Source organism: Niallia oryzisoli, assembly GCF_043641075.1.
GTDB lineage: Bacteria > Bacillota > Bacilli > Bacillales > Cytobacillaceae > Bacillus_BD > Bacillus_BD oryzisoli_A.
Genome location: NZ_JBHZRC010000021.1, coordinates 1 through 51,303 on the forward strand (window position 1 = coordinate 1; position 51,303 = coordinate 51,303).

Consider the following 51,303-nt stretch of genomic DNA (forward strand, 5'->3'; position numbering starts at 1 on the left):
CCGCCAGCGTTCGTCCTGAGCCAGGATCAAACTCTCCAATAAGATTGTTTGACTTGCTCATAATTTAATGTCTTTTTATAAAAGACTAAAAGTTAAAACGTTGACGTTTTTGTTTGTTTAGTTTTCAAAGAGCAATTATTTTGTCGATTATTGACGACTTAGTAATATTATCAAAAACTTTTTTAAAAGTCAATACTCTTTTAAAATTTATTTTTATAAGAATGTGTTGCCTCAACAGCGACGTTTATTAATATATCACTATAGAAAATAAAACGCAAGTATTTTTTTACCTTTTTTAAACCGATGCGTAATAACTGTCGTTCAATAATGATAAAGTAACGACTGCAAAAAAAACCATTTTCTTTACTATACCCAGCTAGTAGGTACTTTATAAAGAAAATGGCCTATTATTGTTCTTTACTTATGACGCATTAACGGGAATAACAATACATCACGAATTGATGGGGAATTTGTTAAAAGCATAACTAGACGGTCAATACCGATTCCTAGGCCTCCAGTTGGCGGCATTCCATATTCTAATGCTTCAATAAAGTCATCATCCATCATATGAGCCTCATCATTTCCTTGCTCACGTTCTTTTAATTGTGCTTCAAAGCGTTCACGCTGATCTATCGGATCGTTTAACTCAGTAAAGGCATTCGCATGCTCACGGCCAACGATAAACAACTCGAACCGATCAGTAAAACGTGGGTCCTCATCATTTTTCTTAGCAAGAGGTGAAATTTCAACAGGATGTCCAAAGATAAACGTAGGCTGAATTAATTTATCCTCGACCCGTTGCTCGAAGAATTCATTAATGATATGACCATATTCCATCGTATCTTTGATTTCAATATTATTTTCCTTCGCCAATTGCTTAGCCTCTTCAACAGTCGTTACATTCCAGAAATCTACTCCTGTATATTCCTTAATTGCATCAACCATATGAAGTCTCTTCCACTGCGGTGTTAAGTCTACTTCATAATCACCGTATTGGACCTTAGTTGTTCCTAATACCTCTTGCGCTACATGGGCAACAAGGTTCTCTGTTAAAGCCATAATATCACGATAATCAGCATATGCTTCATATAGTTCAATCATCGTAAACTCAGGGTTATGTCTTGTAGAAACACCCTCATTACGGAATACACGTCCAATTTCATATACCTTTTCAAGTCCCCCTACAATGAGACGCTTCAAATGAAGTTCAATGGCTATCCGCATAAATAATTGCATATCTAATGCATTGTGATGTGTGATAAACGGACGAGCTGCAGCACCCCCTGCAATAGCATGCATCATTGGAGTTTCCACTTCTAAATAACCATTTTGATCAAGGTAGTTGCGGATGGAACGAATAATGCGGCTTCTTGATACAAATGTCTCCTTGCTCTCTTGACTCATAATCAAATCTAGATAACGCTGACGGTAGCGCTGTTCAACATCCTTTAAACCATGGAATTTATCCGGTAGAGGACGTAAAGATTTAGTAAGCAGCTCAAAATTGTTTGCTTTAATGGATAATTCCCCGACTTTTGTTTTGAAGAGCTTACCGGTGATTCCAACAATATCTCCTAGATCAGCGATATTAAAAATCTCATATTGCTCTTCCCCAACTGCATCCTGTCGAACATAGATTTGAATTTGTCCACTTAAATCTTGAATATGAGCAAAACCAGCTTTACCCTTTCCGCGCTTTGTCATTATACGGCCGGCAATGGTAACCGAAACATCTTTTTCATCTATTACTTCCTTTTCAAGCGCCTCATATTGCTCGATTAATTCTAAAGCAAGATGAGTACGTTCAAATCGTTTACCGAACGGATCTAAGCCTTTATCACGTAATTGAGCCAGCTTCTCCCTTCTAACTTGCAACTGGTCATTTAATTCTTCATGACTCATTTTGTTCATCTCCTATATTGAATCTGTTTATGTGAGTGTTTATCTGTATCAGCTCATTTTTGCATACTATACCATTTTACACAAACTATCGCTATCATAAAAGTTTTAATGGAAAACTTCTTAAATAAAAGCATTAAATGGCGAAACATATAAGCTAAAATCAAAAAAACTACCGGCTTTAAATCCCGGCAGTTTTCCTGTATTACTATTTTTTACTTCTATGTTTACTATTACCCTACTTGTTTTTTCATTTCTATTCTTTCATCTAGAACAAGGCTATTTAACAAAGTAACCATTTCTTCTCTTGTATTACATTCGTTTATCCCATTTCTAATAGGTCCGCTTCCTTGTATTCCCTTTAAATACCATGCTGCATGTTTACGCATTTCCCTTACCGCGATATGCTCATTTTTCAAATCTATTAATCGATCAAGGTGGAGAATACATACATCAATCTTCTCACGAGCAGATGGTTCACTCATTAACTCCCCTGTTTCCAGGTATTTCACCGTACGATAAATCATCCATGGATTTCCTAATGCAGCTCTACCGATCATAACGCCGTCACAGCCAGTTTCATCAAGCATGCGTTTAGCATCCTGTGGAGTTAGAACATCGCCGTTCCCGATAATCGGAATAGTAACTGATTGTTTTACTTCACGGATAATATCCCAGTTTGATGTGCCCTCGTACATTTGCACACGAGTACGGCCATGTAAGGATACAGCACTTCCTCCGGCACGTTCTATCGCCTGGGCATTTTGTACCGCATAAATATGATCTTCGTCCCAGCCCATGCGCATTTTGACTGTTACAGGCTTATCAACGGCATCAACTACAGCTGCAACCATTTCATAGATTTTATTTGGGTCAAGGAGCCACTTTGCTCCTGCATCAACCTTTGTAATTTTCGGAACCGGACAGCCCATATTAATATCAATAATATCGGCATTTGTATTCTCATCAACGAATTTTGCAGCTGCAACAAGCGACTCTTTTTCGCCACCAAATATTTGCAGGCTAAGAGGTTTTTCACCTTCATCAATATATAACATATTCATTGTTCTTTCATTTTTATAAAGAATCCCTTTATCACTAACCATTTCAGCACAAACTAATCCTGCACCAAACTCTTTAACTGTTAAGCGAAAAGCGGAATTGCAAACACCAGCCATCGGAGCTAATACAACTGGGTTCTTCATAACAATGTCGCCTATTTTTAACATGTATTACCTCCTGTTGAATACTTCTAGACTGATTGATTTTCCTCGAGTGGTCTTAATTCATTACTGCTTATATTAAGTGCATCGGCTATTCTAACAATAATCTCTTGAGAGGGCATTCTGTTTCCTCTCTCAATTTCCCCTAAGACCGAAACTGATACACCTAATTCCTTTGCAAAACTCTCCTGCGTAAACCCCTTTAGTTTTCGAAAAGCGCGAATACGTCTTCCCCATTTTTCTCTTTCCATACTCGTACCCCTTCTTTGTCAGATAAGTGATCTGCTATTTTACATAAAGGCTGTTTCAAGGTCGGAAGCATGATGTTGGGGGAGATTTCAAGTAATGGAATAATAACAAAGGACCTTTCATGCATACGTGGATGCGGTACAATAAGCATCTCAGAAGTAATATTTTCGTCATTATACAAAAGAATGTCAAGGTCAATTGTTCTAGGACCCCACCTAATTTCCCTTTTTCTCCCAAGCTCTTTTTCTGTTTGCAAACAAGCTTCCAACAATTGATAAGGCGACAGCGAAGTCTTCACTTGAACTGCCATGTTTAAAAATAAATCCTGCTCCTCATATCCAACTGGATCTGTTTCATAAATGGAAGAAACATTTACCACTTCAATCGGGTAGTCATTTTGCAGCCTCTTCAGTGCTTCTTCAAGGTTTTTTATTCTATTTCCCATATTGGTTCCCAGGGAAAGAAAGGCTGTGTGATTCATATTATGGTCGACTCCTTGTAATTTCGACTGCAACGGATTCATAATGACCTGGAATTGGAGGATTAGGCTTGATTACTTTTACCGTGACCGAAGATACCTTCATAAATTGCAGCAAAGTTTCTTGTGCAATTTTTTCCGCTACAGCTTCAATGAGCTTGAAAGGCTTTCCTTCAACAATTGATTTACATACCTCAAACAAGTCAACATAACTAATTGATTCCTCAAGATTATCTGTTTGACCAGCCTGCTTCAGGTCTGTCTGTACCTTCAAGTCTACAAGAAATTTTTGGCCTAGCGTTGTCTCCTCTGGCAATACTCCGTGGTAACCATAGAATTCCATTTTATTAAGATAAATTGTATCCAACTACATCTACCTTCCCCATCATGGCATCCATCATTTTAGCCATTCTGCTGATTTCTTTTACATCATGAACACGGAAAATCTGGCAGCCCTTTTGGATACCAAAACATACAGCAGCACCGGTTCCCTCCACACGCTCATCTACAGGAAGATTTAAAACTCCCCCAATCATACGCTTACGGGATGGACCTAAAAGCACCGGATATCCCAATGCAACAAGCTTATCCAAGTTTCGCATCATCTCAAGGTCTTTTTGCATATCCTTAGCAAAACCAATTCCTGGATCTAAAATGATATTTTCATCCTTGACCCCGGCTTTTTTCGCAATTGAGATGCTTTCAAAGATATCATTCAAGCAATCCCGGAAAAAGGATTGATAGTTTACATTATCACGATTATGCTGAAGAATAATCGGAACTGCGAGTTCTGCTGCTACACCGGCCATATCAGGGTCTGCTTTTGCTCCCCAGATATCATTGATGATATGGGCACCTGCTTTGATAGACTCCTTTGCTGTTTCAGCTTTAAAGGTATCGATGGATAAGGGCACTGGGACAGCTTTTGAAATGGCCTCAATGACCGGAATGACACGCTCCAATTCTTCCTGAGCCGAAATAGGGGTATAGCCAGGTCTTGTGGACTCTCCTCCAATATCGATAATATCTGCTCCATTCTCAACCATTTCATTGGCACGCTCAACTGCACGATCAATTTCGTTGTATTTACCTCCATCTGAAAAGGAATCCGGAGTGACATTCAATACGCCCATTATCAGTGATTTCTTTCCGTAATCAAGCGTAAATGAACCACATCGAATCGTCTTATTAGACATATAAACACCTCTATAACATGAATATTCATAATATATTGCTTAATAGTGAGATTTGTTATAATAAAAATCTTCTCTCCTTTTATGATATTATAACCGTGAGAAAAAGAAAAATCAGCCTTTTTAAAGAACGATTCCCTAATAATTCGTTCATTTTTGTCGTTATATGACATTTAGTGTAAAAGCCCATGGAGAATCGCATGTGAAACGTACTATAGCTAAAGTATGTCATAGGCCGTTATTCATAAGAACTTTTATATAAAAAAAAGGGGCTTCCCACGAAAGGACAGCCCCTTTATCTTTAAATTATTCAGCATCAAATTGATATAGTGCAGTACTTAAATAACGTTCACCATTATCAGGGATGATTGCTACAACTTTTTTACCTTTACCAAGCTTTTTCCCAATTTCTAAAGCAGCGTGGATCGCAGCTCCAGCTGAAATTCCGCCTAAGATACCCTCTTGTTGTCCAGCACGGCGTGCAGCTGAGAATGCTTCCTCTGTAGAAACTTTGATGATTTCTTCATAAATTCCAGTATTTAATACTTCAGGAACAAAGCCTGCACCAATACCTTGAATTTTATGAGGACCTGGTTTTCCACCAGATAGAACTGGTGAATCAACTGGTTCTACTGCATAAATTTTGATATCTTTATATTTTTCTTTTAACACTTCACCAGCACCAGTGATTGTACCACCTGTTCCTATTCCGGCAACAAATGCGTCTAATTGATCACCGAACTGCTCAACTAGCTCTTTACCAGTTGTATTTCTGTGAATTTCTGGGTTTGCCTCGTTTTCAAACTGCTGTGGTAAGAAGTAACCATGCTTTTCAGCAAGCTCATTTGCTTTTCCGATAGCACCCTTCATACCTTCAGGTCCTGGTGTTAACACAAGCTCTGCTCCATATGCACGAAGAAGATTACGACGCTCTAAGCTCATTGTCTCAGGCATTACTAGAATTGCTTTATAGCCTTTAGCTGCAGCAACCCATGCTAAACCAATTCCTGTATTTCCGCTTGTAGGTTCAATGATTGTATCGCCTTGCTTTAATTTACCACTAGCTTCAGCAGCTTCGATCATTGCTAATGCGATACGATCCTTTACACTGCTTCCAGGGTTCATATACTCTAATTTCAAATACACATCTGCACTATTTTCGTCCACAATGTGGTTTAATTTCACAACTGGTGTTTGACCAATTAATTCTGTTATAGAATTTGCAATACGTACCATTCTTAAGCACCCTTTCATATCCCGAGTAGTTTTATTGGATTAATTAATTTAAATTTAACCCCATTTACACTAAATGTCAACTACTTTTATCGGAATTATATAACTTTTTAAAGAAAGCTCCTTCAACAGGATAAGCTTAAACCGCTTCTTGCTTTAATGCCTCAAGATCTTCAGCCGTGTACAGGTACTTTTCATTACAAAAATGACAATGCGCTTCCGCATGCCCGTCTGTTTCAATCATATCCTGGATTTCTTCTTTACCCAGTCCAATGATCGCATCGCCAAATCGCTCCTTTGAGCATGTACATGTGAAAGAAACCGGCATTTTTTCAAGAAACTTTATATTTTCATTACCTAAAATTTCAGTTAACAATTCTTCAGGTGTCAATCCCTTTTCAATTTGCTTTGATACAGGAGGAATCTCTGACAAACGCTTTTCGATTTGACTTATGGTTTGATCGGCTGTACCCGGCATTAATTGAATGATAAAACCACCGGCAGCTAAGATGGAATTGTCAGGGTTTACGAGGACTCCAACTCCAACCGCAGATGGAACCTGCTCTGATGAGGAAAAGTAATAAGTAAAGTCCTCTCCTAATTCACCTGATACAATTGGTACCTGCCCTGTGAAAAAATCACGCATGCCAATATCCTTTATTACGGTCAAGGAACCGGTTGTTCCAACAGCTCTTCTCACATCTAACTTCCCATGCTCGTTTAAATCAAAGTGGACTTGCGGGTTAGCTACATAGCCCCGTACTTCTCCTTTTGCATTTCCATCCACTAAAATATGGCCAATAGGACCATCACCCTCAATTTTTACGGTTAACATTTGCTCATCCGATAACATTGCTCCCATCATTGCGGTTGCTGTTATGGCTCTACCTAATGCAGCAGAGGCCGTTGGCCAAGTATAATGGCGGCGCTGCGCCTCACTTACTGTTTCTGTACTGCGAACAGCATATGCACGCACCTGCCCATCGAAAGCCAGGGCCTTTACTAAATAATCATTCATTCACTTTACTCCTTTTTTCCTTTTAATTTATGTTAGCTATTCTTTAGATTCTCCATATTTCGCTTATAAATAAGTCGTAATCCCTTTAAGGTTAAAAATGGATCAACGATATCAATGACTGTTGATTCTTCAGAAATAAGACCAGCTAATCCACCAGTTGCGATAACTGTTGGGGGCTGCTTGCTTTCAGCCTTCATTCTGTTGACAATCCCTTCCACTTGGCCAACATAACCGTAGAGAATTCCTGACTGCATGGCAGATACCGTATTTTTACCGATAACTCCCTCTGGACGCACAAGCTCAATCCTTGGAAGCTTGGCTGCACGTGTATATAAAGCTTCTGTCGAAATTCCAATTCCCGGTGCAATCGCACCGCCTAAATATTCCTTGTTCTCATTCACATAGCAGTAGGTTGTCGCTGTCCCAAAATCAACAATAATTAAAGGGCTTCCATATTCGTGTATAGCACCAACTGCATTGACAATCCGGTCTGCTCCGACTTCTCTTGGATTTTCATATTTGATGTTTAATCCTGTTTTTACACCCGGACCTACTACTAATGGTTTAATATGAAAGTACTTTTGACACATTCTTTCCAACGCGAACATTATCGGAGGAACCACCGAAGAGATGATAATTCCATCAATGTCGGCAAACTTAAGGTTTACATGATCAAATAAATTCTTAATGACCATTCCATATTCATCTTCTGTTCGATTGCGATGTGTTTCCACCCGCCAATGATGGACTAACTCTTCTCCACTATATACTCCTAAAACAGTATTTGTATTTCCAACGTCAAAAACAAAAATCATTATTATTCACCACATTTTCCTTATGTTCTTTTATTCTGAAAACATCATATCACAATTGTTTATTTAAGCTATACAAAAAGGCGCCCATCTAGGAGCGCCTTTTTTTGAACTTTAAGAACGTTCGTCTGGATTTTCACTCTGCTCAGCAGGTTTTTCAGCATCCAGATTCTTTTCTTCTGTTTTCGTCTCATCATCTTTTTTGCTGATTGTTACTTTTACATTTTCAGTAGAAGCATCAACCACTTTTCTATCAGGTAGTGTTCCATGATCAGCTAGATGTTTGATTTGTTCAGCATCCAATGTCTCCACTTCAAGTAAAGTATTAGCAATGACGTTCAGTTTATCACGGTTTTCTGTAAGTATCTTTCTGGCCTTTTCATAGCACTCTTTTATAATACGTTGTATTTCAAGGTCAATTTCATATGCAATGGCATCTGAATAGTTTTGTTCATTATGGAAGTCACGTCCTAAGAATACTTGACCACCTTGAGATTGTCCAAATTGAAGAGGACCCAGCTTATCACTCATACCAAACTCTGTTACCATTCTGCGCGCAATTCCAGTTGCACGCTGGAAGTCATTATGAGCACCAGTACTTACTTCACCAAATACGATTTCTTCTGAAACGCGGCCGCCAAGAAGACCCGTAATCTTATCCAGTAATTCAGGTTTTGTCATAAAGTAACGGTCTTCCTTAGGAAGCATAACAGCGTAGCCTCCCGCTTGACCACGAGGAACGATCGTCACTTTATGAACGATGTCTGCATCATCTAGGATTAATCCAATAACTGTATGCCCAGCTTCATGGAAAGCAACAATGTTTCGTTCCTTTTCGGAAATAATCCGGCTCTTTTTCGCAGGTCCTGCAATAACCCGGTCTGTTGCTTCATCAATATCTAACATATCAATTTTCTTTTTATCGCGGCGCGCTGCCACTAACGCTGCTTCATTTAAAAGGTTTTCCAGGTCTGCACCTGAGAAGCCAGGTGTACGCTGGGCAATTGCCTTTAGGTTAACATCTTCAGCTAAAGGTTTATTACGAGCATGTACCTTCAATACCGCTTCACGACCTTTAACATCTGGGCGGTCAACCGTGATTTGACGGTCAAAGCGTCCAGGACGTAATAAAGCCGGATCTAGAATATCAGCACGGTTTGTTGCAGCAATAATAATGATTCCCTCATTACCACCAAACCCGTCCATTTCAACAAGCAATTGGTTTAATGTCTGCTCACGTTCGTCATGGCCTCCGCCAAGTCCGGCACCACGCTGACGTCCTACAGCATCAATTTCATCAATAAAAATAATACAAGGAGCATTTTTCTTCGCAGTTTCAAACAAATCACGAACACGTGAAGCCCCTACCCCTACGAACATTTCAACAAAGTCCGAACCACTAATGGAGAAGAAAGGAACTCCCGCTTCTCCCGCTGTTGCACGAGCAAGCAATGTTTTACCTGTACCAGGAGGTCCTACAAGTAGTACCCCTTTCGGAATTCTAGCACCAAGTTCAACAAACTTTCTTGGGTCCTTTAAAAATTCGACCACTTCAACAAGCTCTTGCTTTTCCTCATCTGCACCTGCTACATCTTTAAAGCGAACCTTTTTCTTATCTTCACTATAAAGCTTCGCTTTGCTCTTACCAAAATTCATTACCCGGCTTCCACCGCCTTGGGCTTGATTCAGCAAGAAGAAAAATAAGATGAAGATGATAACAAATGGAATAATCGAAGTAAAGAACGTTACCCATCCGCTTGTTTCCTTGGCTGGCATTTTTTCAAGCTTGAGGTCAGCCTCAGCAGCCATCGCATTGATTCGTTCAACCTCACTGTCTGTATTCGATACATAAGTGATAAAGTACTTGCCTTCTTCGTATCCCTTAAGCTGACCACGTACTTCAAGGACCCCACGCTCAGGCTGCGTTGTTAGCGATGTTACATCACCATTCTCAAGATGCTCCATAAACGTATCATACGTTATATTATCTGTAGGTTGATTACCACTATTAAAGAAACTTACTACACCTATAATGACTAGAAAAATTAATAAATAAAAGATGGTATTACGGAAAATCCGATTCATCCCTTGCCTCCTCCCACGGTCAACAAACTATAGTGTATAGTACCATAGAAAATCATGGTAATACAAGAAATTACACTTTTAACTCCACTTACTACTGTTGATATATCAAATATATATAAATAAAATTTGTTACCCATTAATTACTGTATACATGGGGCTTTAACACACCTATATACGGAAGGTTTCGATATTTTTCTGCATAGTCCAAACCATAGCCGACAACAAATGCATCAGGAACAATAAATCCTACATAATCTGCCTTGATATCTGCTTTACGTCCAGTTGGTTTATCGAGCAATGTAACAATTTTTACTGACTTGGCCTTACGGTAATGGAATAATTCAGCTAAATAGCTTAATGTTAGTCCGCTATCAATAATATCCTCAATAATCAGTACATCACGGCCTTCAACCGATGCATCTAAGTCCTTTATGATTTTTACTTCTCCTGAGGAAACCGTAGAGCTTCCATAGCTTGAAACATCCATGAAGTCCATTTCAAGATGGGTATCAACTCGCTTTAAAAGGTCGCCCATAAACAGCATAGCTCCCTTAAGAACACCAATCGCGAGGGGGAATTTATCCTGATAATCCTCTGTTATTTGCGCTCCTAATTCTTTTACCTTATTTTGAATTTCTTCTTCGGATATTAATACACTTTCAATATCATTTCTCATGTTTAGTATGCCCCCTAGATGATCATTACATAATAAAATATCTCTATCATTCCATTAGTCAGCCTTTATCAAAAGTTTTCTCCATTCAATATTTGTTTATCCAAGCCCTTTTGATAAAAGCTTATTCATTTTGCCTTTTATATGTAATAAGAATATATTTCATATCCTCATTATCCACCATCGACTCTTTGCATTTTTTCAATCCCGGCAGCCAGAGGATCTTGTTTTGTCCATCTGTTATGACCGGCCAACTATCTCTTTCATCAGTTGGTATTTTCTGATCGATAAAAATACTTTTAATCTTTCTTGTCCCTTCCATACCCTTCAGACTCATTCTGTCTCCTGGTAATCTTGTTCTAATAATAATTGGAAGCGGTACAGCATTTGCATGTAAAAGAATAGCATCCTTTGAGCTTTCCACTCGATTAGTATATTCTAGTGAAACAGTGTCACCATTTGGCAGTGAATATACTCCCGGCTGACCTATTTTAATATAGAAGCCTTCCTTGCTTTCAGTATTGAAATCAAAGTGACATAGCCGGTAAGAACGTCTAACCTTCAAACTGGATGGAAAGTCCAAACTACCAGAAGGATTGTTTCCTTCAATAAGTGAAAATATTTGATCAATATGTACAGCAGATAAGGATGCTGGCCTTTTTTTGTATAGATAGTTTAATATTAGTTGAATGCCTCTCCTTTGTAAAGAAATTGGCATTGCTTGGAAAGCATCTAAATCAATGGTTATTTTATTATCTTGTTTCACTTTCCATACGGTATTCATTTTTTTAATCGTAAATTCCTGCAGAAGCTCTTCATCCTGCCGGAGTTCCTCACTAAATCGTTGGAATTGCTCATGAACCTGTTCGTTTTCCCTTTTTAAAAATGGAACAACATGATTCCGAAACCTATTTCGAAGATAGACGTCTTTTTCATTACTGGGGTCTCGACGAGGATTTAACTCATGCTCCAAGCAATATTGCTCAATTTCCTTTCGGCTTAAGCATAAGAACGGCCTGACAATATAGCCTTCCTTAAAGGGTCTCATAAAGGGAATACCTGCTCTGGATGACCCGGAACTTCCGCGCGTTAATCGCATTAAGATGGTTTCAATTTGATCATCACCATGGTGAGCCAATGCTGCATATGTTAGTTGATGCTCATTCATCACTTCAGCAAAGAACTCATAACGGCACTCTCTTGAGGACACTTGAGAACTTTTTCCCGTTTTTTCAATATACTCCGGAACATTAATCCTCTTCATTAAAAAGGGTATTTGGCGGGTTTCGCAGAACTGTTGAACAAATTTTGCTTCATTATAGGATTCCATCCCCCTAAACATGTGGTCCACATGGGCCACAACTAGATAAAAATCCTGCTGCTTCTGTTTTTCCCATAATAGATGTAATAGAGCTAAGGAATCCGGTCCTCCTGATACGCCAACAAGAATTCTTTTTCCAGCGAGTGTAAACTGATGATGTTTTAAAAAATGGTCCACTTTCTCTTCTATCATTTCGTGTTCTTCCCTACCACTAATATCGTACTGAAATTCTACAATCCTTATAATAACAAGCATACCATTTTTCTAAGCGGTAACCAAAGGACAAACCTTATAAATTTTCCCTTTTCTAATGGAAATGCCATTCATACCAACTTTTTCATACTTTTAGCTATATTAATTGACCAAATATATAGAACGCATAAAATAGTAGAATGACCATAGTCAGTATAAGGGTTTCAACAAACCCGCCCTTTTTCTGCCTTTTTTGCTGTAATTGTCGACTGGCACTCACTCTTCCCGCCTGTTGTGTTTGTCTAGTCATTGTTTGACGATTCCCGTAGTTCTTAGTATTCGATTGTCGAGTTGCTGTTCGACTGTTTCCGTTATGACGACTGGTGCTCTTTATTAAATCATTGCGCATTTCCTCAGCAGACTGATATCGGCCTTCAAGTGCTTGGATAATAACCCCTTCAAACTTGTGTAAAGCCTTACTTTGTTTCACTTGGTTACGAAGCTGCAAGATTCCGCCGGTGGTTTTCGTAAATCTTTTTGGATAAGCCGTATGAATTATAATCATGGCAACTGCAAATAAATCGTAGCCAGGATCAGCCTTCCTTGAGCCAAGTCCCCAATAACCCCTGTCATAGAATTCCGTGAACTCCTTTATAGCTCTTCCTTTTATCGTCGTTCCGCCAACATCTATACAGCGTATCCTTGGTGAAGGCCCTGTTACTATTAAGTTCTCAGGCTTAAGATCACCAAAAACCCAGCCATTACAATGGAGCTTCTCTAGGTCAGATAAAAGCTGCAATAGTAAAACAGGAAGCCAGGACGGTCCTTTCTGTTCAATAAAGTCCATAAAGCCCGGCCCTTGTATATACTCCATAACATAAAATGAAATTTGTCCATTGTTATGCTCCCAGTCATCTACATCAAGCAAAGAAGGTCCAAGGGCAGATCCCTGGACCTTTGCAAAGGATTTAAGCACGTTTACTTCTGAAGTAATAGACATCCCGTTATCGCTCATTTTAAGCGCAACGTATTCATGATGCCGCCTAGCAAGGTACACGATACCGTTGGCCCCAAAGCCCAATTCCTTCAATATGGTATAACGTTCCTTATGCCATTTGCCTTGAATGATTGTCCCAGGTTTCACGTTACACTGATTCTTCATAGAATGATTCATCATCACGAGAAAGCAGACTCCTTAGAGAACGTTTTTTCTTGAAATATTGCAGTGCTTCATTTATTGCTGGTCCTGTTGGCGTAATTCCTCCTGTTGTTAACTTTGAAAATACACCTGTCAATGACTCTAGCCGCGGCGTCCAATCTAAAAGTTTATCTACTTCATTCTTTTTCCCGGGAAATACGAACACTGAAAACCGATTTTCTCCAGACCTTGCATTTAAGCTTAAAGAAAGGTCAAGAAGAGCTTCTTTAACAGTTGGCAGCTTCTGTTTCATGCTTGCACTAGTATCTACAAGGATGAGGACTTCGAGTTCAACTGTTTCTCCAAGCTCGTCTACTACCTCCATCACCTCTCCCCTTTTTTCCGGAGGGAGATCCTCTAATGTATGTGAGCGCCCCAGTATTTGCTGGAGCTCCTTATTTACGACCCCTTGAAGAGTTTGTGTCATCGCCTTTCTTGTCACCATTTGTACAGTTTGAGAAAGTTTATGGGCATAGACAACCTGACTGACCCCGCCTCCAGCTAACGAAATGCCTTCAATTTCTTTTAGCCCCTGTTCATCGATTACATCCTGATCCATTACTCCGATTACATTTACCGTAATCCCCTGCTCCTTGGCAAGTGCGGCCATTGCAATAGGATCATCTCCTTGATTTGAGCAACCATCCGTTATCAGTAGTATTTGCTTTAACGTACCTGTTTTCATCAAGTCCCCTCCAAATCTGAAATGTTACCATTTTCGACGATAAGAAGGGAATTTATACATAGAGTTCAGAATTGCCCGTAGACTAAAATGGCCGGTAGCGACTCAAGCTTTTGCTTGAATCACTACCGGCCATTTATCGCCATACAGATGATAAAATACATTTTGTCCATTAATTAGCCTTTTGTTTAAATTGAGGAACAGGAATGGATGCCCATTTCGGTGTATTGTGTTTGATTTTCGCTACAACAACGGTCATATCATCCTCAATAAAGCCTGATCTTGACCTGATGACCTCTTCCATAATAACATCCGCTACCCCTTGCGGCTCTTCTGTCTTTAATTCTTTTATTTTCCGTTTCATCCACAAATCGTAGTTTTCCACGTGCTTCGGACCCTCAAACACGCCATCGCTCATCATTATGAGAAGATCACCGGCCCTTAGTTGTTCACTGACAACATCAACCTCAAAGTCCTCAATGATACCCATTGGCAGGTTACTTGCCTGTATTTTTATTACCTTATTGCCTCTTTTAATAAAGCTAGGTGTGGAACCGATTTTTAGGAATTTCGCCGATGCATTTTGTAAATCTACCATTGCTAAATCAAGTGTAGAAAAAATCTCATCTGTCGTCCGCAATGACAGAACTGAATTTACTGATTTAATTGCAACCCTTTCTTCTATTCCGGATTGCAGGATTTTTTGCAGAAGCTGAAGCGTCTCCTGGCTTTCAATATGGGCGCGCTCTCCATTACCCATTCCATCACTGATTGCAACCGCATACTTTCCGCAGCCAAGCTCCGTTGTTGAATAGCTATCGCCTGAAATCAAGCCGCCATCCTTTGCAGCATGCGCAACCCCAGTCTCTACCGAATAGGCCTTTGCTGAGCGGAATGTTACATGGCAGAAGTCATTTCCAAACGGTGAATATTCCTCTGAGTTTACAATAATGGTTTCACCCAATATATCAGATAATATTGGTGCAATAAGCTTTTCACACTCCCCATGCCCCTGGTAATCCGGTATCGTCATATCAATATCTACATTCCCTTGCTCAAGACTGTAAATTTCTACTTGTTCGATCTCAATACCAAAGTCCTGCATGGCCTCGAGAATAAGCTCCTCCTGCTTATGATGATTTTCCCTTTCCCGCTGTATTTCCTTCGCAAAGTTACCCATAATTTCAGACACGCCTAATAACTGATCGGCCACCAGTTTTCTAGATTCCTTGACCTGTCTCTTTAGCTTTTGATTAGCTTGATAATAGGTTAATTCCTGCTGCATTGCTTCCACAACCTTTTTCGGCTTAACACAGTGAATCCCCCAGTCCCGGAATAATTTTTGTGACACTTCTCCTCCTTTTTGCTCCATATCAAGCATAATTTCCTTCATAAAGTCATATGTTTCATTAAAGTTTCTTGTCCAGCATTGTTCCTTCCGATGACAAAGCTGGCATGTTTTTTCTGTAACATTACTTAAGAAATAATCAAGCTCCCGATCTGTATCATCCCATTCTGTCGGTTCACTCTGATGATTAAAGCTATTAGAAAGTGCCTGAAATACATGAGAAAACTGAGCTACTCTTTGCGAGGTCACATCCCTCATCTTTCTCATATATTGCTGCTGCTCCTGTGAGTGCTCTAGTGTACCCGGGATATATTTTGCTAGTTTAGCAGTGAATGATTTAGGGGTTAAGATTAATAATAGTACAGCTGCAGTTGATTCGATAAGTGTATTTACTAAGGCGGCATTGCCGTCACCATACATACCGATTAGTAGAGTTGCAATTAATAATCCGATCGAGACACCAATTTTTTTCCCTTCTTTTAACAAACCTCCGAGCAGGCCAGAAAATGCTAATAGACTCATATGAGAGAAGCTGGCAACACTGGCAAGACTAAATATTAGGCCTGTCACCACTCCGACAGTTGATCCAACCGTTGCACCAGCTACAAAGGCAAATAACAGCACAAGGTACCTCGACAATACATGGTCAATAGAAATGTCATAGATGGTCCAGCCGATGGTCCCGGTCATGACAGATGCCAAAAGTATAATTAAGCAGACAATTTCCTCCGTCTTTAATGATTGTCTGCGTTTCGAAATAGATAATAACGGAAGTCCTTGTAAAAAGATAAGTGTTAAAATAAAGCCCAAACTTGATTCCACACCTGCCATCATTAATTCATACAAGGTAAACTTACCTGAAACAATGTAGCCTTGTGCAAGACTGCCGGCAAGCAAAACAAAAAATACATAAAAAGGAATGAGTTTCACTTCATTTTTCAGCCATTTTTTCGTAGCTTTATAGGAAACTAAAAATAGCACCGTCATTGCAAAAGTGGAGACTGCGTCAGTTATAGAAAGAGTAGCTGCTCCTCCAATAAGGCCGATCAAGGCTAATGGTGCTCGATCCTTTCTAACGAGATATACAGCAGCAAAAAAAGGAACACTAAATGGAGTTAATTGGGCTAAGATTAATGAACGTCCAAGTAAAAAACCTATCAATAAGAGGATATAGCCCTTTTTGAGAAAAAGGGTCTCCAGCTTTGCTTGAAAGTTAGTAAAGGGATTTGCAAACTTCAATTTAGCTTTCGCAAAGTTAACATCCCTGATTGGATCCATGAAATTCCGCTCCACCTTTTCCACGCAGCTTCACTCCCTGCCTAAGTATTTTAAACTCATTATATAGACGAGAGATTTAGAAGTTTGTCAAAATGGAGGACAAGCCCCTTTTTTTCGTTCGACTCATTTCCGCTAAAAGTCTAAAAATAACAGGAGAACCATGTACAATAGGCACAATGGAATAACGGAAATTTACGTCATGATAAAAAATCCTGTCTTTTTGTGTGACAGGACTTTTGTGTGTTCTAAATAGATAAGAGGCTATAATAATAAAAAAGGCAAACCCAATAAGTGGATTTGCCTGTATATAGGGAATTCGAACGATACCCTGCTATTGTATAGTAAATCAGCAGCAAGTTACCCTCTTCTTGCGCCTCTTCCTCCACGCTTGGATTCAGTGTGACGCTTTAGAGAAGATAACCGATCTTCACTATCCTTTAAAAATCTTGCCATTTTAGACTCAAAATTCTCTTTAGGAGCTCGGTGATTATCATTGGATCTTCCTTGACCATGACGCGGACGTCCAGAGTGACCTCCTCTTGAATCGCTTCTGTCCCCTCTGTCTCCCCTGTCATTTCTCATCGGTCTATCCGGTCTGCTAGGTCTTTCTGTTCTTTCAGGTCTGTCTACAGCCTTTTTAATTGAAAGACCGATCTTCCCGTCCTTTTCCACATTAATAACCTTAACCTCGACTACATCCCCGACTTTAAGATGGTCATTAATATCCTTAACATAGTTATCTGCGACCTCACTAATGTGAACAAGACCGGTTGAGCCTTCCGGCAGCTCCACAAATGCTCCAAAATTAGTAATTCCTGTTACCTTTCCCTGTAACTTGCTGCCTACTTCGATTGACATAAAAAGAAATTTCCTCCTTAAAAATATGCAAAATCATACTTATATTATATTATACAAAATAGAAAGAAAGAGTGCAATAAAGCCTCAGTTGGTTGTTTTTGCCTTTTCCTGCTTCTCCGTTTCCGGGAGAGTGAATATTATCTCATTGTCCTCAGAAAGGAAGTATTCGCTTCTAGCCAATTTAGCGATGTATTCGTCATCCTTTAATTTTATTATCTCTTCTTTTAGAAGCTCTTCATCATGTTGATAGGAGGCAAGCTCTTTTTGCAGCTGCTTTTTCTCCTCCGCCTTTTCTGCCAGCACTGAGTTTTGTGAAATGAGTGTCGAGATCATCAAATAAGCTGTAGTGATAGCAAGTGCGAAGAAAACAGATAACCGTCTGTATAAAACCCTTTTTCGTCTTGCTGTACTGATTTGACTCTCCTCTTGTTGTAATGCATAGTTCGTTTGTAGTTTAGCAATATTGCGTTCCTTGATGGCACCCACTTCCGCAACCCTCCTTACTTATTGCCTTTTTTGCCATTTCTCCAATTTTCTATCACATTTATTATAGTATTCTTTATTGTTCTCAATTTTCCTGCCAATTCATTATATAACTTCTCGACTGATTTTTTAAGAGGTTTGGGGAATAGTTTCCAAAAAAGTAACAATATCCATTTTATTGGCATAAATAGCACTCTTACTATAAAAACCAGACACTTCCATATCGTCTTTAGTAAAATTAATAAACCCTTGCCAATCATGATAATGGTCGTAATAAGCGTACTGATGAGAGCCAGAATGGGCTTGTAAATAAAAATACGGAAAAGCTTTACGATAAAACGAGAAACTGCTATAACGAACGAAATGAACCATTCCAAACACTTTAAGTATATATGTTTACATAGACTTTGGTAAGCTGCAAAACCACATAATAATGCAAGAAAGATATAAAATCGTAATTCTCCCTGGTTTACATGAAATAATACATAAAAAATAAATAAACCTTGAAAGGTCCAAAATAAAATATCATTAATGAATATAAGCCAGCTCTTTCTTTTACTTCTCTGCAGGAACCGATTGTATGTATCAAGAGCAGCTCCAAAAAAAGTCCCCATGCCGATCATGGCCAGCATAGTCATGAATTGTGTAGTCAGTGTCATCGAAATAACTTGCTAAAGAATCCTTTAGCCTTATCTCCATGAGGTTCGTCAATGTAAACCAGATCAAATACCTTTCCCTTTATCGATACAATGCCTTTGTCTACATCAAGGTTTTTCATTTGCAGGTTTTCCCCTTTAATAGCCAAAAATCCCATGACAGTTTCTAATAGAAACTCCTCGTTATCAAAACTTTCCACCTGTTTAACACCCGTAATATCAAGCAATCTTCTTCCTCTCATGATTACATCATGTTCCTGGACAGTCCCTTTAGACGTATTACTATCGTAATATTGACTCATTCCCATCCCCCACAATCTTTTTGTACAACCTTTTTGTACATGTTTATGAAAGAATGGGGGATTTAGAACATGAAAAGCGGAAGCGGCTTGTCCAGACCCGACAGGCATAAGATGGGACGGGGAGAAGGTTGTTCTTTAACCTTCTCATCGTCACAGCTTATGACCCCGAGGGTCTAGCCGCTGGAGCTGGATCGTTGAAAAGCGGAGACGCCTTGCCCAGCCGCGACAAGCTTAAGACGGTCCGGGGAGGAGGTTTGCCCTTTAACCTCATCACCGGAACGGCTTAAGACCTCGAGCGGCTAGGCGTCGGAGCTGGATCATTGAAAAGCGGAAGCGGCTTGCCCAGAATGGACAAGCCGCTTCAAATGGTTTAATTATTAAAACTCCTCTGGAATTCTCTCATCCTTAATCGTTGTGTACATTCCTGCAGCTTCTTCTTTTTTTGTTGTCTCCTGAAGCTTTTCAATCTTGACTGTTACAACTCTTTGGCCAAATCGTACCGTTAACTCATCTCCGACCTTAACATTTGTACTGGCCTTTGCCTGAATGCCGTTAATCATGATACGACCCTGATCAGAGACCTCCTTTGCCAATGTCCTTCTTTTTATCAATCTCGATACCTTTAAAAACTTATCTAAACGCATATTAACACTTCCTTCTTATAATCCGGCCTTTTTCGCTTCTTCCCAAAAGCGATCAAGCTCCTCCAGTCGATAATCTGTAAATGGTTTACCGCTCGCCTCTACTTTTTCCTCTATATATTGAAAACGGCGAATAAACTTCTGATTTGTCATAAATAAGGCTTCATCAGGGTTAATGTCGTAAAAACGAGCAATATTTACAAGGGCAAACAGAATATCGCCAAATTCTTTTACAGCTTGTTCAGTATTGCTATCCTTGATTTCCTGTTCAAATTCCCCAATCTCCTCTTTCAGCTTTTCCCATGCCCCGCTAACATCCGGCCAATCAAAGCCAACCTTAGCGGCCTTTTTCTGAAGCTCAAAGGAACGTAGAATCGTCGGCAGTGAGGTTCCTACCTCACCCAGGATAGAGGTAATCTGTTCACCCTTTTCTTCCTGCTTTATTTCCTGCCAATTCTTCACAACATCCTCTGCTGTTTCAGCTATCCTATCTCCAAAGACATGCGGATGGCGGCGTACCATTTTGGCTGAGAGCCCTTCAATCACATCATCAATCGAAAAATAACCATCATCCTCACCGATTTGGGCATGAAGAAGAACCTGCAATAACACATCACCTAGCTCTTCAATGAGATGATCGATATCCTTTTCCTGAATGGCCTCAATCACTTCGTAAGATTCTTCAATTAGATACTTTTTCAAGGATTCATGTGTCTGCTTCAAATCCCAAGGACATCCGTTTGGCCCCCGCAGTTCAGCAATAATGGCCCTCAGCTTGTTAAAGTCCTTATAAAGAACCGTTTCCTCTGTAACAGGTGGAATATAGACGGAGGTTAAATTACTTAACTCCGTTTCACGGTCAAGCTCGACTAGTTGAACCTTTCGGATACTTTCTTCCTTGCTTCCTGCCGCTGTTACTATGTATACATCATAATCATACGGAAGTCTTTCCATAAAGGTAAGCTTCACATTTGATGCCATAAAGGAATCATAGACCTGACCGATCAGCATATGCTGCCTCAGCTGAATTTCTTCAAGCCGTAAATCCGTTGCATCCAATAATTGAAAGCCTTCGATCGGGTCAATATGCAGAGCTGTAAAAATATCATCTAAGAAGCTTTGTCCACCTATTACTTCAAGTGCAATGCCGGCTTCCTTTCCTCTGTTCAATAAAAGCTGAACCGTTCTTTCTGCTACAAGAGGATGTCCCGGAACACCATAAATCACCTCTTCGAAATTCTCCATAGATAGTAAGGTATCACAAATTTCCTCATAAACAGCTTCAAACTGCTCATTTTTCTCATAGATGGAGTCAAAGGATTGATAGTGGAATCCCTCCTTCTCTAATTCAGCCACAACCGGATGCTCCTTTGTCCGTAAAAAAACAGGCTTCCCACTTTTGAGCAATTTATAGACACCTAATGGAATTTGGTTAAGATCACCAGCACCGAGGCCGACTATATACATTTTCTTCATACCTTCATTCTCTCCTTTTTCTCTTAGGTAAGAACATGATCAGCTTACTTCCAAACGGTAATAAGGAAAGCTCACTTTCTTTAAATACATTTGACCTTAGTATCATCACCAAATAAGTAAATCCTCCAAGGATAACTGCACTTAATGCTTGAATACTGGCTATCATTCTATCTGAAATTCTCAGCTGATACGTAATATTAGTCAAATATAAATAAACGTTCAATACAATTAGCATACAGATACCCGCCGCAAGAACCACCATATAGAAGTATTTATCAATAATGAATTCTCCCATAATTGTATGTAGCTTAACCATAAATACGACCAAAATCATTGTTAAAGTGACCACCGAAGCAATGGCTGCCCCCATTGTCCCAAGCTGTGGTACGAGCAGAAGGTTCAATAGATACTTAATCAAAAATCCTCCAATAATCGTAACAGCGGGGAATATAATAAAGCCTAACCCCTGTAAAATGGCAGTTACCGTCATGATTATAGAGCCAAGGAGAATTAAGGCACCTAAAACAGCTAATACATCTGAGCCCGCTGTATTCTCAAACAGCATCATATTTGTCGGCCTTATGATGCCCCACAATCCCATTGTTGCCCCAACCCCGACCAATATACTTGATTTTAACGCCAATTGAATCTTCTCTTTAAGGACACCGGCATTGTTCTGCATTTTTTCCTTTGTAATGAGCGGCACCAGTGATAATGACATGGATGTCGCAACAACCGTCCCAAGCTGAATTAACGGCTGACCGCGGTCATACACACCTTTTAGCTCCTTTGCCTGCTGGCTAGCTGTACCCGCGTCGACAAGCAAGGAAAACAGGTTTAGTGAATCTGCCAATTGAAGCAATATGAGAAGCATACTGCTGATGCAAATAGGTAAGGCATTTAAGGTAAATGCTTTTATGATTCTTCCACTTTGACTAAACACATCTGCATTTGGGTGTAAAGGTTGATTTTTGCGAATGCGGAGCCAAAAAATGAATAGGATAAGTGCCGCTGTTATTCCTCCTGTAATGGAACCAATAACCGCTCCACTGCCAACGGTATATAAAGAATACTGAAAATGTACAAGGTAGACTGCTGAAACCAGTATGGTAACTACCCTGATAAACTGCTCACTCACCTGCGAAACAGCGGTAGGAAGCATATATCCGGAGCCTTGAAAAAAGCCCCTGAAGAGAGAAATAATCGGCATGATTAAAAAGATAAAGGCATTTAATCGCAATAACCCAGCAAGCTGTGAATCATTCATATAACGTGCTAACCAATCTGCTCCTGTATATAGAAACAAAAAGCAGAGGATACCAAATCCAAATAAAAAGAACAAGGATACGAGGAACAACTGTCTTATATTACTTTGTTCCTCCTTCATGACTTCTTCGGCATACAATTTGGAAATGACAACTGGAAATCCATATGTAGACAAAACAACTGCAATTCCATAAAAGGGGTATACCTGCTGGTAAATATAAAATCCAACATCCCCGACAATATTTTGAAAGGGGACCCGATAAAAGGCACTTAATATTTTTGTAAAAAGTGCACCCATTGTTAAGATTAGTGTTCCCCTAAATAAGTACTTTCCTTGATCCTTGGGCTGCATTGCCCATCTCCCTCCGATCAAATTTGGCCATCGAATTTCCGTCTGTATTTAAATCAATTCTACTTAATAAAAATTCCCTTTAGAAAAACTGAGACTTCCACCTTAGGCTAACGTCATTCATTAAGTTAAATTCGTCTGTAATTATAGCATATTTTCCCTTTAGAATCGCTTGTCCAAAAAGCCATAAAAAAGAAGCAGCTTTTCGGCTGCCTCTTTTTGAAAGTACTCTCATGTTCATGTTATGATTCCATTTGTCTTGCCAGAAAACCTGCTGCTGTTTCAACTGCTTTTTGTTCTACTTCTCCTAATGAACCTTCCTTAGAATAGATAATTACAGCACCGATTGGATCACCATTTGCGATAATTGGTCCAATGGTATAAGCGGAGATTTCCTCGCTGTTACCATCAACCAGCGCTGTTTCTCCAGACTGGTTCATTAATACCGAAGTTCTTTCTTCCATCGTTTTCTCAACGAGGCCGCTGATATTTTTATTTAGGTAGTCCTTCTTAGAACCACCAGCTGTTGCAATATAACTATCTCTATCACATATAAGTACAGGGTTTCCTAAACTATCAAATAAAGCCTCAGCATATTCTTTTGCAAAGTCACCTAATTCACTAATCGGTGAATACTTCTTTAAAATCACTTCTCCATCACGGTCCACAAAGATCTCCAATGGATCACCTTCACGAATACGTAACGTTCTGCGAATTTCCTTTGGGATAACTACACGACCTAAATCATCGATTCGACGAACAATACCAGTTGCTTTCATCCAACGTTGCCTCTCTTTCATCTGATGATTTTTTGCATGTGGCAATGGTTCATATTCCTCAATATGTAACCTTCGCCATATTTGAACTTAGTATCTTTCATCTGGAAAGTTCTATACACTTACAATGACTTTTTCTTGTCATGGTAATTAATTCCATACTAAGTTAAAAACATCAGTTGAAGCTTCAGCTAAGTTGTTTTACAACACAGATGGTGCGTTATCCTCTTTTATTTCATGCATTCCCTGCAGGATTTCATAGATGGCATTTAACCACATTTCCAATGCTGCTTTCTTTACATAAAGGACCATTTTGAATTTACTGCCTTCCATACCAAGACCAACCATTCTTCCGTATTGGTTCGTTAGCTGGAACACTTTATGACCATCCATGGTACCGCTCTTCTCCTCTGATAAAAGGATTGTAACTTCATCTTTGACTTGTTTGATTGATTCTACACCTACTAATAACGCAAAAACTTTAATCTCAGCAATTAAAAATAAGTATGACACCTCAACCGGATATTCTCCAAAGCGATCAATCATTTCCTCTTGCAGCTCTTTCACATCATCAAGATCACTGATACCGCGAAAGCGTTTATACATCTCAATTTTTTGCTGTCCATCAGCTATATAGGAATCTGGTATATAGGCGTCAATATCCAAATCAATTTCGACTGTCTGACGCTTCACTTCATCAGGATTTCCTCTTCTTTCTTCAATTGCCTCCTTCAGCATTTGAGAGTAGAGGTCAAAACCGACTGAATCAATAAAGCCATGCTGCTGGGCACCCAACAGATTACCCGCTCCGCGGATAGACAAGTCCCGCATAGCGATTTTAAAGCCTGAACCAAGCTCAGTAAATTCCTTGATTGCCTGCAATCGTCTTTCCGCTACTTCAGTAAGAACCTTATCCTTTCGATAGGTAAAGTATGCATAAGCAACACGGTTCGACCTGCCTACTCGTCCCCTTAACTGGTAAAGCTGTGAAAGTCCCATTTTGTCAGCATCATTCACAATCAAGGTATTCACATTTGGAATATCCACACCTGTTTCAATAATCGTTGTGCTGACAAGAACATCACTTTCACCTTCTAAGAAGCTGAGCATGACGGATTCCAATTCATTCTCGCTCATTTGCCCATGGGCATAGGTAACCTTCGCATCCGGCACAAGCATGGAAATCTCCTCTGCTTTGCGTTCAATATCTTCAACTCTATTATAGAGAAAATACACCTGCCCATCTCTTGCAAGCTCACGTTCAATGGCTTCCCTGATTAAAGCGCCATTGTATTCCATCACATAGGTTTGAACCGGAAAACGGTTTTCCGGTGGTGTTTCAATGACTGACAAATCTCTAACACCAAGCATTGACATATGTAGTGTCCGCGGTATTGGCGTTGCAGTTAATGTTAGTACATCCACATTTGTTTTAAGTCTTTTTATTTTTTCTTTATGGCTGACACCAAAGCGCTGCTCTTCATCAATAATTAATAAGCCTAAATCATGGTATTGGACTTCTTTGGACAACAGGCGGTGTGTGCCGACAACCACATCGACTGTTCCACTTTTAAGCCCTTTTATGGTTTCTGTTTGCTGCTTTCTCGTCCGGAAACGACTTAACAGAGCAATTTTTACAGGATAGTCCTGAAATCTCTCCAGCATTGTTTGATAATGCTGCTGCGCTAATATCGTGGTTGGTACCAGAATGGCAACCTGCTTTCCATCCGCAACAGCTTTAAAGGCTGCACGAATGGCCACTTCCGTTTTCCCATATCCAACGTCCCCGCATAGCAGACGATCCATCGGCCGCTCTTTCTCCATATCCTTCTTAATTTCCACAATCGAGCGGAGCTGGTCCTCTGTCTCCTGATATGGAAAGGACGTTTCAAAGTCACGCTGCATATCTCCGTCAGGACTGAAAGCATATCCTACCGCCGCTTCCCGCTCTGCATACAGTTTGATTAAATCCTCAGCAATATCCTCAACAGATGATTGGACCTTTTTCTTAACCTTTTTCCAATCACTGCCGCCCAATTTATATATTTTCGGTTCTTTCCCCTCGGAACCGACATATTTCTGCACAAGATTGATCTGGTCTACAGGTACATACAGCTTATCGCTTCCTTGATAGCGGATATGCAAGTAATCTTTATGGACACCATTAATAACCAATGTCTCAATTCCCAGGTATTTCCCTATTCCGTGATTTACATGGACAACATGGTCCCCTACTTTTAATTCAGAATAGCTTTTTATTCTTTCTGCATTTGACAGCTTCTGACGGCGAGGTGACCGCTTGGCACGTTTGGTAAACAGTTCCTCCTCCGTTACAACAGCCACCTTGTGCAAAGGCAGCTCAAAACCAGTAAGAAGGTCACCCCGTACGATTTGCACCTTTCCATTTTGAAGCATGTCACCCGGATTCGATACAACCGCCTCTATGTCATAGTCTGAGAGGATTCGTTCAAGCCTGTTTACCCGCTCTTCATCCGAGCCAAGGAAAGCAACAGCATAATGATTTTTTACCCATCTGTCCACTTCTGCTTTTAACACGTTCATCTGACCATGAAAATTCTGCATTTGCTTACAGGTCATATTAATAATGTTTTGCGGGTTTGTATTCGGTACATGTCGTAAAAAGATTGATAGGTACACAATCGACTGCTTTGAACGCGAAGTTAATTCGGTTAATTGATGTGACATTTTAATACCATGAATGATATTTCCTTCACCCAGTAAACCTGTATACCATTCTGCTTCTTCTTTTTCAAGTGACTCGTTCATTTCCTGCACTCGACTAATTTCATCAATAAAGAAAATAGCATTCTTCTCACAGTAGTCTACTAAACTAGCAGCATGGTCATAGGCAAGGGAAGAATACTTAAAAAGCTGTTCCGGTTTTTGTTTATTTCTCAGCTTCTCCAGCTCATATCCAATATTCTGCACAAGCTGTGTCTTGGCCTTTTCATCTTTAATCTTTTTAATGCTTTCACTTAACCCCTTCTCCAGCTTTTCAACCAGAGTCGTGTATTGTGAATCCTCCAGCGGCATTTCAGTTGCAGGTCCAATTGTAACCTCTGTCAGCTTCTCAATTGAGCGCTGATCCTCCAGTGAGAACGTTCGTATTGAATCAATCTCTGTGTCAAATAACTCCATTCGAATGGGATTTGCTTCCGTTAATGGGAAGATATCAATAATACCGCCTCTAACACTAAACTCACCTGGAGCGGCAATCATATCAGTACGTACATATCCCATTTCAACAAATTGAATCAGCTTTTCGTCTATACTTATATCATCCCCAACCCTAACCTTCAGCTGATACCGTTTCCATACTTCAGGTGGTGGTACGATTTTACGCAGACCAGCAATAGGGACAATGACGATACTATTTCTTTTTTCACATAAACGATTTAATACCTCTATACGTTGTGCCCTTAGCTCCGGGCTTGCAACACTGATTTCTGCTCCAATTAGTTCATTTGCAGGATAAAGAAATACATCATCCTCGCCGATTACTGAAACGAGGTCATCGAACATTTTTTGGGCTTGTAGCAAGTTATGCGTTACTATTAGTATTGGCTTTTTCGTTTTTTCATAGATAGAAGCGATCATCAACGTTCTTGCAGAACCGGACAGCCCTGCAACAAGCTGCTCATGCAGCCCTGCATCGATGCCCTCTATGACGTTTCCTATATCCTCTTGTTGATTAAACAGGCTCTTTAGTCCTAACATATCGCAGCCCCTCCCTCCAATAATGATCATGTTCATATCTAATGTGTTAACATTCGACATTCTTAGATCTTTTTTATTAGTTTATGTTTATTTTCTTACGTCTCTTATTATTGATCCTAATAAATCAGTTTGTTGATTTCCGTTCCAGGCACTTCGCGCACCTTAGGGCGACCGCCGAGCCTCCTCGACACTACGTGTCTCCGGGGTCTCGACTGTCTCACTTCTCCCGCAGGACATTGAATTACTTCTTCGAATCAGCCCACGCACGAGAAAATTCGATAGAATTTTCGAGGAGTCTTCGTGCCTTCCACTATAACTATAATCAACATACTAATTAACAAGGTCCTACGATTAACTTAAATAGAAAAATGCTTTGGAGCTGAATCCAAAGCTTTTAATGAATTAAGAAGTCATTTTGATAATATTGTGGATTTTTTTCAAGTGATTCCTGACAGTCTTCACAAATGGATTTGATTTGGATATCACCTTGAGAATTGTAGGTAATCATATCCTGTCTTTCCTCATCAGATAATGTATGTAAACCGAGTCTCTCTGAATCAACAGAAAATGCTTCAAGAGTTCCTAGTTTGACCCCACAATGCCGACAATGGTAATGAATAGCCATTCCTTACCTCCTAATAACGTTCTATTACAGAACCCATATGCTGAAAGTCATTTATTCAAGAAATAACCAGCGTATGAACAGGTCCTGTGCTTATTTTCCTAATCGTTATTATTGCCAATTATTGTAGAAATCATTCGGTTAATTATACGTATTCATCACTTGTAAAAAAGGCTTCTTAATCCATTCCTCACAGGCGTCCGCACTTTGCTGTACCGCCCCTTTTATTAAATCCTGTTCCTCCTTTGAGAAGCGTCCAAGTACATAATCAGTGATCGACATTCCGTTTGACGGTCGGTTAATGCCTACCCGGATTCGATTAAATTCCTGTGTTCCGACATGGGCAATGGTCGATTTGATTCCATTATGACCACCGGCGCTTCCCTTCTGACGGAGGCGTATTTTACCAGCAGGTAAATCCATATCATCGTATATAACAAGCAGATCCTCTGTGTCAATTTCGAAATAATCCATCATGGCACTTATAGATTCACCTGATAGATTCATGTAGGTTAAGGGTTTTAGTAAAAAAACCTTTTCTCCGTCTATTATGGTCTTTCCGTAAACGCCTTTAAATTTAGCCTGGTCAAGAGCAATATTCAATCTCTCTGCCAAGGCGTCAATCACTTCAAAGCCAATATTATGCCTTGTATGTTCATATTGTTTCCCCGGATTGCCTAAACCAACTATCAGCTTCATGATTCCCACCCTTACGTTAATTGCTCTTCTTAGCAGCTATCTAATATATTATATAGGATATTTTCAAAAAGTGATGATCATAGGAATTGAATTAGCAGTAATAAAGACGTGGTGTTTTCGTTAGGAGTATAAACAGAGGCTGTTAGCGTTTCTTATAACAACCTCTGAATGTTTCAATAAACAAAGATACTACCCAAGGATACCCTTTTATTCCTCACCGCCATTTGTATCTGTTTGTTCCAGATTATCATGTGGTGCTTCGCTCTGCTTTTCACCTGTATCAATCTCTTCTTCCTGACGCGGAGCTAGAATGGAAGCTATCACTTCATCATCTTCATGGTTGAAGGTAATGGAGGAATAGTTCACTTTTATATCCGAAATGGTCACTTTTTCTTCAACTTGTAAATTCGTTACATCTACATCGATTGATTGTGGAATATTTGTTGGCGTTGCGGTAACAGAAACCTCATGTAACGATTGCTGCATAACACCGCCCTCTTTCACGCCAGCCGCATCCCCAAGCAATGTCACTCTTACATTTGCATTCAGCTCTGTAGACATATCAACAGCACGAAAATCAACATGAACCAAAACGTTTTTTAATGGGTCTGCTTGATAATCCGTTAAAATGACATTTTGCTTGCTTCCATTTACATCTAAGGAGATTACGCCATTTCTCCCAACATCCTTGATCGTCTTAATGAGATCCTTTTCACTTATATAAATGGACTTATTTTCCGTCTTTGACCCATAAATAACGCCAGGAATATTTCCTTCCTTCCGAATCTTATTTAAGGCAGAATGACGAAAAACATTTCTTTCCTTTGCTTGTAGAACAGTACTCATAAATACTAGCCCCTTCCAATGTTTTAGTGTCAAGCAGCGACAGGCACCATCCACTCTTATCCTTAGTCGATAAGCGGGCACCTTCTGCATTTCAACGTCCATTATAAAAATTCCCTAAAACATGGAGGTCTAAACATTCAAATCAAAAAAGAAGCAGGATCATTTAAACTTAGTTACTAAATAGTTTAAATTTTCAAAACGAAACATTCAAGTAAAACCTGCCATTTGTGCTAAAATTACATATAAGGCTTGCCGGATAGCAAGCCTTATATACATATTTTTAGTCAAACAAGATACTTACGGATTGTTCCTCATGTACACGGATGATTGCTTCTGCTAATAATGAAGCAACAGAAAGGTTTTTAATTTTACTTATTTTCTTTTCTTCTGGAAGAGATATAGAGTTCGTTACCACAAGCTCTTTAATCTTTGAATTCTCAATTCTTTCAATAGCAGGTCCAGATAGAACTGGGTGCGTACAGCAAGCATATACCTCAGTAGCACCGCTTTCTACTAATGCATTGGCAGCTAATGTAATCGTTCCGGCAGTATCGATAATATCGTCAATCAGGATACAAACTTTCCCTTCTATGTTACCAACAATATTCATGACTTCAGCCACATTTGGTCTTGGACGGCGCTTATCAATTATGGCAATCGGTGCTTTTAAGCGGTCTGCCAATTTTCTCGCACGCACTACTCCACCATGGTCAGGTGAGACAACGACAATGTCACCGCCATAATCACGTTCTTTGAAATATTCAGCCAAAATTGGCACACCCATTAAGTGGTCAATTGGGATGTCAAAGAAACCTTGAATTTGTGGTGCATGCAAATCTAATGTAATAACACGTGTTGCCCCAGCAGTTTCAATCAGGTTAGCAACCAATTTTGCTGTAATTGGCTCACGAGCTCGTGCCTTACGGTCTTGACGGGCATATCCATAATACGGCATCACCACATTAATGGTTTTTGCTGAAGCCCGTTTTAAAGCATCAATCATGATTAATAGTTCCATTAAATGCTCGTTAATTGGAGTATTAGTTGATTGAATAACAAATACATCACAGCCACGAATACTCTCTTCAATGTTAATCTGGATCTCTCCATCACTGAAACGGGCAACAGAACATTTTCCAAGCTCAACGCCAATTACCTCTGCGATTTGGCTGGCAAGCTCCCGGTTTGAGTTTAAAGAAAATACTTTTAAATTAGGATCCAAATACTGATTAGACATGGTAACCTCCAAATGGTTATTTATTTACATTTAGCTTTTGCACATAGTTCTCTTTATTGACTTGACGCGAGCGGGCAACCGCAAGTGCATCACCAGGTACATTTTTAGTAATTGTTGAACCTGCTGCTACATAAGCACCTTTCCCAACCGTCACTGGAGCGACAAGATTAGAGTTGCAGCCGATAAATACTCCATCCTCTATTTTTGTCAAATATTTACTTTTACCATCATAATTAACTGTTATAGAACCGCAGCCAATATTTACATCGCTGCCAACCTCTGCATCACCAATATAACTTAAGTGTGAGGCTTTGCTGCCTTTTCCGAATACAGCCTTTTTGATTTCGACAAAATTGCCTATTTTCACATCATCATAAATCGCTGAATCAGGTCGAATATGGGCAAATGGACCGATATTGACATGGGAGCCAATTTGGCTGTCATGGGCAACAGACTGTCTAATGACTGTAGCATCACCAATTTGGCAGTCCTTTATTTCACTATTTGGACCAATTTGACTATCAGAGCCAATAATCGTTTTACCAATAATCATCGTTCCCGGCAAAATAACTGTGTCCGTTCCAATTACAACATCTGCTCCAATATAGGTATTCGACGGATCGATGATGGTAACTCCATTTCTCATATGCTGACGATTAATACGCTGTTTCATGATTTGCTCTGCTTCTGAAAGGGCAACCCGGTCATTAACCCCAAGCGTTTCAGCAAAATCAGACGTTTTAAAGGCCGTTACCACTTCACCTTTGTTTTTTAAGATTTCAATCACATCCGGTAAATAATATTCACCTTGAACGTTATCGTTCGTGACTTCACTTAATGCTTTGAATAGAGCCTGATTATCAAAACAATACGTTCCAGTATTGATTTCTGCAATTAATCGTTCCTCATCAGATGCGTCTTTATGCTCAACGATTTTCTCAACCAAACCTGCTTCATTCCTCACGATTCGGCCATAGCCGGTCGGATCATCTGCTTGAGCTGTTAAGACTGTGACTTTTGCTCCCTTTTCCTCATGATGCTTAAAAAGTGCTTCCATCGTTTCAGCTTTAATTAGAGGAGTGTCACCGCATACTACAAGAGTCGTTCCTTGTTTCCCGCTAAGTAATTCGTTGGCCTGCATAACAGCATGACCAGTTCCAAGCTGTTCTTCTTGCAGAACATATTCACTTTGATTACCTAGTTGAGCCTTTACCATTTCTGCCCCATGGCCAATAATCGTAACCGTTTTATCTATATGAAGCTTCGATATTTGATCAACGACATGTTGAACCATAGGTTTGCCGCAAACAGGATGCAGGACTTTATATAGCTTCGATTTCATTCTCGTCCCTTGACCCGCGGCTAATATGATTGCATAACGAGTAAGCATGAACAGGCCTCCAATTACCTTTTTATCCATTTTAAAATATATCTTAATTAACGCTTCTTTTCAAGGTAAGAAATAAATAACCAACCTTTTTATGTAATCATATCTGAAGGATTGGTCGCCATGAGCTGAAGGGGGAATAGCTTCATTGAGGCTTTGACGAGGTTTACGTTTTGTAATAATAGTGGAGGCAATCATCAAAAAAAAAGAGCCTTTCTTATGAAGAAGGCTCTAGATGTATACATACTTTTAATTTCTATGAAGCTCCAGCTTCTTCAAATTCTACTTCTACTTCGCCTAAGCGATGATACTCAGCTAAAACAGCTTCCTGAATCTTACCGCGTGTTCCCGAGTTGATTGGGTGGGCGATATCGCGAAATTCACCATCTGGTGTACGTTTACTTGGCATTGCTACAAATAAACCATTGTTTCCATCAATGACGCGGATATCATGAACAACAAACTCGTTATCCAACGTAATAGATGCGATCGCTCTCATGCGTCCATCCGTATTAACACGGCGTAATCTTACGTCAGTTACTTCCATTTTGTTCACCACCTTTGCACAAAGATTTAATAACTAAGATAATAATTCAACAGAATTTTCTTAATTCCTGCTAAGTTAAATATTTTTTTCAAAAAAGTAGGAAAAAATTTCAAAATTATCATAATCTATTCTTTTACGCAGTGATGGTATGCCTATTTGAAGCAAAAAACGCCCGTCTTATTTGACGAGCGCAATTACTTCAATTTCTACTAATGCATCTTTAGGTAAACGCGCCACCTCTACACATGATCGAGCAGGCTTATGCGTATGGAAATATTCACCGTAAACTTCATTAACTGAACCAAAATCATTCATGTCTTTAATAAAAACAGTTGTCTTCACAACCGTTTCCAGTGAAGCTCCCGCTTCCTTTAGAACTGCTTGAAGATTTTTGAATACTTGATGTGTCTGTTCTTTTACATCCCCATTTACCATTTCACCTTCTGCCGTTAATGGAATTTGCCCAGAGCTGTAAAAAACATTATTCACGATGATCCCCTGTGAATAGGGTCCAATTGCTGCAGGTGCTTCTGTTGTGCTTACTACTTTCATTTGTATTCCTCCTAATCATCTGCTAATTATTTTGAAAATAATTTCCCTCTATTACGTTAATCTGTCTTTGTTTTAAGTCAACCTCTGACAGCTTAATTAAAGAAAGATAATTATCTACTAAACGTTCATCGGCGTCTGCCTGCTCTGCTTCAACAAGCACAGCAATTCCAGCTACATTAGCACGGAACTCCTCCAACATTGAAACCATTCCGTTCACCGTGCCTCCAGCCTTCATAAAATCATCGACAATCAAAACATTTGATCCTTCTGCAAGACTTCGCTTGGACAAGACCATAGTCTGAATCCTTTTCGATGACCCGGATACATAGTTAATGCTTACAGTCGGCCCCTCTGTTACTAAACTATCTCTTCTGACAATCACTACCGGAACATTTAAATAACTGGCCACAGCATAGGCAAGCGGTATTCCCTTTGTAGCAACAGTCATGACCACATCAATTTCCGTATTGACATAGGCAGATGCAATCATTCTCCCTACCTTTTGTACAATAGCCGGATTACCTAGGATATCGTTCATGAATAGATAGCCTCCTGGTAAAATCCTTCCCGGGTCTGTCATGAGATCACAAAGCTCTCTAATAAAGCAGAGGGCCTCCTCTTTGTCCACCTGAACTTGAAACTTTACTCCTCCCGCTGCACCTGCAACCGTTTGCAAAGTGCCAATTCCTCTTTCCTCGAACACCTCTTTAATAATAGCTAAATCCTCACTTATCGAGGATTTTGCCGAGCTGTATCGTTCTGCAAAGATCGTTAGAGGAACTAATTGCCGGGGATGAGTTAATAAATACTCCGTCATATCAATCAGACGTTCACTGCGACGAAATTTCACCCAAGAATACCTCCCTTAAAATCCGAATGATTTAATGTTAATATAACATTAATATACGGATTTAATCAAGGGTATGTTGTTCTCCAAGCATTCGAACAGCAAAAACCTGATCACAAAAACCCCTTAGTCCATTATATACTCGTTGCATCCTCGAATCATGATGAACAAGTCCAAATACAGTTGGTCCACTTCCGCTCATTAAAACAGCATCAGCACCGAAGCGTTTCATCTGTTCCTTGATTTGGGCAACCTCCGGGTGAAGCCTTAATGTCACATCTTCAAGCACGTTTCCAAGGTTTGCACAAACACTTGAGAAGTCATTCGCTTCAATTGCCTGAATCATTGACTTTGTATTTGGATGTGTGATGGTTGACAGTTCTAGACGGCGATATACATCTGCTGTTGATACGCCAATAAAGGGCTTCGCTAGAACAACCCAACAGGTAGGAGGCGCCGGCAGGGGTGTAATTACCTCTCCACGACCCTTTGCTAATGCTGTTCCGCCATAAACGCAAAAGGACACATCTGACCCTATCTCCGCCCCGAGTTCAGCTAATTCATGTATTGTCAGGCCTAAGTTCCAAAGCTTATTTAAGCCCCTTAAAGCAGCTGCTGCATCACTGCTTCCACCCGCTAAGCCGGCAGCAACAGGGATTGTTTTTTCAATCGTAATCGCTACTCCCTTGTGAACAGAAAAACGATTCTTCAACAAAAGTGCTGCTTGATAGGCTAAATTTCTTTGATCATCCGGAACAAAGCGATTGTGTGAAATAATTCTAATTTCATCACGATCTAATAAAGTCAATTCCAGACGATCGGCCAAGTCAATGGTTGTCATAATCATCTCTACCTCATGATAACCATCGGGACGCTTATGTAAAACGTCTAATGACAAATTAATTTTTGCCGGTGCTTTTACTAAAAGCTTCAATAATTCCACCAACCTTTATGTAGAAAGCTACCATTAGCTGCTTTATCTAGACAGAGTACCGTGCATTGTCTATCTTCTTAACTAATGGTAAGACGAATTCCGCTAGACAAAATTCGACGTCTCCAGTTTTTGTCCTATTTTACCACAAAATAGTGACTGGAAGACAATATATCCATATAATTCTCTTTAAATAGTGACGTTTCTTTGTATAAAAACAGCCGGAGCATTGCTCCGGCTGGCCGTGATGAATCCATTTTAGATCAAATTCGCTCGTCGAATTTGCGTCCGGATTTTTATCGAGCTCGCTCGATAAATTACCTTTAAAAAATCCGAGACATCCGCCGGAGGCTTAACTTCATTCAGCTGAGGTTTAAACCCTCATTGAACCGAAGATCAATTTGCATTCATCCCACACTTGTAGAAGTGGAGGACTATCGCTGAATGAAGTTGAATAAGTTCGTTACTAAAGTTTTGTAACCTGCGGCATTGAAAAGAGTCTAACGTCGATTGTTTAAAAGATTCTGTTGAGCTATTTCAATGGCACGTTTGACCATATTGCCTGCATCCCTTGCTTTAATGCCGCCCCAGCCTTCCTTTTGAACGACATCGTAGAAACCAAGTTCCTTCGCAAGCTCCTCTTTTAATCCCTCTGGCATGATTCCCCTTCTTCTGCCCAACCTTAACAGCTCCTTTCATCATCCCGGCATTATGTAGTATGAGACCGTAGTGAAGCAATTATAAATGCCTATTTTTGCAATAAAAAATAAGATGAGCCGATGAGAAGAAAAAAAATAAAGCCTTCTCATCGGCTCATCTTACGCTTACCGAAATGTGATGTCTCCATCACTTTACGTTTATTAACTTAAAGCAACCTGTCCTGATGTATCTTCGTAGAACGTAATTTGTACTGTTTCTGTTAGAACATCTGCATAGCTATATGAAACACGTTCAAAAGCATTTTCTTCCTGATCTAGTTCAATTACAAACACAGAAGGATAAGTTTCTGCTAAAACTCCCGAACGCTCAATTGTCTTACGTCTTCCACCGTTTGCCTTGAGCAAAAGTCTTTTTCCTAAATTTGAATCAAGAGCCTTTTTTATATCCGTTAAAGTTTTTGCCATTTCGGTCCACCTCACTATGGAAAATTATACAACAATGGAGCAAAAAAGTCAACCAAAAATATAAATTATAACAGTGTTTAAAAATAAATGTCAATAACTATTGATAGACAAATTACTTTTTTTTTCTACAATAATATCTTTCCCTATTTAAATCAAAATATGTATGGACCTGCCAACGTGATTTCACCACAATCAGAGAATATCTTACCTAAGTAACTCATGTAGTATATGCGACAGGTTCACATTCGGTTCAAACCTTTCAAGTTATTATAAAAACAAATAAGCCGTTTCTAATTACGAACGGCTTATTCTTGATCGACATGCCCATTAAACGGCATACCGGTCCTTAAAATCCCCCTTGTTTCAATGCCGCCAAGCCCCTTTTCACCCGTTAATGTATTTCTTAGTACATCCCAGACATTGATTCTCTCCATAAATGGTGTAAAACTAATTTTTGCCACAATATAAACTGGGTCTAATGCATGAATGTTCACTCGGGAAGGAGAACTGGCGAAGTTTGCACCTGCGTGGATTAATGATTCAAAATGGGACTGGCATGCACCTGCAAAAATAACTAGTTGATCCAAAGAGGGAATTCTCTTTCGTGCTTCTCGGACCGTTTGAACAAAGTCCTTCGAATGCCGATAAGAATTTATATCACTCATATCACCTTTTGCCTTTGAATATGCATCATGTCCTGTAACAACCAAAATATCTGGGCGGTAATGGTCGATTAATTGGCCGACTTTGGCGGCCATCTCCTTTTCATTACAATGAACTCCATTTACCGGAATACCAATTTTTTCATAGAGGGTTAAGCATTTTTTTAAATAGATAGGGTCTCCATCCAAGTGAAGCACCTTCCCAGGGATCTGAAAGTAATTTAACAACTTGGAATATCCACCCGTTGATTCATATTCATGCTTCTCTTTTAATAGATCTATATCCTGACGAAATAGCTCCAGAGATTGCTCCTCCAGCGAACGGAACTGCATTGACTTTTTTGTCCGTTCAGATTGATTCACGATGACTAAATCCTCAAAAGGAGCGTCTGCAATTAGGCGATAATCCTGACCATATAAAATAGCAATCTTATTATGACTGTCACCTTTAATATCAATTACTCGAAATAAAATATCACAATGATAAGACTTTCTGCCAACAATGTCCATTTTTTTAATACTCATTGGCTCCACTCCATTTTGTCAGCATGCGGATATAATGCTTAAAGCACCGATACCTCTAAAATACCTCTGACATAAAATATGCAGCAGTCCAGTCATCTGTGAATTTAATAAAAGCTGCCCCCCGTTAAAATGGTGCTTAAAACAAAAACACCCTTATCAGAGTGTTTTAGTTAAAAAATGGATATAAAGCATCACTTAAGCGAGCAAACTCTTCAATCGACAATGACTCACCTCTTCTTCCAGGCTCGATTTCTGCCTCCTGCAACGCAGAAAGGATCTTGTCTTTTTTCAGTTTTCCTTCTGGAAGCTGACTCATTAAATTATTTAGTATCGTTTTTCTCCGTTGAGCAAAGCTTCCTCTTGTAACGGTGAAAAAGAAATCTTCACTTATGACAGGAAAAAGTGGTTCTTTCCGTTTCGTCAATCGAATGACAGCCGAGTCTACATTAGGCTGTGGTATAAAAACAGTCTTCGGAACAATCATAACCGTCTCAGCCTCTGTATAGTACTGGATAGCGATTGATAATGAACCATAGTCCTTTGTCCCTGGCTTTGCAGAAATCCGATCTGCTACCTCCTTCTGCAGCATAACAACGATGCCACGAATCGGCAGCCTCTCCTCTAATAATTTCATGATAATTGGTGTTGTCACATAATATGGCAGATTAGCCACAACCATTACATCATCCAGTCCGGAGAATTCCTGCTCCATGACCTCTTGGACATTTGCCTTAAGCACGTCCTGGTGGATAATCTTTATATTGTCATAGGGATCCAATGTTTCTTCAAGTATAGGAAGCAGCCGCTGATCAATTTCAAAGGCAACTACTTTTTTACACCTTTTGGCAAGCTGCTCTGTTAAAGCACCAATACCTGGTCCCACTTCAATTGCTGCTGATTCAGCTGTCAAACCGGCGTTGTCTACAATATTTCTTAAGATATTTGTGTCAATTAGAAAGTTCTGTCCTAAGCTCTTTTTAAAGGAGAATCCGTATTTCTGTAAAATTCCCTTTGTTCTTCCAGGTGTTGCAACATCTCTATGCATCTTGTTCCTCCTTACGGATAACCTCTACGGCTTCAATAAATTTCTCTTTGCTTATCTCGAATACCATTAGTCGTTTATGAAGCTGTTTTCCGTTTGTATAACCGATTTTAAGTAATCGTCCCAGCTTTTCTCTTCTGTCCTTTGCCCCACTGCCTCCAATTAAGCCTGCTGTGATTAGATCCTCATTTGTGATTTCCTCCACGGCCTCTGCCTGCATTAATTGGGCATCCTGTAATGCCCTTCTAATTGTTTCAGCTGAGGCATGTTCAACTCCGACCCCTTTCCCACGCTTATGGATGGCCATCTCCTTTGGAATAAACGCATGCTTGCAGCCTGGAACCCTTTCTGAAATGATATTGCGGATCTTCTGGCCGGGAAAGTCAGGATCTGTTAACACAATTACGCCTCTCGTTTGCTGGGCCAACTTTATTTTTTCAATCGTCTCATCATTAATAGCTGATCCATTTGTTTCAATTGTATCGGCGTTAACCGCCTGTTGAATGGCTGTCGTATCATCCTTACCCTCGACAACTATGATTTCTTTAATTTTCATTGTGCCTCCCTATGTTAAAGAAAATTGTTAATTTTGGTTCGCTTGTTGATTGTAGTGGAAGGCACGAAGACTCCTGCGGGAGAAGCGAGACAGTCGAGACCCCGCAGACACGGAGTGTCGAGGAGGCTCGACGGTCGCCCTAAGGTGCGCGAAGTGCCTGAAACGGAAATCAACAACCAAGTTTAACAAGTCAAAAAAAAATAAAATAAAATTGCAAAAAAAATGAAACATTTTTGTAATCTGTTACGTCTATATATATAAATACAATCCTTATTATAGCTCAAGTAATGAAAAAGAAAAAACGCAGAGGAAAAAATCCCCTGCATCTTGGTTAGTTTAGAATTTTTATTTTCACTGTTTTTCTTCCCCATTGATAAGCATCCTGCTTTGAGGCAATAAACACATCAATTTTATTTCCTTTAATAGCTCCACCGGTATCTGCTGCAATAGCATAACCATAGCCTTCAACATATACCTTTGAACCAAGTGGAATCACACTGGGATCAACAGCAATTACCTTTGCACCTGGATTGGCATGAAGATTCACTCCAGTTGCAGTAGTCCCGGAACAACCGCTGCAGCTTGCCGTATAAGCAGTGGCAGTAACATATATTTCTCTTCCGCTTTCCGCTCCACGGGAAGCGACTTGAACAATCTCTTTTGAACCTACAGCGACAACTTGGTCTACCTTATCCTTTATGATTGTCTCTTTCAATACGGATCGAGAAACCTCTTGTCCATTTTCCTTTGTAATCTCATATTCTCTTGAAACAAGTCCTTCTTGACCAGGTGTCAAAATCTTTTCTGACCCCTTGTCTAAATTTTCATCTTTCTGAGTGACTACAGCAAAGCTTAATGGTTCTTCCACTACATCGGTGACTTTTTCTACTCTAATGACATTTACCATGCCATTTTCTAAAACAGCGCTGTCTAAACCTGGTTCCACCCGGTCTAGCTCTGTTAGTGTAACTCCCTGTTGATGTAAAAAGTCAGCGACCGTAGTCGAAGTGGACCATACGTCCTTCACTACTCCACCGTCATTAAGGGTGAGTGGGAATGCTTTATTGACTACTACATTCATGCCCTTTTGCAAAATTGTACTAGATTTGGGCTTTACTTGATCAAACTCATTTACTTCGATGCTCTGTTCCTTTAAAAATTCGTCAACTGTAACAGCTGTCGTCCAAACCGTCTTATCTTCATTTACTGTTGATAACTTAACCTGTTTTGCCGATTTCCAAACAACTTTTAAATTGTCTGTTACCCTAGAATTTTTCGAGGGAAACAAATAGTCCTTAGACTGTAACGATATATTTTTTTCTTCAAGTAGCTCTTGAACGTTTGTTGCATGTGTTTTTATGACCCTTTCCTTCCCATCAAGCGATAGGGTCACTGAATGCTTTGTGGTTTCATATGTAATAAAACCTGCTGAAAACAGCAAAACTATGAAACTCGCAATAATTATAGACAATTTTTTGGTGTTAACAAGCTTGGAAAACAGGTTTTTCATGTGCTGAATCCCGATGAAAAACGCCTCCTTTTCTCTTCGAGTGATTATATAAACAATCTTACCTGCTGTCAACCCCACTACTTTCCTCAAGGTTAGTTCCTATTATGCTGAAGACTTATCAAAAAAGTAAAGTGTGAGTTATCGACAAGGTTATTATATAAAGACAAGGAGACGTGTAGAACTTTAGAGAAATCGGAATATTTTGGACAACCATCTGCTAAAATCGACAGTAAATCTTATCAGTTTATGTCGAATAATTTTTTTGCATTTTCAGTTGTGATTCTTTCAACCTCTTCCACGGAAATTTCCTTCAATTCAGCTATTTGCTCTGCCACTAGCCTTACATAGGCAGGTTCATTTCTTTTTCCTCTATTTGGATGCGGAGCCAAGTATGGACAGTCCGTTTCAATCAATAGCTTTTCGAGTGGAACTACCTTTGCCACCTCTTTTGGTTTTTTTGCATTCTTAAATGTAACCGGGCCGCCTAGCGATATTAAAAAGTTCAATTTAATGCATTCCAATGCTGTTTCAGCACTGCCACTAAAGCAGTGCATGATGCCTCCTACTTCGTCTGCACCTTCCTCTTTCAGGATGGTCATAATATCTGAGGTTGCCTCACGATTATGGATCACAATTGGCAACTTCACCCTTTTGGCCAATTGAATTTGTCTCCTAAAAACATCCTGTTGCACATCCTTTGGAGATTTATCCCAATGATAATCCAACCCCATCTCACCAAGCGCCACAACCTTGGGGTGTGCTGATAATTCTTCAATCCATAGCAGATCCTCATCAGTCATATCAATTGCATCAACTGGATGCCAGCCGACACACGCATAAAGAAAATCATAGGCTTCCACAAGTTCCATTGCCCTTTGGATTGTTGGACGATCAAACCCAACAACAAGCATACGTTCTACCCCTGCTTGTAAAGCCCTGTCAATTACCTCAGCCAAATCTTCTTCAAATTGCTCAGCATTTAAATGGACATGTGTATCAAAAAGCATTACAAACTCCCCTTCCACAAAAATTATTAATTTTTCATTACATTTGTATCAAACCTGTATCTATATAATAGAAGAAACTTGTATAGACAATCTATATTCATAGAAAAATCCCAGAAAACATATAGATATAACTTATTAAAACTTAGAAACTAATTGAAATACTCAATATAAAAAAGGCTTCACATGATGTTCCACGTGAAACGATATTCGACAATATTACCATACCTTTACAATAAATACAGTTTCTTTACCAATAAATAAGAATCTTTTAGTAGATCATGTTAAAGAAATGCCTTGAATTATCATTAACATAGTCTAACAAAGTAAATTATAAAAAATGACAGCGGGGATATCCACCCCCGCCATCTGATGATTTATTTTACTTTTGAACCGAGTGGCAGACTTTCTGGAACGGTAGCTAAAGCTAACTTCCCGTCCTTACTACCTGCTAAAATCATTCCTTGCGATAATTCGCCTCTGAGCTTAACCGGCTTTAGGTTTGTCACACATATTACTCTTTGACCAACAAGCTCTTCCGGTTTGTAGTACTGAGCAATTCCTGAAACTACCTGACGCGTTTCATAGCCTAGGTTTAATTGCAGCTTTAACAATTTATCCGCTTTTTTAACTGGCTCGGCCTCCACAACCTCTGCAACACGTAAATCTACCTTCATGAAGTCATCAATTGTGATTTCATCCACTTCTGGTACTGCTTCTGCCACTTCTTCCTTCTTTTCTTCAACAGCAGGTAAGGGTCCCTGCATTTTCATTTTGATGTAAGCAACTTCTTCTTCAAGATCCAGACGAGGGAAAATCGGTTCACCCTTCAGAACCTTGATGCCTTCTCCAATTTGGCCAAATTGTTCTAGACTATTCCATGTTGTTAATGCTTCATTTTCCACACCTAGCTGGGCAAAAATTTGTTTTGGTGCCTGTGTTAAGAATGGTTGAAGCATGATGGCTGTTCTTCTTAGTGACTCAACTAAATGGACCATAACATCTGCAAGCTTGGACTGATTCTCTGTATCCTTTGCCAGCTGCCAAGGCTGAGTTTCATCAATATATTTATTTGTCCGGCTGACCAATTGCCAAAGCGCCGTCAAAGCTACGGAGAACTCCATTTTCTCCATTGCCTCTTCATATTTTGCTAATGTTGAGTGATTTGCTTCAAGTAACTTCTCTTCAAATTCACCTGTTGATCCGTTGTATGCTGGGACGACACCGTCGAAGTATTTATTAATCATAGCCACTGTACGGTTAAGAAGGTTACCTAAGTCGTTTGCAAGATCAAAATTTAACCGCTCAACAAAGCCTTCTGGTGTAAACACGCCATCTGCCCCAAAAGGAACCTCTCTTAATAAATAATAGCGCAAGGCATCAAGTCCATAACGGTCAATCAACGTAACCGGGTCAACGACATTTCCCTTTGACTTTGACATCTTGCCATCCTTCATTAACAGCCATCCATGTGCAAATACCTTTTTCGGTAATGGAAGATCCAGCGCCATTAACATAATCGGCCAATAAATGGTATGGAAACGGACGATTTCCTTCCCTACTAAGTGAACATCTGCCGGCCAATAGTTCCGATACTTGGTTTCGTCTTCTGAACCATAACCAAGTGCTGTAATATAATTCGTTAATGCATCGATCCATACATATATCACATGCTTCGGATTGCTTGGGATTTTGATTCCCCAATCAAATGTTGTCCGGGAAACAGCTAAATCCTCCAAACCAGGCTTAATAAAGTTATTAATCATTTCATTTTTTCGTGATTCCGGCTGAATAAATTCAGGATTTTCTTCATAGTATGCTAGCAGACGGTCTGCATATTTACTTACTTTAAAGAAATAGGATTCCTCTTTTACCTTTTGGACAGGTCTGCCGCAATCTGGACAGTTTCCCTCTTCCGTTAATTGTCTTTCAGTAAAATAGGATTCACAAGGTGTACAATAGGAGCCTTCGTATTCACCTAAATAAATATCGCCTTGTGCTAATAATCTTTCGAAGATATCAGCTACTACCTTTTTATGACGTTCCTCAGTTGTCCGAATAAAATCATCATAAGAGATATCAAGCTTTTGCCAAAGGTCCTTTATTCCTGATACAATTTCGTCCACATACTGCTGTGGAGTAATACCTTTTTCTTGTGCCTTTTGCTGTATCTTTTGACCATGCTCATCGGTTCCGGTTAAGTACATAACATCATAACCCCGCATGCGCTTATACCTTGCCATTGCATCACCGGCAACGGTTGTATAGGCATGCCCTATATGTAGATTTCCACTTGGATAATAGATAGGAGTTGTTAGATAAAAGGTTTTTCTCTGTTCTCCCATGCTTTTTGCCTCCTTTATAATCAACCTCTGTCAAATATACCATCTTCCATTATATCTCTTAAAATGGCACCAGCAAAATACTTTCAGAATGAATATATATATTATTTTAAAAGTATTGACACCATACCAGTAAACTAACCTTCACTTCTAGTAATTAATAATAAGGAAAAAATTGGTCCTAGCCGTTTGAGAGTTATTTTTTGTAAAATAACATTAGTACTGTTATAATCTAACGTAACTAGTTATAAGCCGCTATTGGAAATTTTTACAATATTATAGGGAAATAAAGTAATTGACGTTTTTTGGAATAGTTGCTATGATGAAAAAGCAAGAGAATTGTCGAATTTTGACGAAAAAACAAAAAATAGATAGATAATATACTAGATTGGAGTGGAGAGGAATAATGAAATCTACTGGTATTGTTCGTAAAGTTGATGAACTTGGACGTGTTGTCATTCCTATAGAATTAAGACGTACGCTTGGTATAGCAGAAAAGGATGCATTAGAAATTTATGTTGATGATGATCGTATCATCCTTAAAAAGTATAAGCCAAATATGACTTGCCAAGTAACTGGTGAAGTATCAGATGACAATTTACAATTAGCAGGCGGCAAGCTAATTCTAAGTCGAGAAGGCGCTGAAAGACTTATTAAAGAAATCCAGCAAAACTTTGATTTAGCTAATAAATAATATTCTTCATTGAAAAAGCTTCTCAATTCGAGAAGCCCTTTTTATTATATAGGAATTGTTAAACATGTTACTTGATCTTATTCTTCTCCAATATGATACATATGATATACATCTCGTTTATTCATATTCCGGTCCTTTGCCGTCTGCTTTATTGCTTCTTTTGAGCTTAATTCTTTTACCGCCATATAGTGCTTCACATGCTCCTCAACAGACAGCTCTTCCCACCAAGACGCGTTTTCCTGAATTGAAGCCGGTTCTCCTGCTTCAAGGATTAGAACAAATTCACCACGAATCTCTTCCTTTGCTGCCCATTCTATTAATTCCGATGTGGTTCCGCGAATAAATTCTTCATATCTTTTAGTTAATTCACGGCATAATGCAATCTTTCTATTCCCTAATACTTCATGAATTAAACTGAGCGTTTCCTTTAAACGATGTGGTGCTTCATATAGGATCATAGTTGCCGGAATATTTTTCAGCTCCTCCAGCTGCTTACGTTTTTCTTTTTTCTGGCGGTCAAGAAACCCAAAATAGTAAAATGATTTCGTTGATAGGCCCGAAGCAATTAGTGCTGTCAACGCAGCGTTTGCTCCTGGAAGTGGAACTACGGTCAGCTCCTCAGCTACTGCCTCAACAACTAACTCGTAACCAGGGTCTGAGATAGTCGGTAAACCGGCATCACTGATTAGAGCGACCTTTGCCCCTTCCTTCAGGAGGTTTATGATTTTACGGCCACCTGCTTCTTTATTATGCTCATGGTAGCTCATCAGCGGTGTATCAATTTCAAAGTAATGACATAGCTTTTTCGAATTCCGTGTATCCTCCGCAGCAATATAATCAACTTCCTTTAAAATCCTGATTGCACGGTAGCTCATATCCTCCAAATTCCCAATTGGTGTTGGAACCAAATATAAGATCCCCTTCATATTTTCTTCATTAAAGCTTTTTTGCTGCCACATAAGTACCCTCATTTATTAGATAGTTTAGTTTACTCATTCTCCATATAGAATCGTCCTCATCTCAGGTGTATATTCATTATCATCCTGATAAACAATTAATGGAGGTAAAATTTTCAAATCCGGTTTTCCATTCTTAATGGCTTCGATTAATAGCGTATTTGCCTCCTTACCAGCCTTTGGATAGACAAATTGAACTCGCTTTGGTTCCAATTTATATTTTCTCATAAGTGTAATGATATCAATGAGACGGCCTGACCGATGGACAAAGGAAACCTTTCCCCCCTGCCTTACCAGCTGGCTTGCAGAATTAACAGCATCCTCCAACGTGCACAGGATCTCATGACGGGCAATGGCTAAATGCTCATTTTGATTGATTTCCTCCTGTGATGGAGTAATGAAATAAGGCGGGTTGCATGTCACAACATCATACTTCCCATATCCAAGCTCCTTTGGCATTTCCTTAATATCGCCATGAATCATATGTAATCGGTCACTCAATCCATTATATTCAATACTGCGGACGGCCATATTATAGAGGCGCTCCTGAATTTCAACCCCTGTAATTGTACCTTTTGTTCTTAAGCTTAGAAATAAAGGAATCACTCCATTGCCGCTGCATAAATCCAGCAGATTTCCTCTCTGAATGGGGACATATGTGAACCTAGCCAGCAATACAGCATCTAGAGAAAAGGAAAATACAGATGGGCTTTGAATGATTTTCAACTTTTCAGCAAGCAAGTAGTCCAGCCTCTCATCACCTGTTAATTTAACCATGAGTGTTGTTTCCCCCTTTCTTAAAAAATAGCCTTCCCAAATAATTAGGAAGGCTGTCCATTATTTTTTATTTAAAAAGGATAAACAGAAGATACAATCTCCCTCCGTCCGAGGGCTCCCAAATTGAAGGTTACATATGTGAAATCCCTCCTGATAAAGACGGGCAAGGTTATCATATCCTTCTCCAATATCCATAGCTCCAAGATCCGTGGATTCTTTTTTCTCATCCTTCTTACTGCTCTTTTTTAACTTGGTAGTCTCTGTAAGTTCTTCTAGACGGCGTCTAATATGTTCATTTTCCAGCTTCAAAGAGTTATTTTCTTCGAGGATTTCCGCTAAGTGCTGCTTTAACTCACCAAGCTGTTGGTACAAATGACCAATTTGCTTTTCCATATTACTTACTGAATCAAATATTTCTTTTTTATCCACTGGTTCCACCTCATCAGTCTGTGGATTGTACCGGTACAGCACCTTCTTTAATTATTTCATCCAATGTATACTCTAAAACGCGCTCAAGCTTTGGTATTTCTACTTGAAGCACACGTTCAAGGATATTAAGCCCTACTACTTTACCTGAACCTGCAGGAGTTTCAATCCATTGTCCAAGATCAGGCAGTAATTCCTTTGCTGATTCGTATTCATCATTCTCATATTTTAAACAGCACATTAATCTTCCACATAATCCAGATATTTTCGTTGGATTAAGTGATAGATTTTGGTCTTTTGCCATTTTAATAGAAACAGGCTCAAAGTCCCCTAAAAAGGTAGAACAGCAAAGCATTCTGCCGCATGGTCCAATCCCACCCAGCATCTTTGCTTCGTCCCTGACGCCAATTTGGCGAAGTTCAATCCTCGTTCTGAAGATAGCAGCCAAGTCTTTGACAAGTTCACGAAAGTCTACTCTTCCATCTGCCGTAAAATAAAAAATAATTTTATTACGATCAAAAGTATATTCAACATCAACCAGCTTCATATCTAGTTGATGGGTAGTCACTTTTTCACTGCAAATTTCATAAGCTTCTTTTGCAGCAGCACGATTTTCCTCAACAATCATGCGATCCTTTTGATCTGCAATTCGCAATACCTTTTTTAAAGGCAGAACAACATCATTTTCATCCACTTGCTTTGGGCCAATGACTACCTGTCCGTACTCAACGCCCCTTACAGTTTCAACGATAACGAAATTATTCTTAAGAATTGGTAGATCGCCGGGATCAAAATAATATATTTTACCCGCTTTTTTAAAGCGTACGCCAACTACATCATACACCTGTAGATCCCTCCTGCAATCTAAGCACAAGCTCTTCCATTAACAACTGTGGATTCATATTAGCCTGCAGCTTTTTCTTCGCCTCCAATATTATTGACATTTGGCCTGCTAGTCGACGGCTGGAAGTTTGTAAGGCATACTGCTCCAACACACTTGCCTCGCTCACAAAAACAGCCTGCCCTTGCTTCCCAAATTGTATATATAATAAATCCTTAAAAATAAGAAGTAAAAGATCTAATCCACGATCAATTTGTTCTTTATCTTTAAAATGCAAAAACCATTCCTCTTGAAGATACACCATTGCTTCAAGTGAACTTTTCTTAAGCACTTCATATAATTTTACCACTATCTTTTGTGCTTGTGCAAACCATTCATCATTGTTTAGGTCTAAAGCTTCATCCAAATTATTGGTAAGCTGTGCAAGTATAGGTGCCTTATTCTCCTTAACTCCCATCTCAACAAGCTTATGAATCATATGTTCGCTTGATAATGGTCTAAAAGATAAAGTTTGACAACGAGACAAAATGGTTGGCAGCATTCGTTGGACCTGCTCTGTCATTAGAATGGCATAGGTCTCTCGGTAAGGCTCTTCTAGGAATTTCAATAAGCTATTCGCTGCATTTACCGTCATTCGGTCCGCATGTATAATCATATACAGCTTTTGCCTTGATTCGACGCCGGTTTTTGAAAATTCCTCCTGCAGCTCCTGGATCTGATGCTTTTTAATGGACAGTCCATCAGGTTCTACTAAATGAATATCAGGATGATTGCCGTGATTAATTCTTTTACAGTTATTACACTCCTCACAAGGAATGACCCCTGACAATGGAGAAAGACAAAATAAACTTTTTGCCAGGAGAAGGCCCATTTCCCGTTTTCCTGTTCCCTTCATGCCTTCAAATAAATAAGCATGGGCAAGTCGCCTTTTTTCCATACTATTTTTGATCATTTTTAATACGACAGGTTGAATCTCCTCAAGCTCTTGCCATGTTTTTGCCAAAGCTATCACTCACTTACCTATAAATATTGATAGAATTCCAAAAGTCTACTGTATGATACGTTCTATTTCTCTTGCTACGTTCTCAAACACAGTCTCTACTGATTGAGAGGCATCAATCTCAACGATACGATTTGGATACCTTGCACATAGAAGACGATATCCCTCACGAACCTTATGATGGAATTCAAAGCCCTCTAGGTCAAGCCGGTTAATCTCTCTTCCTTTATCACGATTGATCCGCTCCAAACCCATTTCCGGATCAACATCAAAATAGAAGGTTGCGTCAGGCATTAATTTCTCTATTGCAAATTGGTTAATGGCATAAACCTCATCAATTCCTAAGCCTCTAGCGTGACCCTGATAGGCAAGGGAGCTATCAATAAATCGATCACATATCACAATATACCCATTCTCAATAGCCGGTAATACCTTTTCCACTAAATGCTGCCTACGAGCCGCAGCATACAGCAGCGCTTCGGTCCTTGCATCCATCGCTTTATTTTCTTTATCCAAAATTACATTTCTGATTTTCTCAGCAATTTCAATTCCACCGGGCTCTCTTGTACTTAATACAGGGTATCCTTCCGTTTTCAACTTTTCCATTAGCATTTCTATTATTGTTGTTTTGCCGGCTCCCTCTGGACCCTCTATTGTAATAAATACACCTTTTTTCACAATAACCCTCCAACTATTAACTACTTCTTTGTAAAAATCGTCAAGTAACGATCATATACATGCTTTGTACCCTGAAATCTTGCACCTAAATCTATTAATACCTCAATTTGTTCTACAATCTCTAATGTAATAATCTCGCCTGGAAGTAATAACGGAATTCCCGGTGGATAAGGAATAACCTTCTCCGCACAAATTTCACCTATTGCATCGGATAGGAGAACCCTTTTGCTCTGAAGCTGTATCATTTCTTTATAATTAAATACAGATGTAGAGATTATCGGCATATAATCCGCCGTTTTTTCTACTCTATTGATATATCGTACATTCTTTAACGAACGATGTATATCTTCCACAATCTGTTGAAACGGAAAATGACTGTTTTCCTTTAGCAGCGGTAAAACAAGCAATACATTATATGGATCTGCAAGCTCTGTATACACACCTTCCTGTTCGAACAAGGTTTGTAATTCATATCCGCTATATTGACAGGCAGACTGCAGTGTGACTTTTAATAGGTCTCCCTTGTCATCATATTCCATAACCCTTATTCCGTCTAGCTGGTTTAGTCTTTCCTTAAACAGCTTCACCTGATCGTTGAGAAAATGCTGATCTTCGCTTGAATAGGTCCCAAGATAGCTTCTAGCTAGATCAAGAGAAGCCATAATTGGATAGGATGGACTGCTTGACTGGAGAATGTGAAGATACCTTTCCAATAAAGAGATATCGATCCTGTGGCTATTTACGTGTAAAAAAGACCCCATTGTCATCGCAGGCAGTGTTTTATGTGCAGATTGCACAACAATATCTGCCCCAAGCTGGACCGCAGACTTTGGAAAGCTGCCGCCGCTGATAAAATGAGCCCCATGTGCCTCATCAACCAGTACAGGTATATTCCTGCTATGCGCCAGCTTAATAATTTCCTCCAGATTATTTACCATCCCATAATAGTTTGGATAGGTTAGGATAACCGCCTTGGCATCACAATAAACATCCAATGCCTTCTTTATAATCTCAACGGATACGCCTCCTGATACCCCCCATTCTTGGTGATAATCCGGACCAAGAAATACAGCCTTTGCACCAGCTAACTCAATCCCATTCATAACAGATTTATGGCAGTTCCGCTGGACGAGGACAGTATCATTTTCTGTTAATGCCGCCATAATCATGGCCAAATTTCCCACGGTTGACCCATTTACTAAAAAATAGCTCTTTTCAACACAATACAATTGCGAAAGCAGTGTCTCCGCCTCCAGAATGACTCCTTCAGCAGAATGGAGATCATCTAGACCTGCTAGTTCAGTAGCATCTAACCTTAAAAGCTCACGAAAGTATGACTTTGCAAACTCAGGAAAAATAACCCCGTATTTATGTCCGGGAACATGAAGGGAATTAGGATGTTTTTCACTATGTACAACCAGCTGATTATATAAAGGAGTGATTGATTGATTCATTTTCACCATACTCTCAACTATAAATATTTAACACCTAGTAAATTATGCATATATTTACGTTAATTCTGCATTTCTTATTTATTGTACCAAACCGTACAATGCATCTAAAGTAGAACATCATTTAACTACTTTTTCAGCTATAGAACTTTTTAACTTGTTTGATTAGAAAAGATACAATGAGACATACAAACAATTGCAGCACTTTACATACAATATTAATCAGTTAAACTACACAAAAGAATTTTCATAATTTTGTATACAAATAAAAGTAGTTGGGCAGGATATTTGTATGGAGGTGAGTGTAATGGATTCATTAGCACGAGAGCAACTGGAAGAACAATGTGTGATCTGTGATGAACACAAAGGAAAGGGCATACATTTGTACACTTCATTTATTTGCATGGACTGTGAAAGGGATATTATTATCACTGATACGAGCGATCCAAAGTATAAATACTATTTAAGTAAACTTAAAAAAATTACCACACCGGAGATTTTCTCATAATAAAAAAAGAGTACCCATATTCGGATACTCTTTTTTTGCTTGGCGGCGTCCTACTCTCACAGGGGTAAGACCCCAACTACCATCGGCGCTGAGAAGCTTAACTTCCGTGTTC

General features: G+C 39.5%; 50 protein-coding genes, 1 rRNA gene and 1 pseudogene. 2 read left to right on the forward strand and 50 right to left on the reverse strand.

What is annotated here, in order from left to right; all coding sequences use genetic code 11:
• Positions 1-417: 417 nt before the first annotated feature.
• From lysS to metG, 42 genes and pseudogenes are all read right to left on the reverse strand, one after another.
• Complete coding sequence (gene lysS / locus ACHUFV_RS26230) at positions 418-1,911, reverse strand: lysine--tRNA ligase (RefSeq protein ID WP_394239395.1); 1,494 nt, start codon at positions 1,909-1,911, stop codon at positions 418-420.
• A 221-nt stretch (positions 1,912-2,132) separates the two neighbouring features.
• Positions 2,133-3,128, reverse strand: a complete 996-nt coding sequence (dusB, locus tag ACHUFV_RS26235) for a tRNA dihydrouridine synthase DusB (RefSeq protein ID WP_394239396.1) — start codon at positions 3,126-3,128, stop codon at positions 2,133-2,135.
• A 23-nt stretch (positions 3,129-3,151) separates the two neighbouring features.
• Positions 3,152-3,373, reverse strand: a complete 222-nt coding sequence (locus ACHUFV_RS26240) for a helix-turn-helix domain-containing protein (RefSeq protein ID WP_394239397.1) — start codon at positions 3,371-3,373, stop codon at positions 3,152-3,154.
• A complete protein-coding gene (folK, locus tag ACHUFV_RS26245) occupies positions 3,325-3,852 on the reverse strand; it encodes a 2-amino-4-hydroxy-6-hydroxymethyldihydropteridine diphosphokinase (protein ID WP_394239398.1) in 528 nt (175 codons plus the stop codon). The genes ACHUFV_RS26240 and folK overlap by 49 nt, the downstream gene beginning before the upstream one ends.
• A 1-nt stretch (position 3,853) precedes the next feature.
• A complete protein-coding gene (gene folB, locus ACHUFV_RS26250) occupies positions 3,854-4,216 on the reverse strand; it encodes a dihydroneopterin aldolase (RefSeq protein ID WP_394239399.1) in 363 nt (120 codons plus the stop codon).
• On the reverse strand, positions 4,197-5,045 hold the full coding sequence (gene folP, locus ACHUFV_RS26255) for a dihydropteroate synthase (RefSeq protein WP_394239400.1): 849 nt from the start codon (positions 5,043-5,045) through the stop codon (positions 4,197-4,199). The genes folB and folP overlap by 20 nt, the downstream gene beginning before the upstream one ends.
• Before the next feature lie 303 nt (positions 5,046-5,348).
• Positions 5,349-6,278, reverse strand: coding sequence for a cysteine synthase A (gene cysK / locus ACHUFV_RS26260; RefSeq protein ID WP_394239401.1), 930 nt, complete (start codon positions 6,276-6,278; stop codon positions 5,349-5,351).
• Between the two features lie 136 nt (positions 6,279-6,414).
• Positions 6,415-7,293 carry an Hsp33 family molecular chaperone HslO gene (gene hslO, locus ACHUFV_RS26265; RefSeq protein WP_394239402.1) on the reverse strand — a complete coding sequence of 293 codons (879 nt, stop codon included), beginning with the start codon at positions 7,291-7,293 and terminating at the stop codon, positions 6,415-6,417.
• A 32-nt stretch (positions 7,294-7,325) separates the two neighbouring features.
• Positions 7,326-8,108: a type III pantothenate kinase gene (locus tag ACHUFV_RS26270; protein WP_394239403.1), complete on the reverse strand. Its 783-nt coding sequence runs from the start codon at positions 8,106-8,108 to the stop codon at positions 7,326-7,328.
• Positions 8,109-8,219: 111 nt separating this feature from the next.
• Positions 8,220-10,190, reverse strand: a complete 1,971-nt coding sequence (ftsH, locus tag ACHUFV_RS26275) for an ATP-dependent zinc metalloprotease FtsH (protein WP_394239404.1) — start codon at positions 10,188-10,190, stop codon at positions 8,220-8,222.
• 136 nt (positions 10,191-10,326) lie between these two features.
• Entirely contained in the window at positions 10,327-10,866 is a 540-nt protein-coding gene (hpt, locus tag ACHUFV_RS26280; protein ID WP_394239405.1) for a hypoxanthine phosphoribosyltransferase, read from the reverse strand.
• Positions 10,867-10,987: 121 nt separating this feature from the next.
• Entirely contained in the window at positions 10,988-12,376 is a 1,389-nt protein-coding gene (tilS, locus tag ACHUFV_RS26285; protein ID WP_394239406.1) for a tRNA lysidine(34) synthetase TilS, read from the reverse strand.
• Between the two features lie 157 nt (positions 12,377-12,533).
• Positions 12,534-13,553 carry a protein kinase domain-containing protein gene (locus ACHUFV_RS26290; protein ID WP_394239440.1) on the reverse strand — a complete coding sequence of 340 codons (1,020 nt, stop codon included), beginning with the start codon at positions 13,551-13,553 and terminating at the stop codon, positions 12,534-12,536.
• Positions 13,522-14,259, reverse strand: a complete 738-nt coding sequence (locus ACHUFV_RS26295; protein ID WP_394239407.1) for a vWA domain-containing protein — start codon at positions 14,257-14,259, stop codon at positions 13,522-13,524. Before ACHUFV_RS26295 ends, ACHUFV_RS26290 begins: the two co-directional genes overlap by 32 nt.
• 169 nt (positions 14,260-14,428) lie before the next feature.
• Complete coding sequence (spoIIE, locus tag ACHUFV_RS26300; RefSeq protein ID WP_394239408.1) at positions 14,429-16,906, reverse strand: stage II sporulation protein E; 2,478 nt, start codon at positions 16,904-16,906, stop codon at positions 14,429-14,431.
• A 333-nt stretch (positions 16,907-17,239) separates the two neighbouring features.
• Positions 17,240-17,740 (reverse strand): S1 domain-containing RNA-binding protein, encoded by a 501-nt coding sequence (locus ACHUFV_RS26305; RefSeq protein WP_394239409.1) that lies wholly within the window; start codon positions 17,738-17,740, stop codon positions 17,240-17,242.
• Between the two features lie 84 nt (positions 17,741-17,824).
• Positions 17,825-18,226, reverse strand: coding sequence for an FtsB family cell division protein (locus ACHUFV_RS26310; RefSeq protein WP_394239410.1), 402 nt, complete (start codon positions 18,224-18,226; stop codon positions 17,825-17,827).
• 126 nt (positions 18,227-18,352) lie between these two features.
• Positions 18,353-18,595, reverse strand: coding sequence for a hypothetical protein (locus tag ACHUFV_RS26315; protein ID WP_394239442.1), 243 nt, complete (start codon positions 18,593-18,595; stop codon positions 18,353-18,355).
• Positions 18,596-18,627: 32 nt separating this feature from the next.
• Positions 18,628-18,882: pseudogene (gene yabQ / locus ACHUFV_RS26320) on the reverse strand (spore cortex biosynthesis protein YabQ); the annotation flags it as partial.
• Complete coding sequence (gene yabP / locus ACHUFV_RS26325) at positions 18,879-19,181, reverse strand: sporulation protein YabP (RefSeq protein WP_394239411.1); 303 nt, start codon at positions 19,179-19,181, stop codon at positions 18,879-18,881. The gene yabP and the pseudogene yabQ, both read right to left, overlap by 4 nt.
• A 377-nt stretch (positions 19,182-19,558) precedes the next feature.
• Complete coding sequence (locus ACHUFV_RS26330; protein ID WP_394239412.1) at positions 19,559-19,825, reverse strand: RNA-binding S4 domain-containing protein; 267 nt, start codon at positions 19,823-19,825, stop codon at positions 19,559-19,561.
• Positions 19,826-19,840: 15 nt separating this feature from the next.
• Positions 19,841-21,298 (reverse strand): bifunctional methyltransferase/pyrophosphohydrolase YabN, encoded by a 1,458-nt coding sequence (yabN, locus tag ACHUFV_RS26335; RefSeq protein ID WP_394239413.1) that lies wholly within the window; start codon positions 21,296-21,298, stop codon positions 19,841-19,843.
• A 4-nt stretch (positions 21,299-21,302) separates the two neighbouring features.
• Positions 21,303-22,916, reverse strand: coding sequence for a putative polysaccharide biosynthesis protein (locus ACHUFV_RS26340; protein ID WP_394239414.1), 1,614 nt, complete (start codon positions 22,914-22,916; stop codon positions 21,303-21,305).
• A 239-nt stretch (positions 22,917-23,155) separates the two neighbouring features.
• Positions 23,156-23,692, reverse strand: coding sequence for a stage V sporulation protein T (gene spoVT / locus ACHUFV_RS26345; RefSeq protein WP_394239415.1), 537 nt, complete (start codon positions 23,690-23,692; stop codon positions 23,156-23,158).
• A 198-nt stretch (positions 23,693-23,890) separates the two neighbouring features.
• Positions 23,891-27,427: a transcription-repair coupling factor gene (gene mfd / locus ACHUFV_RS26350; protein WP_394239416.1), complete on the reverse strand. Its 3,537-nt coding sequence runs from the start codon at positions 27,425-27,427 to the stop codon at positions 23,891-23,893.
• Positions 27,428-27,821: 394 nt separating this feature from the next.
• Positions 27,822-28,052: an anti-sigma-F factor Fin family protein gene (locus ACHUFV_RS26355; protein ID WP_394239417.1), complete on the reverse strand. Its 231-nt coding sequence runs from the start codon at positions 28,050-28,052 to the stop codon at positions 27,822-27,824.
• Between the two features lie 138 nt (positions 28,053-28,190).
• Positions 28,191-28,748 carry an aminoacyl-tRNA hydrolase gene (gene pth / locus ACHUFV_RS26360; protein WP_394239418.1) on the reverse strand — a complete coding sequence of 186 codons (558 nt, stop codon included), beginning with the start codon at positions 28,746-28,748 and terminating at the stop codon, positions 28,191-28,193.
• 207 nt (positions 28,749-28,955) lie between these two features.
• A complete protein-coding gene (locus ACHUFV_RS26365) occupies positions 28,956-29,594 on the reverse strand; it encodes a 50S ribosomal protein L25/general stress protein Ctc (protein WP_394239419.1) in 639 nt (212 codons plus the stop codon).
• Positions 29,595-29,874: 280 nt separating this feature from the next.
• A complete protein-coding gene (locus tag ACHUFV_RS26370) occupies positions 29,875-30,831 on the reverse strand; it encodes a ribose-phosphate diphosphokinase (protein WP_394239420.1) in 957 nt (318 codons plus the stop codon).
• Between the two features lie 16 nt (positions 30,832-30,847).
• Complete coding sequence (gene glmU / locus ACHUFV_RS26375) at positions 30,848-32,221, reverse strand: bifunctional UDP-N-acetylglucosamine diphosphorylase/glucosamine-1-phosphate N-acetyltransferase GlmU (RefSeq protein WP_394239421.1); 1,374 nt, start codon at positions 32,219-32,221, stop codon at positions 30,848-30,850.
• A gap of 253 nt (positions 32,222-32,474) precedes the next feature.
• Positions 32,475-32,765, reverse strand: a complete 291-nt coding sequence (gene spoVG, locus ACHUFV_RS26380; protein ID WP_071393072.1) for a septation regulator SpoVG — start codon at positions 32,763-32,765, stop codon at positions 32,475-32,477.
• A 177-nt stretch (positions 32,766-32,942) separates the two neighbouring features.
• Positions 32,943-33,317, reverse strand: coding sequence for a 2-iminobutanoate/2-iminopropanoate deaminase (gene ridA, locus ACHUFV_RS26385; protein ID WP_394239422.1), 375 nt, complete (start codon positions 33,315-33,317; stop codon positions 32,943-32,945).
• Between the two features lie 22 nt (positions 33,318-33,339).
• Positions 33,340-34,167: a pur operon repressor gene (gene purR, locus ACHUFV_RS26390; protein ID WP_394239423.1), complete on the reverse strand. Its 828-nt coding sequence runs from the start codon at positions 34,165-34,167 to the stop codon at positions 33,340-33,342.
• A gap of 61 nt (positions 34,168-34,228) precedes the next feature.
• A complete protein-coding gene (ispE, locus tag ACHUFV_RS26395; protein WP_394239424.1) occupies positions 34,229-35,098 on the reverse strand; it encodes a 4-(cytidine 5'-diphospho)-2-C-methyl-D-erythritol kinase in 870 nt (289 codons plus the stop codon).
• A gap of 497 nt (positions 35,099-35,595) precedes the next feature.
• Complete coding sequence (locus tag ACHUFV_RS26400) at positions 35,596-35,775, reverse strand: small, acid-soluble spore protein, alpha/beta type (protein WP_394239425.1); 180 nt, start codon at positions 35,773-35,775, stop codon at positions 35,596-35,598.
• A 180-nt stretch (positions 35,776-35,955) separates the two neighbouring features.
• Complete coding sequence (gene veg / locus ACHUFV_RS26405; RefSeq protein WP_150442937.1) at positions 35,956-36,219, reverse strand: biofilm formation stimulator Veg; 264 nt, start codon at positions 36,217-36,219, stop codon at positions 35,956-35,958.
• 305 nt (positions 36,220-36,524) lie between these two features.
• Positions 36,525-37,406 (reverse strand): sporulation peptidase YabG, encoded by an 882-nt coding sequence (gene yabG, locus ACHUFV_RS26410; RefSeq protein WP_394239426.1) that lies wholly within the window; start codon positions 37,404-37,406, stop codon positions 36,525-36,527.
• A 166-nt stretch (positions 37,407-37,572) separates the two neighbouring features.
• Entirely contained in the window at positions 37,573-38,451 is an 879-nt protein-coding gene (gene rsmA / locus ACHUFV_RS26415; RefSeq protein WP_394239427.1) for a 16S rRNA (adenine(1518)-N(6)/adenine(1519)-N(6))-dimethyltransferase RsmA, read from the reverse strand.
• Positions 38,444-39,004: a ribonuclease M5 gene (gene rnmV, locus ACHUFV_RS26420; RefSeq protein ID WP_394239428.1), complete on the reverse strand. Its 561-nt coding sequence runs from the start codon at positions 39,002-39,004 to the stop codon at positions 38,444-38,446. The genes rsmA and rnmV overlap by 8 nt, the downstream gene beginning before the upstream one ends.
• A 331-nt stretch (positions 39,005-39,335) precedes the next feature.
• Positions 39,336-40,514, reverse strand: coding sequence for a ubiquitin-like domain-containing protein (locus ACHUFV_RS26425; protein ID WP_394239441.1), 1,179 nt, complete (start codon positions 40,512-40,514; stop codon positions 39,336-39,338).
• 239 nt (positions 40,515-40,753) lie between these two features.
• Entirely contained in the window at positions 40,754-41,521 is a 768-nt protein-coding gene (locus ACHUFV_RS26430; protein WP_394239429.1) for a TatD family hydrolase, read from the reverse strand.
• Between the two features lie 374 nt (positions 41,522-41,895).
• Positions 41,896-43,863 (reverse strand): methionine--tRNA ligase, encoded by a 1,968-nt coding sequence (gene metG / locus ACHUFV_RS26435; RefSeq protein WP_394239430.1) that lies wholly within the window; start codon positions 43,861-43,863, stop codon positions 41,896-41,898.
• 403 nt (positions 43,864-44,266) lie between these two features.
• Between metG and ACHUFV_RS26440 the strand changes: the two genes are divergently transcribed.
• Positions 44,267-44,554, forward strand: a complete 288-nt coding sequence (locus tag ACHUFV_RS26440; RefSeq protein WP_394239431.1) for an AbrB/MazE/SpoVT family DNA-binding domain-containing protein — start codon at positions 44,267-44,269, stop codon at positions 44,552-44,554.
• Between the two features lie 77 nt (positions 44,555-44,631).
• Here ACHUFV_RS26440 and rsmI read toward each other — a convergent pair whose 3' ends face one another.
• Genes rsmI through ACHUFV_RS26475 form a run of 7 tightly spaced genes read right to left on the reverse strand, consistent with a single transcriptional unit; the run spans position 44,632 to position 50,686 of the window.
• Positions 44,632-45,513 (reverse strand): 16S rRNA (cytidine(1402)-2'-O)-methyltransferase, encoded by an 882-nt coding sequence (rsmI, locus tag ACHUFV_RS26445; protein ID WP_394239432.1) that lies wholly within the window; start codon positions 45,511-45,513, stop codon positions 44,632-44,634.
• Between the two features lie 33 nt (positions 45,514-45,546).
• Entirely contained in the window at positions 45,547-46,287 is a 741-nt protein-coding gene (locus ACHUFV_RS26450) for a tRNA1(Val) (adenine(37)-N6)-methyltransferase (protein ID WP_394239433.1), read from the reverse strand.
• Positions 46,288-46,347: 60 nt separating this feature from the next.
• Positions 46,348-46,716 (reverse strand): DNA replication initiation control protein YabA, encoded by a 369-nt coding sequence (gene yabA, locus ACHUFV_RS26455; protein WP_394239434.1) that lies wholly within the window; start codon positions 46,714-46,716, stop codon positions 46,348-46,350.
• Positions 46,717-46,729: 13 nt separating this feature from the next.
• Positions 46,730-47,557, reverse strand: a complete 828-nt coding sequence (locus ACHUFV_RS26460; RefSeq protein ID WP_394239435.1) for a PSP1 domain-containing protein — start codon at positions 47,555-47,557, stop codon at positions 46,730-46,732.
• The gene (gene holB, locus ACHUFV_RS26465) at positions 47,550-48,557 is read right to left on the reverse strand and encodes a DNA polymerase III subunit delta' (protein WP_394239436.1); all 1,008 of its coding nucleotides are present in this window, start codon (positions 48,555-48,557) and stop codon (positions 47,550-47,552) included. The genes ACHUFV_RS26460 and holB overlap by 8 nt, the downstream gene beginning before the upstream one ends.
• 45 nt (positions 48,558-48,602) lie before the next feature.
• Positions 48,603-49,232 carry a dTMP kinase gene (tmk, locus tag ACHUFV_RS26470; RefSeq protein ID WP_394239437.1) on the reverse strand — a complete coding sequence of 210 codons (630 nt, stop codon included), beginning with the start codon at positions 49,230-49,232 and terminating at the stop codon, positions 48,603-48,605.
• A 20-nt stretch (positions 49,233-49,252) separates the two neighbouring features.
• A complete protein-coding gene (locus ACHUFV_RS26475; protein WP_394239438.1) occupies positions 49,253-50,686 on the reverse strand; it encodes an aminotransferase class I/II-fold pyridoxal phosphate-dependent enzyme in 1,434 nt (477 codons plus the stop codon).
• A 304-nt stretch (positions 50,687-50,990) separates the two neighbouring features.
• On the opposite strand from ACHUFV_RS26475, the gene ACHUFV_RS26480 reads away from it, so the two are divergent.
• Complete coding sequence (locus tag ACHUFV_RS26480; protein WP_394239439.1) at positions 50,991-51,191, forward strand: sigma factor G inhibitor Gin; 201 nt, start codon at positions 50,991-50,993, stop codon at positions 51,189-51,191.
• Between the two features lie 37 nt (positions 51,192-51,228).
• Here ACHUFV_RS26480 and rrf read toward each other — a convergent pair.
• Positions 51,229-51,303: ribosomal RNA gene (rrf, locus tag ACHUFV_RS27460) — 5S ribosomal RNA — on the reverse strand; the annotation flags it as partial.

Excerpts from the sequence above, each read along its gene's own strand:
- lysS (WP_394239395.1), bottom strand. The coding sequence starts at position 1,911 with ATGAACAAAATGAGTCATGAAGAATTAAATGACCAGTTGCAAGTTAGA.
- dusB (WP_394239396.1), bottom strand. The coding sequence starts at position 3,128 with ATGTTAAAAATAGGCGACATTGTTATGAAGAACCCAGTTGTATTAGCT.
- ACHUFV_RS26240 (WP_394239397.1), bottom strand. The coding sequence starts at position 3,373 with ATGGAAAGAGAAAAATGGGGAAGACGTATTCGCGCTTTTCGAAAACTA.
- folK (WP_394239398.1), bottom strand. The coding sequence starts at position 3,852 with ATGAATCACACAGCCTTTCTTTCCCTGGGAACCAATATGGGAAATAGA.
- folP (WP_394239400.1), bottom strand. The coding sequence starts at position 5,045 with ATGTCTAATAAGACGATTCGATGTGGTTCATTTACGCTTGATTACGGA.
- cysK (WP_394239401.1), bottom strand. The coding sequence starts at position 6,278 with ATGGTACGTATTGCAAATTCTATAACAGAATTAATTGGTCAAACACCA.
- hslO (WP_394239402.1), bottom strand. The coding sequence starts at position 7,293 with ATGAATGATTATTTAGTAAAGGCCCTGGCTTTCGATGGGCAGGTGCGT.
- ACHUFV_RS26270 (WP_394239403.1), bottom strand. The coding sequence starts at position 8,108 with ATGATTTTTGTTTTTGACGTTGGAAATACAAATACTGTTTTAGGAGTA.
- ftsH (WP_394239404.1), bottom strand. The coding sequence starts at position 10,190 with ATGAATCGGATTTTCCGTAATACCATCTTTTATTTATTAATTTTTCTA.
- hpt (WP_394239405.1), bottom strand. The coding sequence starts at position 10,866 with ATGAGAAATGATATTGAAAGTGTATTAATATCCGAAGAAGAAATTCAA.
- tilS (WP_394239406.1), bottom strand. The coding sequence starts at position 12,376 with ATGATAGAAGAGAAAGTGGACCATTTTTTAAAACATCATCAGTTTACA.
- ACHUFV_RS26290 (WP_394239440.1), bottom strand. The coding sequence starts at position 13,553 with ATGATGAATCATTCTATGAAGAATCAGTGTAACGTGAAACCTGGGACA.
- ACHUFV_RS26295 (WP_394239407.1), bottom strand. The coding sequence starts at position 14,259 with ATGAAAACAGGTACGTTAAAGCAAATACTACTGATAACGGATGGTTGC.
- ACHUFV_RS26305 (WP_394239409.1), bottom strand. The coding sequence starts at position 17,740 with ATGTCAATCGAAGTAGGCAGCAAGTTACAGGGAAAGGTAACAGGAATT.
- ACHUFV_RS26315 (WP_394239442.1), bottom strand. The coding sequence starts at position 18,595 with ATGGTTCATTTCGTTCGTTATAGCAGTTTCTCGTTTTATCGTAAAGCT.
- yabP (WP_394239411.1), bottom strand. The coding sequence starts at position 19,181 with ATGAGTCAATATTACGATAGTAATACGTCTAAAGGGACTGTCCAGGAA.
- ACHUFV_RS26330 (WP_394239412.1), bottom strand. The coding sequence starts at position 19,825 with ATGCGTTTAGATAAGTTTTTAAAGGTATCGAGATTGATAAAAAGAAGG.
- yabN (WP_394239413.1), bottom strand. The coding sequence starts at position 21,298 with ATGAAGAAAATGTATATAGTCGGCCTCGGTGCTGGTGATCTTAACCAA.
- ACHUFV_RS26340 (WP_394239414.1), bottom strand. The coding sequence starts at position 22,916 with ATGCAGCCCAAGGATCAAGGAAAGTACTTATTTAGGGGAACACTAATC.
- spoVT (WP_394239415.1), bottom strand. The coding sequence starts at position 23,692 with ATGAAAGCAACTGGTATTGTTCGTCGAATCGATGATTTAGGTCGTGTA.
- mfd (WP_394239416.1), bottom strand. The coding sequence starts at position 27,427 with ATGTTAGGACTAAAGAGCCTGTTTAATCAACAAGAGGATATAGGAAAC.
- ACHUFV_RS26355 (WP_394239417.1), bottom strand. The coding sequence starts at position 28,052 with ATGGCTATTCATTACCATTGTCGGCATTGTGGGGTCAAACTAGGAACT.
- pth (WP_394239418.1), bottom strand. The coding sequence starts at position 28,748 with ATGAAGCTGATAGTTGGTTTAGGCAATCCGGGGAAACAATATGAACAT.
- ACHUFV_RS26365 (WP_394239419.1), bottom strand. The coding sequence starts at position 29,594 with ATGAGTACTGTTCTACAAGCAAAGGAAAGAAATGTTTTTCGTCATTCT.
- ACHUFV_RS26370 (WP_394239420.1), bottom strand. The coding sequence starts at position 30,831 with ATGTCTAATCAGTATTTGGATCCTAATTTAAAAGTATTTTCTTTAAAC.
- glmU (WP_394239421.1), bottom strand. The coding sequence starts at position 32,221 with ATGCTTACTCGTTATGCAATCATATTAGCCGCGGGTCAAGGGACGAGA.
- spoVG (WP_071393072.1), bottom strand. The coding sequence starts at position 32,765 with ATGGAAGTAACTGACGTAAGATTACGCCGTGTTAATACGGATGGACGC.
- ridA (WP_394239422.1), bottom strand. The coding sequence starts at position 33,317 with ATGAAAGTAGTAAGCACAACAGAAGCACCTGCAGCAATTGGACCCTAT.
- veg (WP_150442937.1), bottom strand. The coding sequence starts at position 36,219 with ATGGCAAAAACTTTAACGGATATAAAAAAGGCTCTTGATTCAAATTTA.
- yabG (WP_394239426.1), bottom strand. The coding sequence starts at position 37,406 with ATGAGTATTAAAAAAATGGACATTGTTGGCAGAAAGTCTTATCATTGT.
- rsmA (WP_394239427.1), bottom strand. The coding sequence starts at position 38,451 with ATGCATAGAGATGTTGCAACACCTGGAAGAACAAAGGGAATTTTACAG.
- rnmV (WP_394239428.1), bottom strand. The coding sequence starts at position 39,004 with ATGAAAATTAAAGAAATCATAGTTGTCGAGGGTAAGGATGATACGACA.
- ACHUFV_RS26425 (WP_394239441.1), bottom strand. The coding sequence starts at position 40,514 with ATGAAAAACCTGTTTTCCAAGCTTGTTAACACCAAAAAATTGTCTATA.
- ACHUFV_RS26430 (WP_394239429.1), bottom strand. The coding sequence starts at position 41,521 with ATGCTTTTTGATACACATGTCCATTTAAATGCTGAGCAATTTGAAGAA.
- metG (WP_394239430.1), bottom strand. The coding sequence starts at position 43,863 with ATGGGAGAACAGAGAAAAACCTTTTATCTAACAACTCCTATCTATTAT.
- ACHUFV_RS26440 (WP_394239431.1), top strand. The coding sequence starts at position 44,267 with ATGAAATCTACTGGTATTGTTCGTAAAGTTGATGAACTTGGACGTGTT.
- rsmI (WP_394239432.1), bottom strand. The coding sequence starts at position 45,513 with ATGTGGCAGCAAAAAAGCTTTAATGAAGAAAATATGAAGGGGATCTTA.
- ACHUFV_RS26450 (WP_394239433.1), bottom strand. The coding sequence starts at position 46,287 with ATGGTTAAATTAACAGGTGATGAGAGGCTGGACTACTTGCTTGCTGAA.
- ACHUFV_RS26475 (WP_394239438.1), bottom strand. The coding sequence starts at position 50,686 with ATGAATCAATCAATCACTCCTTTATATAATCAGCTGGTTGTACATAGT.
- ACHUFV_RS26480 (WP_394239439.1), top strand. The coding sequence starts at position 50,991 with ATGGATTCATTAGCACGAGAGCAACTGGAAGAACAATGTGTGATCTGT.